This window comes from Chitinivibrionales bacterium, from assembly GCA_035516255.1.
Taxonomy (GTDB): domain Bacteria; phylum Fibrobacterota; class Chitinivibrionia; order Chitinivibrionales; family FEN-1185; genus FEN-1185.
The window spans coordinates 57,672-115,342 of sequence record DATJAL010000047.1 but is presented as its reverse complement, the minus strand read 5'-3'; the positions used below and the strand labels follow the sequence as shown (position 1 = coordinate 115,342).

Genomic DNA, 57,671 nt, shown 5'->3' with positions numbered 1-57,671 from the left:
ACAAGCGCATTTTGTCCCTTTCTTTATATCGATGAAGATAACAAGGCAATCGGACATACTCAAAGTTTCGATTATTCAGGCAAGAGCGCCTTTTTGCGAATAGCAAAATTCTGTTACTACTATAACGATGCGTTTATTTACGGGCTGCACCGCAGAGAATTAATAAAAAACATTAAGATACCGATTTGGTGGTGGATAAACTCAAAGATCCCAATGAATTGTGCCTATCCTGTGCTGGTATTTTTCCTTGCGTGTGGAGGGTATGTTCAAGTAGGTGAATCGCCTTTATGGTTCAACAGAATTCATCTTAAAGGAAAGCCTCGTCATAGCGCCGATGGTTCTAAAACGGTTCTGGTAAGTTACCTTTCATTCCAATTACGAAAGATAAATCTATTTTATGAATCGGTAAGGTATGCTCACCTGGGAACGCGTTCTGTTTTTATTACGTTATCAGTTGCGACAATACTGCTTTGCAGATTAGTATATGATTACCTTATGCAAACCAAAGCGATATTTTCAATTCAATTAAGGCGCCTTGGAATTAGATCAAAAACTAATACATTTAATAAAAACAGTTTGGGGTAGATTTTGAATCGGCCATATCTCATATGTAATCGTTGTATCATGGACACCACCGACCCTGACATCCAATTTGATGAATCCGGTATTTGCAATCATTGCAAGGTCGCTTTTGCTCAATTGAATTCAAAGCCCTATTGTCTGGCGCCTTCTGAAAAACAAAAATGTCTGGAGCAGCTTGTCGCAAAAATTAAACAAAGCGGAAGAAACAAGAAATATGATTGTATCATCGGCCTTAGCGGCGGTGTTGATAGCAGCTATGTTGCTTACAAAGTAAAGGAGTCGGGGCTACGGCCCTTGGCGGTGCATCTTGATAACGGATGGGACTCGGAACTGTCGGTAAAAAATATAGAAAACATCTGCAAGAAACTGGACATTGATCTTTTCACCCATGTCATCAACTGGGAGGAATTCAAGGACCTGCAGCTCAGTTTTTTAAAGGCCTCCACTCCCGATTCGGAAATACCTTCCGATCATGCAATTGTATCTATTCTATGTCAATTAGCAGACAAAAAGAACGTCCGGTATATACTCGCTGGTGTCAACATTGCATCTGAATCGATTCTTCCTCGGGCTTGGTCGCAAGGGCATTCCGACTGGAAATACATTAAAAGCGTACATCATATCTTTGGGACCGTGCCGTTAAAAACGTTTCCTCATCGAAGCAGAACCAAACAACACTATTACAGTCTCGTCAAAAAGATCGAATGGATAAGCTTCTTGGATTATCTCGAATATGACAAGGAAAAAGCAAAAAAATATCTAATGGAAAAAATTGGGTTTAGGGATTACGGCCAGAAGCATCACGAATCGAACTATACAAAAATTTATCAATCATACATTTTACCGACTAAATTCGGATATGATAAAAGAAAAGCCCATCTTTCCAGTCTGATTTGCGCGGGCCAGATAACACGTGATAAGGCTCTTGAAATTATAAAAGAACCTCTGTATTCCGCAAAAGCCCTTGAAGAGGATATTCATTATCTTATCAATAAATTCGGAATATCGCGGGAAGAATTCGAACAAATTATGACATTGCCTCCTAAAACCTATATGGACTATCCGCATTATCACGATACATGGTTTGAATCGCTGGGGCGCAGGATAATTCGGTTTCTGCGCAGAAATGAAAAGAGTACTTCATGATCGTTGTTATCGACTATGGTATGGGAAACACCGGCTCGCTTCATAACATGGTAAGAAAAGCAGGAGGTGCTTCGGAAATATCCTCCGATCTTTCAACAATAACTCGGGCAACAAAATTGATACTTCCCGGCGTTGGATCGTTTGATAATGGCATGAAAAAGCTGAAGGAAACTGGAATAGCCGATGTGCTCAATAAACGAGTATGCGAGGATAAAATACCGATTTTATGCATCTGTCTCGGGATACAATTGATTACCCTGTGTAGTGAAGAGGGAACCTTGCCCGGGTTCGGTTGGATAAAAGCTGAAACAATTCGATTCAAGTTTTCATCGGAACTCAATTTGAGAATACCCCATATGGGGTGGAATACCGTTGTTCAAAAAAAGGCGTCCCCGTTGTTGTTGGGCTTGCAGGAGGAATCCCGCTTTTATTTTGTTCATTCTTACCATGTAAATTGTGCGAACAAAGAGGATGTTCTTACAACGACCACGTACGGCATTGAATTTGTTTCTTCGATTCAGCATGAAAACATTTTCGCCACGCAATTTCATCCTGAAAAAAGCCATAAATTCGGGTTGAATCTAATCAAAAACTTTGTGGAACTTTAAGCATGATAAAAACCAGGGTTATCCCCTCGCTTTTGATAAAAAACGGTGGCCTTGTAAAGACGGTACGATTTAACAAGGCAACCTATGTCGGCGATCCGATCAATGCAATCAAGATATTTAACGACAAAGAAGTGGATGAACTGGCAGTTATTGATATTGAAGCATCTCTGCTTAAAAAACCTCCAAATTTTAATCTGCTTGACCAAGTTAGTAAAGAAGCATTTATGCCTCTTGCCTATGGAGGAGGCATAAACAATCTCGAATATGTCCGGAAAATATTAAGTCTGGGGTTTGAGAAAGTCATTATTGATTCCTATGCTCTGAGCAATCCTGAATTTATTACCAAGGCTGCAGACATTTGCGGATCACAGAGTGTTGTGGTATGTATTGACATGAAGAGAGACCTCATTGGTCACCTTCAAGTATTTGATTATATTCACAAGAAGCCTAAACGCATTGCCGCACATGAATACGCCGTGCAGGTGCAGCAGCGTGGCGCCGGCGAAATCATCTTGTATTCTGTAGACCGTGATGGAACTTATGAAGGATATGATGTTAAGGGAATAAAGGACATTACCAGTAGGCTAACCATTCCAGTCGTCGCATTGGGCGGGGCGGGAAAGATAGAGGATTTTTCAAAAGCAGTTAAAGATGGCGGTGCATCTGCGGTTGCGGCTGGGAGTCTTTTTGTATTTCACGGGCCCCACCGGGCGGTTCTTATCACCTACCCTGAAAAGAAAGATATTGAACACCTAATCCCATAGAAAAATTAATATTGATACATTGTGAGGTTTATTCCTGCATTTAAAGTTCCTCGGTAAACCTTATTATCTTTATCTGTTTTAAAAAACATTCCCTTTATTATTATCAATGAAGAAAAAAATACTGATAATCTCCTTCTCCCATTTGCATTCCGACCCACGCGTCAGTCGCCAGATCAATTTTCTTAAAGACAATTACGACGTATGCACCATGGGCTTGTCCGATTCGGGTATCGCAAATGTGCGGTATTTCCCCGTACAAACCAGACAAAGCACCATTCTGGAAAAAATTAAAAAGGCCATCCTTTTAAAGCTATATATGTTGTTTGAGACATATTATTGGCGTCATTTTGGGCTGTGGGAATTTCAGGCGACGGTAGATTGGAAGGCGCTGCAAAAAGAAGCTTTTTCTTTGGTCATTGCCAATGATATTGACGCGCTGCCCCTTGCTTTGCGTATAGCAAAGGGCTGTCCTGTACTCTTCGACGCGCACGAATTTGCGCCTTTAGAGTTCGAGGATAAATTTCTATGGCGGTTGCTTCTCATGTCATACAAGAAATACCTTTGTAGAAAATACATCCCTAAAGTATCAGCCATGGCCACGGTTTGCGATGGAATTGCCGAAGAGTACCACGGGCGCTACGGCGTGAGGCCGCAGGTCATTACAAATGCAACTGAATATGCGGACTGCGCACCCTCTAATGTTTCTGACGGCCTTATAAGGATGGTCCACCATGGCGGCGCAATTGCAAGCAGGAAACTGGAGGACATGTTCTCAATAATGGAGCACCTTGACGAAAGGTATTCGCTGGATCTTATATTAGTGTCAACGGCCCCGCAATATCTTGCACGGCTCAAAGAGAAAGCGAAAGCCGACCGTCGTATCTCATTTGTTCCCCCGGTTCCCATGAAGGACATCCCATCAACGATCAACAAGTATGACATAGGTCTATTCTATCTGGAGCCTGTCAACTTCAACTACAAGCACGCGCTTCCCAACAAATTCTTCGAATTCATCCAGGCCCGCCTTGCCATTGCCATCGGCCCTTCGCCTGAAATGGCCGCGATCGTTAAGAAATACGACCTCGGCGTTGTGGCGGACAGCTTTGACCCGAAGGACCTGGCCGCGAAGCTCAGCGCGCTGACAAAGGAGAAAATCGAATATTACAAGAACCGGTGCCACGCGCACGCGCGCGAATTGTCGGCGGACGAAAACAAGAAGAAGCTTCTGAAAATAGTGGCGGGGCTGATATAAAGTTTAAAAGTTGAGGAGTTGATAAGTTGAGAAATTATTTTACGGACAAACAACCGCGATCGGAGAGGGGTGCATATGCCGCCCGCAGATGTAAAAAATGAAATTATGGCCGCATTCCGCGGCAGCAAGGAGGTCCTGCGTGCCATTCTTTTCGGCTCCTATGCAAGGGGTATACAAACCGAGGAGAGTGATGTCGACCTTATCGTGGTGTTGAAAAAGAGAGGAATTTCGGGTTCATATTCGGAAATGCTGGACAACCGGATGAGGATATCGAACATGCTTCTTGCGCTGCGGGAAAAGGTCCCTGTTGACGTTCTCGTGTATACGCGGGACGAATGGGACTCTGTTACGAAAACCCAAAACGATTTCATAAGGGAAGTCCAGCAAACCGGTGTCGTGCTCATATGAAGGAAAAGACCAGGCCATGGATTGAGTTTGCAGGCCGCGACCTGGCCGCGGCGGAAAAACTGCAGGCGGACGATACTATTTCCAGCATAGTCCTCTATCATCGTCAGCAGTGCATCGAGAAAAGCATCAAGGCGCTTTTCGAGGAGCATGATCTGCATGTTCCCAGGATTCATGCGACGCTGAAGCTTCACTCGGACATACGGCAAGCGGTCCCATCAATGCCGCAGTTTGCCGACAACGAGGACCTTGAGTTTATTGACAATACATACATCGACGCCGGATATCCGGTCGGCATGGGCACGCTTCCGGTCGGTCTTCCCTCGTTAAAAGAAACCTCCAGGGGCCTTGTCATCGCGCGAAGGTTTTTGATTCGGTCAACTCTTTTTTAAACAGGTCGTAACCTGTCAACCGTCAACTGTCAACATCTATTCAATTTGTTAACGCATCAACGCTCCAACGCGTCGACTCTTAATTTCAACGGTAGATTGCTTCGTGAAACCTGCCCTGAGCTTGCCGAAGGGCTCGCAATGACATGTTTGCTTTTGGCTCTTCAACTCGTCAACCCGTTTACCCGTCTGCTCGTCAACTTTTCAACTATTCAACCTTTCAACTCTCTTATATGTGCGGCATAGCCGGCATCTTTAACAAAAGCTCTCCTGTCGATCCTTCCCATATCAAGGCCATGGCCGACCTTTTGCGCCACCGCGGTCCCGACGACGAGGGATATATCGGCGTTGACTTGCAGCAGAAGATCGTGCACGCGCTTGTGGGAAAAGATAGCGCTGTTTCCGGCCGGTCGATAGACGATTTCAGCGGCAAGGCCCGGCTTTTTCTCGGCCACCGCAGGCTTTCGATCATCGACGTTTCTCCCGCCGGGCACCAACCCATGAGCGATTGGGGCCAAAACGTGTGGCTCGTTTTTAACGGCGAGATTTACAATTATATCGAGCTCCGGGCCGAGCTTGAGAAAAAAGGGCACAAGTTTCACACGTCAAGCGATACTGAAGTTCTTATTTATTCCTATCTTGAATGGGGCATGGATTGTCTTGCGAAATTCAACGGCATGTGGTCGTTCGTCATCTATGATAAGAGAAAGGACCTGCTTTTCGGCAGCCGCGACAGGTTCGGCGTGAAGCCGATGTATTATTATTTGAAGAACGGCTGGTTTTTGTTTGCGAGCGAGATGAAGGCCATTGTGCAATTGCCGTTTGTGGAGAAGAGGATCAACGAGAGGGCCGCGTTCCAATACCTTGTGCACCAGATGAACAATCCCGATGAATGCATGTTCGGCGGCATTGAAGAATTAAAACCGTCCCATGCTTTTACGTTTGACCTTGCCTCAGGTGAATTTAAGACATGGGCGTATTACAGCCTGGAGACCAACGACAAATGGGAAAGTTTCAAGGAAAAGAGATTCGAGGAAATCAACGAGCGCGTGCGCGGGCTGGTGTTCAACGCGGTGCGGCTGCGCCTGCGCTCGGACGTTGCCGTGGGCTCGTGCCTGAGCGGTGGCATGGACTCGTCGTCGATTGTCTGCATTGTCAACGATTATCTCAAGAAGGAGGCCATCGGCGCGGTGGGCGACCGGCAGAAGGTGTTCACGGCGTGCTATCCGGGCGATAGTATTGACGAGAGCAAATGGGCGCAAATCGTGGTGGACGCCACGAAAACAACGTGGCACAAGACCTTTCCGGACGCCGCCTCGCTCCTTGACGACCTGGACGACCTGGTGTATTACCAGGACGTGCCGTTCGGATCCACCAGCATTTACGCGCAGTACCGCGTGATGAAAATCGCGAAAGAGAACGGGGTAAAGGTCCTGCTCGACGGCCAGGGCGGCGACGAGCTGTTTACGGGATACGCGGACTATTTCGCCAATTTTGCGTTTGATCTGATAAAACATGCCGAAATTAAAAGACTTTTCTTGGAATCCCGTAATCTGCGGTATACTCCTATTAATAATAAAGTAATTGCATTCTTTGCGTATTATTTCATATGGAAATCATTATTTGCTGAATTAAAGCATCATGCAATGCGGTATCTTGGAAAAGATTTCATTAGGTCAAATAAATGCAGAAATCCAAATTCAGAGCAAACATCATTTATGTCACTAAACAAAATGCTTGCTCATACCATGAATCATCACCTTCCCGAGCTGCTCTGGTACGAAGACCGCAACTCCATGCGGTTTTCCATTGAGTCAAGAACGCCGTTCAGCGACGACATCGACCTCATCGATTACACGTTTAGCGTGCCGTCCATTTACAAGATACACGATGGCTGGAACAAGTTCCTGTTGAGAAAGGCGGTTGCCGGCGTGGTGCCGGACGCGATCGTGCGCCGCACCGACAAGATCGGGTTTGCCACCCCCGAATACAACTGGATCCTGGAGAAAAAGGACGAGATACTTTCCCGTATGAAAAGCGAGGGCCTTGATTATTTCATCGATTACGACTCGATTGCTAAAGACTGGGACGGCCTCGTTGCCGGCCAGCAGAAAACCGGGATCACCACGATCTGGCGGTACATCAACTTCGCATTGTGGAAGAAGCGCTTTGCCCTCTGAAAAACCTGTTTTGATTTACATCGGCAGCGAAAGCTCGGTTGAGCGCGGGGCCATCGGGACGCACACCGCGGGCATCGTGAACGGGCTTGCCGGTTCGGGCCGTTTTGAAAAGACGTTTTTCATCGGCGGCGGGCCCGCTGCGGAGACGAAAATTCCGCTCAACACCACCGGCTCCTTTCTTCTCGACATCGACGTGGCCGCTTCCCGCACCGTTGCGGGCAGGATGCTGCGCCGGTACCGGATACTGAGGGAAATCGTGCGGAAAGTAAAGCGGCTGTTTGATGAATGTCCCGGAGCGGCGTTCGTCGTTTACACGCGGTATTCACTATTATCAACCTATTTTATCCTATGGTTGCTTGCAAAGGTCTTTAAACGGCACCATGTCAAACTCGTCACCGAGTATAATGATATTTCCATCGACCAGCTCCGTTTTGTTTCGAGATATCAGACGAAGTTCATAACCCGGCTGTTGCGGACAAACCCGTTTGTCGTTTGGTTCCTCGGATTCAGCGAGGCGAGGATCTTTTCCTCGTCGTCCCTCACCGTGGTCACCACGGACAAAATAGGGGAGTACGCGCGCCGTCTGGCTCCCGGTTGCCGCGCGCTTGTGCTTCCCAACGCGGCATCGAGCGATTTGATACGGCGCGCAAGGGCGACGGACAAAATCGCGGCGCGGAAGGAGCTTGGTCTTGACCCGGGCCCGTTTTATCTGGCACACGTGGGCACGTTCACCTATTGGGACGGCCTTGACTGTTTACTGAAGGGAATAAGCAGGTGCCGCCAAAAGGCGGACCTGCGGCTTATCATCGTCGGTTTCGGCGACGCGCTGGAAATGACCAAAGCGCTCGCGAAGGAACTCGGCCTTGCAAACCAGGTGCTCTTTTTCCCGCCGCAGCCGCATGAAAAGGCGTTTTCGTTTCTCCTTGCGTCCGATGCGGTGCCCATCATCAAGACGATTGACACCTACCAACTCAGCCCGATCAAGTATTACGAGTCGCTCGCGGCGGGAAAGCCGATGATATGCACCGACATCCCGTACATCAATGAAATAGGAAGGTTCAAGTTCGGCCGGGTGGTAGCGTGCCCGCCTTCCCCGGACTCGGTCGCCTCGGCAATCGATGAATTTTACCTCCTGAGAGACAGCCTCGAATCCTGGAAACCGGAGATACTTGACTATGCGGAACGCAACCACACGTGGGACATCCGGGCCGTGGCGCTGCTTAAGGCCCTCGCGAATGGTTTATAAACCATGATAAAAGAAAACGAATTGGCGCACGATAAAAAAATAATGGTAAACCCGGAAAAAATTTGGGGACGGACCGGCCTGGCCGGAAAGAAAAGGTTGGATAGAAGGGCTGAAATGATCATTGATTTTGCCCGGCTCGGGGCCGGCCGGAAGGTTTTGGAAATCGGATGCGGTTCCGGCACGTTGACGGAAAAACTTGCCGCAACCGGGGCGGAAATAACAGCCACCGATATTTTCCCGGAATTTTTGGCATTGACAAAAAAAAGGATAAAGACCGGAAACGTTTTCACCCAGATCGCCGATGCTGAGACCCTTGCGGGATCTGCCGACGACAGTCTGGATGCGGTGGTCGGTCTATCGGTACTCCACCATCTTGATATTGATAAAACACTGGCCGGCATATATCGCGTATTAAAGCCGGGCGGGGCAATGGCTTTTGCGGAGCCGAACATGCTCAACCCGCAAATCGCCATCCAAAAAAATATTCCCGCGATTAAAAGGGCGCTGGGCGATTCCCCGGATGAAACCGCGTTCTTTGCCGGGCCGATCAGGAAAAAACTGGCTAGACTGAACTTCAGGGAAATTACCGTTGTCCCTTTTGATTTTTTGCACCCGGCCATTCCCGATTCCTTGGCCTCTGCCGTGGAAAAAATCGGCGACATTTTAGAAAAGATACCGTTACTGAAAGAAATAGCCGGATCTTTATTTATCGGCGCTAAAAAATAAACAATTTATTTCACGGGATTGCTCGTGATCACGAAAGGCGCAGTACATGGGTAGGGAAATGCAACCATTGCTCCCGGACAAGGGCGGGGCCCTGTTCGACATGTCCCTTCTTACGCTTGCGTTGTTTACCGTTGCCGCGCTGCATATTGCCGACCTTGCCATTGATCCGGATGACAAATGTTTTTACCGTGCGGCATCGTTCGTAACCAATTATGCGCACGTGCCCCTTACCGGGTCGATAAAGACGCATCTGACGGAAATCGGGTTAGGCGATCCGTTTTCCCGACTGCAATACAGCAAATATTACTTTGCCAATAACTTTCTTGTGGACAGGTTCGAGCGGCTGCCGCTCGTTTCCCCGTTCCAGAGTGTTTTCTGCTCCAACCTTGCATGCTCGTTTGCGGGAATTGCGGCGCTGTTTTTCGTTCTCATGCTGCTGTTCGGCCGATTGCGTTTCGTTCTCTTTCCCGCTTTTCTTATTTCCGCGACGTCGTCCATTTTTATTCTCCACGGGCTGTTTCCCTTTGACAATGCTTTTTTCGGGACTGTTACGTGGAAGGTCCCGTACCCGCGCGGGGCCGCGACGCTTTTCTTTTTTGCAGGCATGATGTGCTTCGTCCCTTCGGAAGCCACCCGCGTCCGCCGGTACGTTCGCTTCCTTCTCGGAACAGCATTGTTCGCGCTATGCGGCATTTGTCATGTTGGGGAATTGGAGATGTTCCTGCCGTTTTTTCTGGTTTGTGTCATTGCCTTTGTCCTATTAAAGAAAAAAATAACCGTCGATACATTGAATATCGGAAAGCTTCTTCTTATAATAAACTGCGTTATAGGCGTTATCGTGGTTTGTAAAACGCCATTAATGGGCCTCTATCTTCTGCTGAGGCACGGCATTCCACTCGGGGCCTATTTTTCAGCCGTGTTTTTAAAACCGATTTCAATGGTCTCGGTGGTCATGTTCGTGGCGTACCTCCTTGAAACCAATGCGCTCATTGTGGTATGGTTAAAAATGCGGAAGAAAAGCACGGATACCCGACTGGCAAAATTGGGGGACTATTGTTTTGCGCTGTTCGTTGCGGCAGCGGTGATCAGCGTCGGCCTTTATCCTTTGTATACAACGTCGTTTGACGGGCCCTATGACAATTTGTTTTTCTTTTTCAATGAAGCGACCAGAAGGATTATCGCCGTGCCCCACGTTCTCTTCTGGATGGTGCTCGGAATTGCGCTCTATTTCAAAATAGGGGGCGCATCGGAACGCAGGTGGGCGCGTCTGGCGGGGTTGTGGCTGGTTCTTATTCTGTTAAGCGCTGTTATGACCATATATACAAATTTCAAGGACCACAGGGATATCCTTAAGAAATATCCGTTAAACAAAGAGCTGCTTTTCATCAAGGCCATGGATTTGTCCGAGCAGAATAAAGCCGGCCTTACCGAGTCGGAAATCTACCATGCCATCGCCAATCAATACCGTTTTGAGAATCCATCGCGTTATCATGTGAAATAGGGTTGCACAACAAACGGCAATCATGAATCCGGTAACGGCATATCGTAACGAAAGAATGGGCCATTGGAACGCCCTTGCCTCCAAGAGGAAGACGTGGCTCGAAGGCGGAAAGCGATACCATAAACGGCTGAGAAAAGTCTATTCTTATCTTATTCCTCCGGGCAAGCGCGTGCTTGAAATAGGATGCGGATATGGCGGTCTTATTGCGGCTGTAAAGCCATCAATCGGGGTCGGCGTTGATTTTTCACGGCAAACGTTGCTGGCTGCCCGTAAAAAGCATCCTGAGATAACGTTCGTTTGCGCCGACGGCCACCGCCTCGGGGTGAAGGGCGCGTTCGACGCGATTGTTCTTTCCGATCTTGTAAACGACCTATGGGACGTACAGGAGCTTTTACAGGGACTGGCGCCGTTATGCACGCCAAAGACGCGCTTAATTATAAACTCATACAGCAGGCTTTGGGAATTGCCGCTCGGCGCGGCCTCATTGTTTGGGATGAAAAGGAAAAACCTTCAACAGAACTGGCTGACCGTCGAAGACATTGCGAACCTGCTTGTCCTGGCCGGTTTCGAAATGATCCGAAGCTGGCAAGAGGTTTTATTCCCATTTTCGGTAAAGGTGCTCGAACCATTCTGCAATAAAATTCTTGTTAAAATCTGGCCGTTTTCCGTCTTTGCCCTCACCAACATGATCGTTGCGCGGCCCGATGTGCCGGTCCGCTTTTCCAGGCCCCCTTCGGTTTCGGTCGTCGTGCCTGCGCGCAACGAGGCGGGAAATATCGAACGGATTTTCTCCACCATGCCCGCGATCGAAAACGACAGCGAGATCATTTTTGTGGAAGGCAATTCAAAAGACCGGACATATACGGCAATCGAAGATGCCATGAAACGCCATCCATCCATTCCGTGCCGGCTTTTAAAGCAGACCGGCAAAGGAAAGGGGGATGCGGTAAGGCTGGGATTTTCCCAGGCCAGGGGCGACATCCTAATGGTCCTTGATGCCGATTTGACCGTTGCCGCGGAAGATTTGGTGAGATTTTATGATGCAATCGTTTCCGGGAAAGGCGAATTCATCAATGGCGTGCGGCTTGTGTATCCTTTGGAAAAAGGAGCTATGCAATTGCTCAATTTTTTCGGGAACAAATTTTTCGGCCTTGCTTTTTCCTGGCTGCTTGGCCAACCTGTAAAGGACACATTATGCGGGACAAAGGTTTTATGGCGGACCGATTATGAGATAATTGCAAAAAACAGGGGGTATTTCGGGGATTTTGATCCTTTCGGCGATTTTGACCTTTTATTCGGGGCCGCCCGCCTCAATTTGAAAATTGTGGACATGCCGATACGCTATCAGGAGCGGAAATACGGCACAACGAACATCAGCAGATGGCGGCACGGCATGCTGCTGATCAGAATGGTGGCGTTTGCGCTCAACAAAATCAAGTTCGTATAGATAATGCCCAACGAATCTCTACGCCTGCTTCCACTTAAGGAATATGCCGGTGTCGATAACAACGACCCAATACGGTTTTATTTTTGGCCTTTTGTGGGTCCGCTGTACCGCCGGCGCGTCGAATTGTGCCTTGACGAATGCAAAGGCGGAGGCAGGGTCCTGGAGGTGGGCTTCGGGAGCGGGCTTGCGTTTATAAACCTTTCTTCCCGTTATGAGGAAGTGCACGGGCTCGACCTTACGGCCTCAATAGCGGACGTCGGCGCGCTTTTTAAAAAGCATAAAATTGAAACGTTTCTCAGGAACGGCTCGGTACTTGAGATGCCGTATCCAGATGGGTTCTTTGATACCGTTCTCTGTATCAGCATCCTCGAACACCTTAAGCCATATGAACTTGATAAGGCATTTTCCGAAATCCGGCGGGTCCTAAAAAGAGAAGGGCAGGTCGTTTACGGAGTACCGGCAAATAATGCATTCATGAAAATCTGTTTCCTGATACTCGGCTACGATATCCGGAGGCACCATTTTTCTTCGGAGCGCGATGTGTCCGGCGCGGCGCGGCGCGCGTTGACGGAAGTGAAAATAACGGCTCTGAAGGGCGGTGTGCCTTTTAGCGGAAGCGTGTATGAAATCGGCCACTTTGTAAATAGGAATTCATAATGGCATATTGGGAATCTCACACCCCTCAGTGGGGGGAGAGCCACCAGCGTTTTTTTGCATATACCGGTCTCTTACGTAACCCTCTTGTCTGCACGCTCCTTTCCCTGCGGCTCGGCAATGAAATGTTTCTGTCGCGCCGCCTGGACGCTTTGTCAAAGGCGAAAGGTCCTTTCACCGTGCTCGACATCGGCTGCGGTTGGGGCCAGCATCTGGCGCGCGCGAAGAATGTTTTGTTTTACGGCGTCGATATCAAGGGCTTTCCCCGGGAACAGGCCCTGCGCAAGGGGTACCGCGAGGCGCTCGAATACGGGGACGGCATGACGATCCCGTATCCATCGTCGTTTTTCGACATGATCATCATGTTCAATCTCACGGCGCATATTACCGACGCCATATTCTCCGGCCTCCTTGACGAATCAAAACGACTCGCCCGGCCCGGCGCCACGCTGCTTATCGCGGCGGAATGCAATAATGACGGGCTGTCGTACCGCCTCATGAACAAATTTTCCCCACGCAGGTTAAAGGCTTTGATCGCGGGAATGGACCACAATAACTTCAAATACGAAAAGGAAACGGACCGGTTTTTGTCCGAAAAAGGGCTGTCCGTAAAGCGTAAGGAGACGATTTGCGGGCAGTTTCTGCCTTTTATCCATTACTGGACGTTTGTTTTCGGCGCCTCTCCGTACCGGCAATTGAGATATATTTCCATCGTTGCGGACGCCGTTTTGTCCGTACTTGACAACATCGCATCATTTATGGCCGGCGCCATGGAAGGAAAACGGTTTATCACCGGTTATGTGGCCGGGGTAAAGGAAAAGGGATGAGCAATGTTTTGCCGCCGTTGCGGCCGGTGTAAGGCATTATGATTTCAAAGCGCCTGCGACTGATCTCCGGATATTTGAAGAATACCTTTGCGCGCCGCCGGCCGGATTACTATCTGAACTATTCCCTCGGCCGGCTCGACCGTATGAAAAAGAACAATCTGCGGCCCGGTTCCGCCATCCTTGATATCGGGTGCGGTTATGCGTATCCGGGAACGGCGATAGTATCGCTGGAAGGTTTTCGGGTCTCGGGCGTGGACATTGCGTCGTGTTTCTGGCGGGACGGCATGAGAAGAAAATTTATCGGCAACATGCGGTCGCTCGGTTTGTTGCGGGCGATCGTAGAGACCCCTGCGGTATGGTATCGTGAGAGGCAGAAATTTACGGAGATTGAGAAACATTTTAGCGCTAAGATCAACCACAAGGCCCTTGATTTAAGGACGTACAACGGAAAAGTACTTCCGATTGCAGACAGCTCTTTTGATGCCGCGATTTCCCAAGATGTTCTGGAGCATGTAAATGATCTTCGCCTGTTCTGGCAAGAAATCACGAGGGTTTTGAGGCCCGGCGGTGTCATCGACATGACATACCATAATTTTTATTGTCCGAGCGGAAGCCATATGCCGGTGATTGATTCTGATCCGTGGGCGCATGTGCGCGGAACAGGGCAACGAATACGCCATGACTATTTGAACGCAGCATGGCCCGCGGACATCGTTCAATCGGCTGAAAAAGCAGGAATCAAAATCAACCAGTTGCGGCCGGCATCGTTTGGCGGCGATGTGAAGCCGGTCAATTCATTCTCCGATGCCTACGAGGGTGTTCAATGGTGCGATAAATGGGATCGGATTATCATGCCCATGATAGAAAAGGACGCGGAGCGCCTCCGGCATTTGGAAAAATCGGGAATGACCGCCCATGATCTTATGCACGTTTCGCGCTGGAACATCGCGGGCGTTAAACTGTAATACGGAACGAAATTTGTCGGCGTAGAAAATAGAAGAAGAATCGACATCCCATGCTTTCCCTTCAACTTTTCAACCTTTCAACTTTTCAACTCTTGTTTTCATGTGCGGAATAGCCGGCTGGTTCAACGCTTCCGTCCGGAGGCCCTCTGCGCTGCTTCTTGACATGTGCAAGCACATCAAGAACCGCGGGCCCGATGCGACCGGCGCCAGGGTGTTTGCGGCGGGCGTGCCTTCAGACGCGGGGGAGATAGGGCTCGGCCACACGCGGCTGTCGATCATCGACCTTTCTGAGCGGGCGCTGCAGCCCATGGCCGACGCGACCGGCAGGTACTGGATCGTGTTCAACGGCGAGATTTACAATTTCGAAAGCGTGCGGGAAACGCTGCTCGGGCGGCACCGTATCGATTTCAAGAGCAGGTCGGACACCGAGGTGCTGCTTTACGCCTATATTCACATGGGGGAGAAATGCCTCGACCTGTTCGACGGCATGTTCGCGTTCGCCGTCGTTGATCTTGTCAAGAAGGAACTGTTCCTGGCGCGCGACAGGGTCGGCGTGAAGCCGCTGTACTATTGCTCGAAAAACGGGGAGTTCGTGTTTTCGTCGGTGCTCAAGCCCATCGTCACCTATTTCGGCAACGGGTTTTCCATCAACGATGCCGCCATGGAGGAGTTTTTCGTGCGCGGGTACATCGGCGGGGAGGCCACCATCGCGGAGGGCGTGCTCCGCCTCACGCCGGGACACTGGATGCGCGTTTTCGCCGACGGCAGGGTGGAGAAGAAATGCTGGTGGCGCATAGAGCAGGAAAAAATCCCGGCGCCGGATTTCCCCTGCGACGAGGCGGCCGTCCTCCGGACGCTGGGCGATACGCTGTCGGCGGCGGTGCGGCTGCGGCTGATAAGCGACGTGCCGCTCGGCGTTTTTCTGAGCGGCGGCATAGACTCGGCGCTCGTGGCGAGCCTTGCGGCAAAGGAATCGAAGGAGCAAATCTCCACGTTCACCATCGGGTTCACCGACCCGCGCTTTGACGAGAGCGAAAGCGCGGCGGCGATCGCGGCGCACCTGGGCACCAGGCACCGCCGGCTCGTCATCGGCGAAAAAGACTTCATGGACGTGCTCGGGTATTTTTCCGACGCGTTCGACGAGCCGTTCGCGGACGAGTCGGCGATACCGACGCTGCTGCTTTCGCGGTTTGCAAGGGAGAACATCACGGTGGCGCTTTCGGGCGACGGCGGCGACGAGCAGTATTTCGGCTATACGCGCTACGACCATCTCAGGAAGCTCAAACGGCTTTACGGCCTTCCGCGTTGGTTGAGGCAATTGCCGGGTGCGCTGCTGCCGCGCGGCCTTTTCAATTTCGACACGCTGGTCAAGCTGCAGTCGCTGCGGTACCGGTCGTTTCTCGATTGCCGGCAGAACCTCGCAAACCCGCTGCCGGCGGTTCCTTTCGCGCTCGACCGGGGGAACGGCGGCGTCATCGCGGGAGTAAAGACCGGCCGCGTGCCGGAAGAGACCGAATGGATGCTCTGGGACTTCTTGGGCTACATGCCCGACGACGTGCTTGTCAAGGTGGACCGCGCCTCAATGCGGTTCGGGCTCGAGGTGAGGAACCCGCTCCTCGATCATGGGTTCGTGGAACACAGTTACTACACGGTGCCGCAGGCGCTCAAGACGTCTCACGGGAAAAAATACCTTCTCAAGAAAATGCTGGGCCGGCACGTGCCCGAGGCGCTTTTCGACCGGCCCAAGAAGGGGTTCGACATCCCCCTGCGGCACTGGGTGAACCACGCGCTGCACGACGAGATAGCGTCGCGCCTGGAAAGGCCCTCGGGGCTCGAACGGCTGTTCGCCATGGGCGCGGTGAAAAAGCTGTTCCACGACCAAAAATTCCTCGGAACAAAATACGGCAGTTTTCTTTTTTGGAGGATCTACGTGTTCCTCAAATGGGAGGAGAATTTCGCGGGGAGGGCCCCATGAGGGTGCTCATGTGCATCACGGGCCTCAACCGCGGGGGCGCGGAGAAGAATTTCACCAGGATATGCGTGAACACGGCGGCCCAGGGCCTTTCCTTTGAGCCGGTGGTCGCGTCCTTGATAAACGGGTATTACCTTTCCGATCTGGGGAAAAACAACATACCCGTGTTCGTGCTCCTCGCGTCGAAAAACCCCGTCGCCTTGTACAGGAATATTGTCGCGTATGCAAAATTCCTCTTTAAAAACCGCAACACCATAGACGTGGTGCAGGCGTTCATGCCGCACGGCGGCCTGCTCGGCGTCGTAAGCAACTTTGTCCTCAAAAAGCCCTTTGTGTACTGCGTGCGCAACTCGCAGATCCACGATGAATTCAGGAAGTCCCTTGTCCGCAGGATGGTGAGGAACGCCGGCCACCTTCTTTCGCTGCGCATGGCGACGATCATCACCTGCAACTCGCCCGCCATAAAGCTCGACCTCGAGAAGCGCCTTTCCAAGGAGGTCGTGGCAGTGCTCAACGCGGTGAAAAAGCCCGACGACGCCGCTTTCATCGACGCGAAAATCAAGTCGGCGTTCTTCAGCCCGGCCGGCAAATACAGCGTGGTGAGCATCTGCAACATGCGCTATCCGCAAAAAGACATCATCACCCTGCTGCGCGTGGCAAAGGTCTGTCCTGATTTGCGGTTCGTTTTGGTGGGCGGGGGCACGGGGCTCGATTTTTTCAGGCAGAAGGCGCTGGAGTTCGGATCGCGAAACGTCGTGTTTACCGGCGCGCGCCGGAACGTGTTCCCGTTTCTCTCCTACGGCGACGTTTACATTCTGCTCACACGGTTCGAGGGGTTTCCCAATTCGGTGCTCGAGGCCATGGTCGCGAAGCGGCCGGTGGTCATGAGCGGCATCCCGGAGGTGGCCGGCCTGCTCGCGCACCGCGAAAACTGCGTTCTGGTGAAGAACGGCGACGTCGAGGGCATCGCTGGGGCCATCGCCTCTGTCAAGACCGATGCCGTGCTCAGGGGGCGGATCGTCGCGAACGCCTACGAGATGGCCCTTACGAAATTCACGCTCAAGAACATGATCGCGACGAATTACGGGGTTTACGAAAAGGCCGTGAAGAAGGCGGGTCCGTGAACAAATTTGAATTTTCGGGCGCCGCGCTCGTCACCTATGTCGCCTGCCTCGCGCTCCTGTTTTTTTGCTGCATCACTATTTTCAGGAACTCAACGCTCTGGAAAAGCGCGTTCTGGCGCGGACAGTTGTTCTGGGCCGTGACGGCGAACACCGTTTTTTTCGGCGGGATAGCGGTGTATTTCTATTTGACCTACGGGTTCATCACCGACGACATCACCTACTTCTACGGCTGCCTTGCCTATAAAGGGAACCTGTTTGCGAAAATGTCCGCAACCGAATTCATGTGGTTTCTCGCGCGGCCGCTACGCGATTACCTCCGTCTGGATTTGCCCGCGTGCCACGTCCTGTTTGGTACTCTTGGTTTTATCGGCAGCCTGCTCTTTGTGCAGACGCTCATGCTCAGGATGGATTTTAGGAACAAGGCCCTGCGCGCGCGCAATCTCATCTGTTTCTGGACCCTTACTTGTTTTCCGAACTTTCTTGCGTGGGGAAGGTTTTTCGGGAAAGATTCCGCGATGTTTTTTTTAACCGGCATATTTGTGTACAACGCATCCAAAGCGCTAAGCGGCCAGAAGGGGAAAGTCATCAATATCATTTCAATTCTTGCCACGCTTATAGTAATGTACCGGCTGCGGCCGCACCTCTTTGCCGTAATGTTGGCGGGTTTCAGCTTTACCTTGTTGATGAGAGCGTTCCAGGCAAGGACTCCTAACATAGGACTTCGCGGGATATACCAATTAATTTTTCCAGTGGTTCTATCACTTGCTGCGGTCCTTATTTTTTCCATGGTAGTGCGCCGTGTCTCAATGCAAAGTAACGTATCCGTAGAGGTCGTGCAGTCTTCTTTTGTTAACGCAAGCAGAATGGGCGCATACGGAGGTTCTGCAACGGGGTTACGGGAAACAATGACAGACGACCCCACCGTCATTTTCCGACCGCTGCGCATTGCATTGAATGTGATATTGTTGTTTTTTGCGCCTTTCCCCTGGCAAATCCGGGGCGGCGCGGACGCAATGGCCTTTGTTTCGAACCTGTTTTTCTTTTACCTGCTTTACCGATACAGAAAAACGTTCACAACGGCGGATTTGTTCCAGAAATACCTTTTGATCAACATCGTGCTGCTCACCATGATACTGTCGTTCATGTCGGGCAACGTCGGCCTTATTCTCCGCGAAAAAACCATACTTCTGCCGTTTGTTTTCATGTTCATTTTTTACCGCGAACTTACGGATCGGGTCGTGAAACCTTTTGCGCAGGGCCGGGTCTAATACTTTCATGTGCTCCATATTCGGCATCATCGACAAAAAAGGCCTTTTCGACCGGGAGGCCGTGCTGCGCATGAGCGGCGCCATGGCGCACCGCGGTCCGGACGACCGGGGCGTTTTTTCCGACAAAAATTTCCACATGGCGCACAACCGGCTCTCCATCCTCGACCTGTCGCCGGCCGGGCACCAGCCCATGGTCTCGCAAAGCGGCAGGTACGTGCTGTGCCTGAACGGCGAGATCTACAACCACCGGGAGATCAGGAAGGAGCATTTGTCAAGTTTTGCGTTCAGGGGGACCTCCGACACCGAGACGCTGCTCGAGCTGTGCGCGGCGCTGCTGCCCCGCAACAGGGACCTGGGCGCCGTGCTCGACGTTCTCAACGGCATGTTCGCCTTCGCGCTGTGGGACAAAAGCGGGCGCACCCTGTACCTGGCGCGCGACCGCATGGGCATCAAGCCGCTCTACGTTTACAAAGACGACCGCGTGTTCTGCTGGGCCTCCGAGTGCAAGGCGTTCTTTTCCGCCGGCTTCGACCTGTCGCTGTCGGGCCGGGGGCTCCAAAACTATTTCACCTACGGCCATTCGGTGACGCCGCACACCATTTTCGGCAACGTGCGCAAGGTCCCTGCCGCAACGTGGGTGGCGGTGGGCGGGGACTTCTCCGAAACGTCCCGGCGCTACTGGGACCCGTTGAACACCCGGCATGCCTTTACGGGAAAGACCTACGACGACTGCAAATCGCAGCTCGCCGCGCTCATCAACGACGCGGTGCGGATGCAGCTCATTTCCGACGTGCCGCTCGGCGCGTTCCTTTCGGGCGGGGTGGACTCGTCGGCGCTCGTTTCGCTCATCCAGAAGAACCACGGCGCGGCGGTGAACACCTTTTCGGTGGGGTTCGGCACCGGCGCGCCCGCGCACGACGCGGCCGCGGGCGGGAAATACTCGGAGCTGCACGAGGCGCGGCACATCGCCAAGCGGATCGGGTCAATCCACCACGAAATCGTGCCCACGGCAAAAGACCTTATCGACCTGGTCGAGAAGCTCGCGTGGCATTACGACGAGCCGTTTTCCGACCCGGCGGCGTTCCCCACCTACATCATCTGCACGCTGGCCAGGCAGTACGTGACGGTGTGCCATTCGGGCGAGGGCGCCGACGAGATCTTCGGCGGGTACCGCCGCTACAGCGCGCACCTGTGGCACCACCAGCACCCGTTTCTGTCTTCGCTGTATGTAAAGGGCGTCGGGGCGCTCTCGCCGCTGCTGCCCCGGGTGCGGCGCCTGCGGAAGATCGCGGAGGCGTTTTCGGAGCGCGACGAGATCAGGCGGTATTCGCGCTGGCTCGAATCGCTCGGCGATGCGGACTTCGGCGCGCTCACGGGCGGGCCGGCGGCGGCCAACAGCGAATACGAGGAGATTTTCAATTCGTGCAGGGGCGACATCGGCCGCGGCCTGCTCGTGGCCGACCAGCGCACGTGGCTTGCCGACTGCTACCTGGAGAAGCTTGACAAGGCGTCAATGGCCTGCGGCCTGGAGGCGCGCGTGCCGTACCTCGACCACCGGCTCGTGGAGTTTGCCAATTCGCTCCCCACGCCGTGGAAAATATCGGGCAGGACCAAGCGGATCTTCAAGGACAGCGCGCGCGGCCTGATTCCCGACTTCATCATCGACAAGCCCAAGCGCGGGTTCTCCGTGCCGCTTGACGAATGGTTCAGGGGCGAGCTCAGGGAGTACCTTGCCGAGCGGCTGTTCGATTCCGGGTTCAGCTACGAACAGTACGGGCTGTGGCGGCTTCCGGTGGAGGAATTTTTCGCCGCGCACATCGCCGGCAAGCGCGACTACTCGTCGTTTTTATGGCAGATGCTCATGTTTATCGTGTGGGAGCAGGCGGTTTTACAAAAAAGAATTTTAATAAGATAATAAAAAGCCGGGCGTTCCCCCGCCTCGCGGGTAAAAGATCAAACGGTAAATAGCAGTATCGCTTTAGTCGTTCAGACCTCACCCCCACGCTGCCTCTCCCACAGGAGAGGGGGCGGCGCCACCGATTCAGTCGAAGCGAATGCCGAACTCGAGATGTCAAACAAAAAATAAATAGTAATTATGAAACAAATAAAAGTCCTCCACGTGGCCACCGCCTTTCAGAGCATCGTCACGATCCTCGCGGGCAAATTGCGCATTTTGTCAACCCGTGAGGGTATCGTGTGCCACGCTGCCTCGTCGCCCGATCCGGAGGAGGCGCGAGTTCCCGCGGTGCGGCATTTCGCAATAGACATACCGCGCACGATACGGCCGTGGCGGGACATCGAGGCCGTCATAAGGCTCAGGGCGGTCATCAGAGAAAACGGATACGATATCGTGCACACGCACACCGCCAAGGCCGGCATGGCGGGCGCGTTCGCCGCGCGGCTCTGCGGCACGCCGTGCGTGCACACCTATCACGGGCTCCCGTTTTTTTATGGCCAGAGCACGGCGCTGCACAACCTTTACAAGGTGCTGGAGACCGGCGCGTGCCGGATACGGTCGGCCGTGCTGTCGCAGAACCGGACCGACTTTGACGCGCTCAAAGGCATGAAGTCGATACGGTGCCCGGTGTTCTTCGAGGGCAACGGCGTCGACGCGGGCCAAATCGAAAAAAGCTCCCTGGCCCAAAGCGGCGCGGCCGGGCCGGTGTTCTCGCAGGGAAAAACAAAAATCATTTGCGTTGCCCGGCTGGAGCCGGTCAAGCGGCTCGAGACGGTCATCAACGCGGTGCAGTTCCTCAACAGGGCCGGGGTGGCGAGCGAGTGCGTGATCGCGGGCAAGGGCGCGCTTCGCGCCGACCTTGAGCGGCTCATCGCGGTGCGGAACCTCGAGCGCTCGGTGAAGATCGTCTACACGCCGTTCATCCATGCGCTTGTCAAGCAGGCCGACGTCGCGGTGCTCGCGTCGGAAAAGGAGGGCATCCCGCGCGGGCTCATGGAGGCAATGGCGCTCAAAAAGCCGGTGGTGGCCACGGATGTTGTCGGCACCAGTGAGCTGGTGGTCAACGGGGAAACGGGCATTCTCGTTCCCTATGGTAACCAGCATGCGTTCAACGAAGCCTTGAAGAAACTCTCATTGGACAAGAATCTCCGGGAAAAGTACGGGCAGGCAGGACACAAGCGCATACGTGAACATTTTGATGAAAATAAGATTGTTGATCTGTGGGTGGATATTTACAAACGGGTACTTAAAATTGCTGTTTGATTGGAAAGATAAAAAAGATCCGCGCGTTCCCCCGCTACGCGGGGTCGGCCGTCCTTCCGGTCCACCCCTTCGGGTGCTTCTCCCTCGTCAGGGATTTCCAAGGGTCACAAGGGTCGTCGTCCTTCGGCTCGGGCCGCCACGGCCCTTATAATGCCTTCGGCGAGGGCCGGGCAGCATCGCTCTCCAGAGGGTCTATTTCCTCCCTTTGGTCGGGACCAAGCTCCAGTCCTGCCTAACGCCGGACAGAGGAAATTATGCCGGTTTTGTTTCTTTCTTCCGCCATCAGCGCCGACCCTGAGGCCGGAAGAAAAGCTGCTCGTGCTGTTTGAGTCCGCTAATCTTATGTTTTTGTTATGGGCGAGTTCACGAGCAGCCTGATGGCCGAAGGATCAGGCGGCGCTGGAGGCGCGGCGTGGGTTCCAAGGGTGCTCGCTGCAGAGCACCCTTGGCCGGGGTTCGGGGGTGGAGCCCCCGGCGCTTAGCGCAACCCCGCGTAAGATAATGTGCGTTCATAAATGGGCCAAGTTACAAATGGAAAATAAAATTATCATTCAGCAATGCACCCCGGCCCAGGTTTCCGCCGTCGCTTTATTGCACAGGAAATGTATTTCCAAAGGATTCATTTCAAACCTGGGGCGAACATTTCTTTCCGCATTATACAACTCCATCAACAGATCGCCTTATTCAAAAGTGTTTGTCGCCTATGATACAGAACAAAAAAATCCTGCGGGATTTATTTCAGCAGCCATTGACACCCGCGCGATGTACCGGCATATCGTATTGCGCCGCGGCTGGCTTTTCGCATTGCTGCTGCTGCCCAATATATTCAGGCCTTCCGTTGTAAAGAAAATCCTGGAAACGCTTCTGTATCCTTTTCATGCAGGTGACAATAGGGACAAAGCGGTACAGGACGATTCAATTTCCGCGGAGCTCCTTTCAATCGCGGTTGACGAAAAATACCGGGGCCAGGGCATCGGCAAGCGGCTTGTTTTGAAAATGGAACGTTATTTTATGCACGCCGGAGTGACGGAATATAAGACCGTGACGTTTTCGCAGGATGTCAACGCCAATGCATTTTACCGGTTTTGCGGATTTACTCGACAGAAAACATTCACGCATCATAAAAATGTCATGAGCGAATATGTAAAACACCTTTCGGGCGCACCGCAATGAGCGTGAACAATCCCCTCAAGCGCTGCTTCGACCTTGTCTTCTCGCTGCTTGGGCTTTGCGTGCTGTTTGTCCCGTTTTGCGCCATTGCGCTTGTCGTCAAGATGACGTCGAGGGGGCCGGTGCTCTTCAGGCAGAAGCGTGTGGGAAGGCTTGGAGAACCTTTTGATATCATCAAGATACGCACCATGGTTACCGGCGCGGAAAAGGGCGGCACCATAACGGCGGCAGGGGACGCCCGCGTCACGCCGCCGGGAAAATTTCTGCGCCGCTCCAAGCTCGACGAGTATCCGCAATTGTGGAACGTGCTCGTGGGGAAAATGTCGTTCGTGGGGCCGCGGCCCGACGTGCCGGGGTACGCCGACCGCCTCGAGGGAACATCGCGCAGGGTCCTTGAGCTGCGGCCCGGCATCACCGGCCCGGCGTCGCTGTATTTCAAAAACGAGGAGGAGCTCCTCGCCTCGGTTGACGATCCGAAGCACTACAACGACACGGTGATATGGCCGAAGAAGGTGGCATTGAATAGTGCGTACCTTGAAAAATGGAGTTTCTGGAGGGACATAGGATATATTTTGATTACCGTCGTTCCTGCGCTGGATAAGTGGTTGAGGTTAGTGGAAGTTGATAAATAATAAAAACAGATGGGCGTTCCCCGCTACGCGGGGTCGGCCGTCCTTCCGGTCTCGCCTTCGGCTCGGGCTGCCACGGCCCTTATATGCCTTTGGCGAGGGCCGGGCAGCATCGCTCTCCAGAGCGACCTCTAGTCCTGCCTAACGCCGGTTAAAGGATGGCTGCCGATTCTGTTTTTTTCTTTCGCCATCAGCGCTGCCCCTGAGGCCGGAAGGAAGCTGCTCGTGCTGTTTGAGTCCGCTAATCTTATGGTTTTTATTACGGGCGAGTTCACGAGCAGCCTGACGGCCGAGGGATCAGGCGGCGCTGCGGGCGCGGCGTCTTTTGCCTACTTTTCTTCGCTGCAGAAGAAAAGTAGGTAGGGGTTCGGGGGCGACGCCCCCGGCAGAACATGCAAATGCCGAAGTACTTGAGATAAAAAAAGCCACAAAGATATTCTTATCAATTAATTTACCATCAACATCATGAAACCTTTACCAAAGCGAATTTACTTAAGTCCACCGCATATGAGCGGAACGGAATTGAAGTACGTCAACGACGCCTTCTCCTCCGGCTGGATCGCGCCCATCGGGCCGCAGGTCGACGCGTTCGAAAGGGAATTCTGCGGGGCGACCGGCGCCGGGCACGCGGCGGCGGTGAGCTCGGGCACGGCCGCGCTGCACCTGGCCATGGTGCTTTCAAACATCGGCCCGGGCGACGAGGTGGCGTGTTCGTCATTCACGTTTGCGGGAAGCGCGTTTCCCATCGTGTACCAGGGCGCGACGCCGGTGTTCATCGACTGCGAGGAGAAATCCTGGAACATGGACCCGCGGCTCCTTGAACACGCGATAAAAGCAAGGAGGAAAAAAGGCAAGAGGATCAAGGCGGCGGTCGTGGTGCACCTTTACGGCCAGAGCGCCGACCTCGACCCGATCATAAAAATATGCAGGCACTACGATGTCGCGCTTATCGAGGACGCGGCGGAATCGCTCGGCGCGACCTACAAGGGAAAAAGCACGGGCACCATGGGGCATATCGGAATTTTTTCCTTTAACGGAAACAAGATCGTGACCACGTCGGGCGGCGGCATGCTCGTGTCGCGCGACAAGAGGCTCGTCGAGCGGGCGCGGTTCTTCGCGACCCAGGCGCGCGACAGGGCCCCGCATTACGAGCATTCGCGCATCGGGTACAATTACCGCATGAGCGGCATCTGCGCCGCGATCGGCAGGGGACAGCTGACTGTTTTACAAAAGAGAATAGAACGGAAACGGGAGATTTTCGACTATTACCGCAATGCGCTGTCGGCATTTCCCGGCTTGTCGTTCATGCCCGAGGCGGGCTACGGCGCAAGCAACCGGTGGCTCACCTGCCTCACCATCGATCCAAAAAAATCGCCCGCCGTCGCCAACCATGTCAGGCTCGCGCTCGAGAAACAGAACATCGAAAGCAGGCCGCTGTGGAAGCCCATGCACCTGCAGCCCGTGTTCAGGCGCTGCCCGTCGTTTACGAACGGGATTTCCGAAAGGCTCTTTGCAACCGGGTTGTGCCTGCCGTCGGGCACCGCCCTTGCCGAAAGCGACCTTGCGAGGATTGCAAAAGCCGTTGCCAAGGCGCTGGTGAAATAATACAGTTTAAGACACGGATGTAAACGCAGGCAGACCGAAAAACAATACTATGGCCTTTTCCCTTTATCGTCCCCTCATCAAGTACCGCCTGGGCATCATCATCCTGATGCACGCGGCGTTCGCCGCCGCGGCGCTCACCGTTTCGTTTTTGCTCCGCTTCGATTTCACCCTCGGCGGCCAGAAATACTATCCCTCGTTCCTGCTGTCGCTTCCGGTCAACGTCGTGATCGTGCTCGTCTTTTCCGGCGTGTTCAACCTGTACCAGGGCATCTGGCGGTACGTGAGCGTCGACGACCTCATCGACATCGTGAAGGCCTCGGCCCTGTCGTCGCTCGTGTTCATGTTCGTGATCGTGCTGAGCGGAAGGTTCCACGGGTACCCGCGGTCGATTTACATCCTGAACTTCGCCATTTTCATCTTTCTCAACGGCGGCACGCGCGTCCTCATCCGCATCTTCCGCGAGAGTTTCGTGCCCCAGGTGGAAAACGTGCGCAACGTGCTCATCGTGGGCGCGGGCTCGGCCGGCAACGAGATCGCCAAGACGCTCAAGTCGGCCAAGCGCAAGGAATACGAATTGTACGGCTTCATCGACCGGGACCCGGCGCTGGTCGGCCGCCGCATCGCGGGCCTCAAGGTGCTCGGCGACCTCGGCTCGGTGCGCCAGCACATCAAGAAGTTCCGCATCCACGAAATCTTCATCGCCATCCCCGAGGCCACCAACAAGCAGGTGGAGGAGATCATCGCCGCGTCGAAGGTGCCCGACTGGGAAGTGAAATTCAAGATCGTGCCGTCGATGCTCGACATCATGAGCGGCAAGTTCCAGCTCAACCAGATCCGCGACGTGTCGATCAACGACCTTTTGTCGCGGCCCAATATCACGCTCGACGACGCGCACGTGCGGCGGCAGCTCGCGGCCAAGACCGTGCTCATCACGGGCGCGGGCGGCTCCATCGGCTCGGAGCTGTCGTACCAGGTGGCGGCCTACCGGCCCTCGCGGCTCATTTTGCTTGACTCGGCGGAACAGAACGCCTACGACCTCGACCAGGACCTCAAGAAACGCCATCCCGACGTCGTGGTCAACACCGTGGTGGGCAACATGCTCGACGCCGGGTTCATGGACCTGCTCATGCGGCGCTATCCGGTCGATTACATCTACCACGCCGCGGCCTACAAGCACGTGCACCTCATGGAGTGGAACCCGCTGGCCGCGCTCAAGAACAACGTGCTCGGCACGGCCATGCTCGCCTCGCTCTCCGAGCGCCACGGCGTCAAGCAGTTCGTGATGATCTCCACCGACAAGGCGGTGAACCCGCGCGGCATCATGGGCGTGTCCAAGCGGCTCGCCGAGCGCGTGGTGCTCGAGCGCCACAAGTCGGGGACGCTCTTCAACGTGGTGCGGTTCGGCAACGTGCTCGGCTCAAGCGGCAGCGTGATCCCGCTGTTCCAGAAGCAGATCCGCGAGGGCGGGCCGGTCACGGTGACCAGCCCCGAAACGCGGCGTTTCTTCATGTCGATCCCCGAGGCGGTGCAGCTCGTGCTGCAGGCGTCGACCCTCAACGAGGCGAAGGCCATTTTCATGCTCGAGATGGGCGAGCCGATCAAGATCGTCGACCTGGCGAAAAACCTCATCGAGCTTTCCGGCCTCAAGGTGGGCGAGGACATTGAGATCGTGTTCACCGGCATGCGGCCGGGGGAGAAGATCGAGGAGGAGTTGTTGACCGAATCGGAAAACCTGGCGCGCACGCGCTTCGACAAGGTGCGGCTGCAGCGCAACGAGAACTTCGACCCCGACCGCATCGAGAAGTTCGTGCACGACCTGCGGTCGCACGTGGAGCTCGGCAACATCAAGAAGATCTACGACGATATGCGGGAGCTCATTCCCGAAATGGCCGGCCCGGATTTCGACGAATTGATGAGGAACATGTTCGCGTGAAAAAAAGTTTAATGGGTGAAAGGTTGACAAGGTGAAAAGTTGACGAGCAGACGGGTACACGGGTTGATGAGTTGTAAAAAGTTGAAAGTGTTAAGATGAGAGTTGAAAGCAAACACCACAAGTGTCATTGCGAGCTCCTCGACATGGCTCGGGATAAACTCCGCGAAGCAATCCCCCGTTGAGTGAGAAGTTTAAAAAAGGACAAGCGGTGCGTCATAATTTATCGTTTGAAAAACTTCTGGTATGAAAAATATTGCAGTAAGGTTATTGAGGCCGGCAAAAAGTTTTTCTCCTAACCATTCAACTTTTCAACCATTCAACCTCTAAACGCTTTATGCTCTTGTTTTTGGCGAAATTCATCCAGATGCTCATCTATCCCGTCGGGCTTGCGTTCCTGTGCGCGGCCGCGGCCGGCATTTTCGCCGTTGTAAAAAAAAGAAGAACGGCCCTAGTGCTGTCCTTTGCGTCGGCGGGGGTGTTGTGCTTTTTCTCGACCCCGGCCCTGACGCACGTTCTTACGCGGAGCCTTGAGGCCCGCTACGACCCGCCCGAGAACTTTCCCAAGGTGCCGGCCATCGTGCTGCTGGGCGGGTGCACGCGGCCCGCGGTCCCGCCGCGCGACCGCGTCGAGATCACCGGCGCGGGAAACCGGATCCTCAACGCGGCCCGGCTGTTTAAAAAAGGATACGCGCCGGTCATTATCGCCACGGGCGGCAAGATAACGTTTGTGTACGACTTCCCCAGTTCCGAGGCGCAGTGCATGGCGAGCGTGCTGCGCAACGACTGCGGCATTGATTCGGCGAGCATCATCCTGGAGGAAAAGGCGAAGGACACGCACGACCACCCGCCGAACGTGGAGAAAATATTGCTTGCGCGTGGATTGACAAAGGAGATAATCCTGGTGACCAGCGCCATGCACATGCACCGTTCGGTGCTGCTGTTCAAGAAGCGGGGCTACGTGGTGCATCCGGCGCCCACCGATTACCGCGAAGACAAGGCGTTCCAGTTCAACCTGTTTTCGTTCATTCCCAACGCCGTTTCGCTCGACGAATCGACCGACGCGCTGCACGAATATTACGGGATCGTCGCGTATTGGCTGATGGGGTGGATCTAATAAAAAATAAAGAACTGTGCGCCCCGCCGCGAAGCGCGGCGGCGGCCGTCCTTCCGGTCTCGCCTTCGGCTCGGGCTGCCACGGCCCCTATGTGCCTAACGGCGTGGGCCGGGCAGCACCGCGCTCCGGCGCGGCCTCCAGTCCTGCCTGGCGCCACCAGTAGGTAATGTGGTGGTTTTTTTAGTGTCGTTTGCAAAGTATCCTATTCTAAATGTGGGGTAATAGAAAAGGTCTGACCTTATTGGCTTTTTTTTACTTCATCAATCATCCTCTGTAACGCTGCATATACTGCCTGCCTTCGGATCTCTTGCCGCCCTCCCTTAAATAAATATCTGAATCCCCGCACCTTTTTCCCCAGCCCTATTCCAATATAAACAAGCCCTACGGGCTTTTGTTTTGTCCCGCCGCCCGGGCCTGCAATGCCCGACACCGCGATGGCGCAGTCGGTTTTGCAGAGCCGCTTCACGCCCGCCGCCATTTGCCGCACGGTCTCCGCGCTTACCGCGCCCTTGTTTTTTAAAACGAGCCGTGAAACGCCGAGCACGTCGTGCTTCACTTCGTTGCCGTACGAAACCACCCCGCCTTTAAAGTAATCCGACGAGCCCGGTATTGCCGTGATCGCGGCGCCGACCATGCCGCCGGTGCACGATTCGGCAATGGAAAGCGAGAGCCCCTTTTCTTTACAGATGCGGTAAAGCTTTTTCACGAGCAGGGTGACGGAGAGGCGCTTCATTGATTCTTCCCGTGGGAAGGCGCGGCAATTGCGGACGGGCGCCTCTTGCGCAGCCGCGCGACCAAGAGTGCCGCAAAGTAACAGGTCCCCGCCACGAGAATGATGGTCGCTCCCGAGGTCAGGTTGAAATAATACGAAAGAAAAAGCCCGGAAATGGTGAACGCCATGCCGAGGCCGCACGAGATGACCATGATGCGGCCGAGCTTCCGGGTGAAAAGCTCGGCAATGGACGCGGGGATGGTGAACAGCGCGATCACCAGGATGAGCCCCACCACGCGGATGAGCACCACCACGCAGAGCGCGATGAGCACCAGTATCAGATAATACAGCGCCCGTACCGGCACGCCGCTGATCAGGGCGAACTCCTCGTCGTACGAAAGCGCCACGAGCTCCTTGTACAGCAGCGCGACCACCGCGAGGACCGCGGCGTCGAGGCCGGCCATGAAGAGGATGCTCTGCCCCGGCACCGCCAGGATGCTGCCGAACAGGTAGCTCATGACGTCGGCATAATACCCTTTTGTCAAGTCTATCATTAAAATGCCGAAGGCCATGCCCACGGCCCACACCACGCCCACCATGGTGTCGGCGCGCTCCTTTTTCTCCGCCGTCACGTAGCCCATGACCCACGACGCGGCGAGCGAAAAGAGCATGGCGCCCGAAAGCAGCGGCCACTTGAAGAACACGGCAAGGCCGAGGCCGCCGTAGGCCGCGTGCGCGATGCCGCCCGACAGCGACGACAGCCGGTTCACCACCACCAGGCTCCCCACGACGCCGCAGGCCACGCTCACGAGCAGCCCGGCCAGCAAAGCATTTCGCATGAAATCGTAATGCAATAAATCCAGCATTGGATTGCCTTCTTCAAGTTGACGGTCTACGGTCAACTGTGTCTAAACTCCTCAACTCCTCAACTTTTCAACCGTTCAACCTCTTTATTAATGCTTATGCGCCTGGTACACCCGGTGCGGCAGCCCGTGCGCGATGAGGTCAACGGGGCAGCCGAACGTCGCGGTCACGCTCTTCTCGTCGAGCACGCCGTCGGCGTGGTAAAACAACTGCTTGTTGACGCACGCGACAGACCTGATGTACGCCGACACCGCGCCCACGTTGTGCGTCACCAGCACCACCGTGGTGCCGGCCTTGTTTTTCGCGAGCAGGTGCTCGTAGATTTCGTCCTGGCCCATGGCGTCGATCGAGGCCGTGGGCTCGTCGAGGAACAATATCTGCGGCTCCGACACGAGCGCGCGCGCGAGCAGCACCTTTTGCCGCTGTCCCCCCGAAAGCTCGCCGATGCTCTTATCGGCAAGATGGGAAAGCTTGAGCTCGCCGAGAATGGCGGCGGCCTTTTCACGGTCCTGCCGCGTGTAGGGGCTAAACATGCGCCGCGTCGAGAGCAGCCCCATGAGCGTCACGTCGGTCACGGAAATGGGGAACCATTTGTTCGATGAGGTCTCCTGCGGGATGTAGCCCGCCCGCATCCGTGTTTTTTCCGGTGCGGCGCCCAGAAGGCGGACGGTCCCGGCCGCGGGCGTTATCACGCCGAGTGCGGTGCGCAGCAAAGTGGTCTTTCCGCCGCCGTTGGGCCCGATGATGCCCACGAAATCGCCGCGGTTGACGACAAGGGAAACGTCTGTGAGAACGGCCTCGTCGCCGTAGGAGAACGAAACGTCCGTCATCTCGAGGGCGGGAATTGCATCATGTTTTTCGGTCATTGACCCGCAATCCTTTGCGCAACGGTCAAGAGTGTGTTCGGCCAATCGTAGGAAAGCGCATCGGCGTCGACTACACTTGCGCCGATTTCGTGCGCAATGACCTCGGCGCTTTTCCGCGAGAATTCCGGCTGCACGAACACGGTGCGGATGCGATACTGCCGCGCCGCGTCCAAGAGGGCTTTCATGGTGCGCGGGCCCGGCTCCTTTCCCTCGGATTCGATGGCGATCTGTTTGAGGCAGAAATCCCTGGCAAAATATCCCCAGGTGGGATGAAATACGAGAAATGCCCTTTTATTTGATGATTGATTTGCCGAATCACATGGCAGTATCCTGCGGAGCTTGAGTTCAAGAGAATCTATTTCGCGGACAAATGCCGAAGAATTATTCTCATACACTTCCGCGTGCGCGGTGTCGAGACTTTTCAGGGCTATGGTGATCGAAGCGACCTGCTGTTTGACAAGTTCGGGTGACAGCCAGATGTGCGGGTCGAGCCCGCTCTCGCCTTGGTCGGCGTGGCGCACTGCGCCTCTTGAATCCGGAATTTCCATGGGGATTTTCTTGACGCCGCTGTCGGTGTGCACGATGCGGAGCGCCGGGGAGAGCGCGCCGAACTTCGGCAGCCACGGCCCTTCGAATTCCAGGCCCACGGCGAAGTAGGCTTTTGCCTTTGACAAGAGCGACATCTGCGCCGGCCGCGGCTCGTAGGAGTGCGCGTTGGTTCCCGGCGGCACCATGACGAGGCAGCTGTCCAGGCCGCCGCTGATTTTGTCGACAAAGTATTTCTGCGGCACAATGCTCACGAATACCAGGGGTTTTTCGATCCGCCCCGCGCGCTTCTGGACGCAAAAGCAGAAGGCGAGCAACGCGGCCCCAAGGATATAAAGGGAAATGTGCTTCATTTTGTCACCGTGTCGCGCATTGCACGCACAGGCCGTGCAGGTAGATTTCCTGGTTTTCCACGACATGGCCGGTTGCGGAGCGGCTCCAGACCGGCAGCTTTACATCCGACAAGCATTCGATCCTGCCGCACTTGCGGCAGGAGAAATGCGGGTGGCAGTGCGCCGTATGGCCGCACGGGCACACGGCAAAATGCCATACATGGTCCTGCGTCTCGATGCGGTGGGCGATGTTTTTATCGAGAAACGACGACAGCACGCGATAGACGGTCACTTTGTCAAGGCCCGGTATCTTGTGGCTGATGTCCTGGTGGCTCAGGGGCTTTTTGGAGGACAGCAGCAGGTTGAGGATCGAGAGGCGGGTCTTCGTCTTCTTTAATCCGCGGTCGGATAATAGTCGGGACGCGTTTTGTTCGAGGTTTTTGGCAAAGGAAGAAAGCTTCATGATGATTCCTGCAATTCCTTGAATTGCAATATAAATTTAAATGCAAGTCAGTTGCAATTGAAAAACATTGTGTTTTTCTGGCGGGGGAAGTCTCCCCCTGGGGTGCAGCTTCCGCCGCTTCCACAACGCTAATCCAAAATGAAAATGAAAGCGGCGGCGATCTGCACCCACACCCCCTCTTTGGCGCCGATACACCCATGATTTGCGGAGATACTTAGTGGCTGGCGAGACAGCGGCGGCAGCGCAAATTTTACACGGCGGATGAAGATAAAATATTATAGCTTTGACATTTTCTGACAGTTCGTTCCTGTCAGAATTTGAAATCCAGATTAACAAAATACGCAGGATGATGTTTTGCGCCAGTGCGGACTGGAGGGTGAGCAAGAGCGAATTGCCGGCCACCCCTTCACCGAAGGCGACTTCGGGCGGTCCGGCAACGAGGCGACTAGCCGAGCCCGGAAGGAGGCACGGTACCGTGACCGGCAGGCGCCATGATAATTGTGTCTATGTAAAGCAAGAATGGGAACGCCCATCTTATTTAGTAAGAAATTATTTTAGAACACTATGATTTCCCTCACCGGCATTAAAAAGCATTACTCCTCCCAGGTCATCTTCAATAATCTCAACATTTCCTTTTACGATGACGACCGCGTCGCGCTCATCGGCAGGAACGGCACGGGCAAGACCACGCTTTTGCGACTCATCGTGGGAAAAGAGGAGGCCAACAGCGGCACTGTGGCGGTGACGTCGGGCACCACCGTTGGGTATCTTGCCCAGGAAGTGGAAACGGTGCGCGACGCGAGCCCGCTCGAGATCGTGCTGGAGCCGTTCTCGCATCTGCTGGATTACGAGGAAGTGTACGAGGCGGCGTCGAAGTCGGCAAGCCTCGGCGACCACCGGCACGTTAAAAAGGCGCTCGAGAAAATCGACGCGCTGCAGGCGCAGATGGACTTCGTGGACGCGTTCTCGCTCGCGTCGCGCGCGAAATCCATCCTCGCGGGGCTCGGCGTGCCTGATGACAAATGGGAAAGCCCGGTGCAGGAGCTCTCGGGAGGGTACCGCATGCGCGTCATGCTCGCGCGGCTGCTCCTGCTGTCGCCGTCCATGCTCCTGCTCGACGAGCCCACCAACCACCTCGACATGGACTCGCTCGTGTGGCTCGAGACGTTCCTGCGTAGGTACCGCGGCGGGCTCATCGTGGTGAGCCACGACCGCGACTTTCTGAACCGCGCCACGGGCATCACCGCCGAGCTTTCGGCCGGCGGGATGACCGTTTACAAAGGCAATTACGACGCCTACATGATGTACAAGGAGGAACGCGACCGGTCCGACGAGAGCACCCGCGCCAACCTCGAGCGCCAGATCGCGCAAAAGGAGCGGTTCATCGAGCGGTTCCGCGCCAAGGCCACCAAGGCGTCCCAGGTGCAGTCGCGGATACGGTTCGTCGAGGACCTCAAGGAGCAGCTGCCCGAGGTCCCCCGGGTGCAGAAGACGATCAGGTTCAGGTTCCCGTCGCCTTCGCAGAGCGGCGGCGTGCCGTTCAAGCTGGAAAACATTTCGGTTTCCTACGGCGACGCGGCCGTATTCAACAAAGTCAACCTGACGGTCACGCGGGGCGACAAGATCGCGGTGGTGGGCCCCAACGGCGCGGGAAAAACGACGCTCCTCAAGCTGCTTGCCGGCGGCCTCAAGCCGCAGGAAGGCAGGCTCACGGTGGGCCACAACGTCGATTTGCGCTATTTCGGCCAGCACCAGCTCGAGCAGCTCGACGTGGAAAAAACCCTGTTCGAAACCATCGCGCATGAGAGCGGCTCGGGTGAACGCACGTTTATCCAGAACGTGCTGGGCGCGTTTCTGTTCAGCGGTCCCGACGTTGACAAGAAGGTGAAGGTGCTGTCGGGCGGGGAGACGTCGCGGCTGGTCCTGGCGGGCATCATGGCGCGGCCGGGCAACGTGCTCGTGCTCGACGAGCCCACCAACCACCTCGACGTCGAGTCGGTGGAGGTGCTCACCGCCGCGCTCGCGACTTACGCGGGCACCGCGGTGTTCGTGTCGCACAACGAATACTTCATCTCGCGCATCGCGAACCGCATCGTGGAGATGCGGCCGGGCGTGTTCAAGGATTTTCCCGGCAGCATCGCCGACTACCGCTCGTTTCTCGAGGCCGGCTATTCGCAGAGCGACGAACCCGCGCCGTCATCGAAAAAAGAGATTTCCGCAGCCGAACAGGATAAGAAGGAAAGGATCCGCAGAAAAGAGGAACGTAAGCAGACCCAGCGCAGGATTGAAAAGCTCGAGAAGGACATAGAAAAAATGGAAGCCGAGATGAAGGCGGCCGACGACATCCTCAACAATCCCGTCAACGCCTCCAATTACGGCTTGCTTCATGACACCGCAATGGCGTTCGAAGACCTTAAAAAGAAAAACGAGAAGTTGGTGGTCGAGTGGGAAACTTTACAGGTAAAACTTGCAGAGTATGAGGAAAATTAAGAAACAGGAATGAGCAGGAGATATTTTTAAGTCTCTTTGAATTGGAACTGAAGTTAATTGGAGCAAGTAAAGGTTGAAGTGGAATAAATGTTCGCCGATGCGTTAGGCAGGAATATCATAAGTAAAGTCACTCCCCCTTTCCAAGGGGGAGGTGCCGGAGGCGGAGGGGGATGAACTGCAGAAGATGCGTTGCGAAGGGGCGACGCATCGCGAGCGAACGCGAGCGACCTCGCGCGCCCCTTTGCTGGAGGGGGTGTGCCCCGAGACCCCGCAGACGCGCAACGCGCGGCTAGGAGGCTTGGGGCCAGGGGGAAACGCGAAGCGGTGCCCCCACCAGATTAAAAATTAGAAAATAGAACAGGAAGAATTATCATGGCCAAATTCAGGGGCAAGGCCCTTCTCCCGACGCAATTCGTGTGGAACTACATCGTCCCGCCGCTGTTTTCATTTTCAGACCTGAGCTACTGGCACATGCTGCCGCACCAGGTGCGCAAATACCTTGTTCCGCACCGGTGGGACAAGAACATCCCGGTGGGGCAGATTTCCCTCCGCGTCAACGAGGTGTGCAACCTGCGGTGCCGCTCGTGCGGGCAATGGGGCGAGAACGGCCACCTCAACGCGAAGCTTTCGCGCGGCGAAAAGCTGCAGCAGCTCGACTTTGATGTGGTGAAGCGCGTGGTGTTCGAGACGCGGCGCGACCGGCCGTACTATTACATCTGGGGCGGGGAGCCCACCATGTGGAAGCCGCTCTTGCCCCTGTTCCAGGAAATGGCCAAGTACAAGCTGCTCGGCTCCATCGTGACCAACGCCCAGGCGCTCGACCCCATCATCGACGACCTCGTGGCCACCGGCTCGCTGTCGGTGCTGTTTCTGAGCCTTGACGGATGGGACGCGGCGTCGCAGAACCTGATGCGCTCGCCCGCGAGCGGCGGGTCGTCGCAGAACTTCGAGAAGACCATGGCGATCATCGACAAGGTGGACGCCATGAAGAAAAAGAAAAACCTGAGGTTCCCGCTCATCATTCCCATCAGCGTCATCTCAAACGACAACCACCGGCACCTGGCCGACATCCACCGGCTTGTCCTTGACAAAACGCAGCTGCACCCGTTCTACTTCGGCTGGTTCATCACCGAGGAGCGCTCCGCGCTCCACGAAAAGGTGTTCGAGGAGCGGTTCGGCTACAAGCCCCGGAACCACCGCGGCTACCTTAAATCGTGCTTCAACGACGTCGATCCGGCCGCCACCGCGGCGCAGATCGCCGAGGTCATAAAAATCTCCAAAGGCCGGTCATCGGTGCCGCAGTTTTTGCCCGATATCACCACCGAACAGGAAATCCGGCGCTACTACACCGACCACACCTGGCATTGCGGCTATCCCAGCTGCGAGAGCATCTACTTCATCGCCGAAGTCTCTCCCGACGGCCGCGTCACGCCCTGCCGCGACTACCAGGACTACACCTGCGGCAACATCAACGATACGCCGTTCTACGATGTCTGGAACGGCGAGAAGTTCAAGACCTTCCGGCGCGAGATGAAAAAGGGGTTGATGCCGGTGTGCACCAGGTGCTGCGGGTTACAAGGATTCTGATAAATTCTTTTCCCATTAAGAAACATTCCGGTGGGGGAAGTCTCCCCCCTGGCCCCCGGCTTCCGCCGCATCCCATATGTCAAGACAAACACTGCCGTGGGATGCGGCGGTGATCAGACCTCACCCCGCCCTCTCCCAATGGGAGAGGGAGAAAATATTGATTGAAGATTTTATATGCACACCCCCTCTTTGGCGCCGGAGTCTCGTGGTGTGCGGGGACCCGGGTGGCTTACCATCCGCCTGCGGCAGGTCAAGCTTTACACGGCGGAAAAAGACAAATAGTATAGCCAATTACAAGAAAAGATTTCCATTAGCTTGGTTGTTGGTTAATACTTGACAACTGCGCCACTGCATCACTTCATTTGGTAATACGACAAAGTAAGTGACAAAAACAAATCGTTTTCCCTCTCCAATTCGGAGAGGGGTGGCCTGTAAGGCCGGGGTGAGGTCATACTTGACGCTGCAAACGATCGATTGGCGCCACGATGGTGCGTTGACTAACTGGAACTCCGCCGCCGCGTTAGGCAGGACTGGAGGCCGTGCTGGAGCGCGGTGCTGCCCGGCCCTCGCTGAAGGCATACAGGGGCCGTGGCAGCCCGAGCCAAAGGCGAGACCGGAAGGACGGCCGCCGTGGCGAAGCCGCGGAACGCCCGCCTCTTTACTTATAGACTATTGACATCAGGCCACCAGTTTTGAGATAATATATATTCATACTTTCACCGTTGTTTCCGGTCACAAAGAGGAGGATTGCTATGCGGAAAATGATTGCGCTGTGCGCGGGGTTCCTGCTTGTTTTCGGCGCCGGCCTAGTTCTTGCCCAGGACGAAACCATTGTCGCGGAGGGATTTGGCGAAGGGGCGAACCCGGAAGAGGCGCTTCTGGCGGCAAAGCGCAACGCCATTGAGAAAGGCATCGGCACCATACTTCTTTCGCAGACCGAAATCGAGAATTTCATGGTGAAAAAAGACCAGATCATCACCAAGACCATCGGCTCGGTGAAAAGCTACGAAAAAATCTCGGAAGGGAAAAGCGAGGCCGGGTCTTATGAAGTGAAGATCAAGGCCGTGCTCTCGAAAAGCTCCATCACCCAGGACCTTGCCGCGTTTCACATCCTCATCGAGTCCATGAACAAGCCGCGCACCATGGTGGTGATCGACGAGAACAACGTGGGGACCGGGGAGCCCACCAACTCGTCGGCCGAGGCGACCATTCTCCAGTTCCTGAAGGATCCTTACGAATTCGATCTTGTCGACCCGAAGGCGAGCGCCGCAATCCGCGCCTCGCAGGAAAAAATGGCGAGCATCGCCGGCGACGTGGCGGCAGCGGCCCAGCTCGGCACGCAGAGCGGCGCGGAGGTGATCATCACGGGCAGCGCGGTGAGCAGGGAGGCAAAGAACCTTAACCAGAATTTAGGCGGCATGGTGTCGGTGCAGGCCGACGTGACGCTCCGCGCCATCAATTGCACCACGGGGAGCATCATGGGAACGGCGCAGGAGCACGCGGCCATGGTGCACGTCAGCGCCAACACGGCCGGCACGCAGGCCATCGCCAAGGCGTCGCAAAAGGCGATCAGGGACCTTCTTGACAAAATAGTAAAGGAGTGGAACAACCAGCAGAACAACGGCATGACCCTGTCGATCACCATCAGCGGCGTTTCCACCTTCCGGCTCAAGAACGACCTGATCCAGACGCTCACGTGGGTGCCCAACGTGTCGGCCGTGCACGAGCGGAATTGGGACATGCAGAGCAAGCTGCTCATGGTCGACCTGCAGTACAAGGGCAACGCGAACGGCTTCTGCACACGCATCGACGGGTTCAAGCTGAAGTCGGGCGCGGGCAGCATCGCGGTGTCGGGACTGAACGGGCTGAGGGTATCGCTGCAGGTGCAGGCGATGTGAACGGCGTGATGGAAATTATTCCGGATTGAACACGTGGTGGGGGCCTGCGCGAGCGGGCCTCTGTTATTTCTCGCCTGACCCTGCTCCTCCGGCCCCTCTTCCCCTCTCCGCCACGGAGAGGGGAAGAGGGTGGCCCGAAGCGAAGCGCAGGGCCGGGGTGATGGGGTGAGGTGAAAACGGATCGAATAATTTATCATCAGGAAAACCAAGAAATGATCACCCGTAAAAAAACCCGCCAAATCACAGTCAGGAATATTCCCATCGGCAGCAATTCGCCGATTCCTGTCCAGTCGATGACCAACACCGCCACCGAGGACGTTGACGCCACGCTCGGCCAGATAGAAAAGCTTTTTGCTGCCGGGTGCAAAATCGTGCGCGTCGCGGTTCCCAACCGAAACGCGGCCGCGGCGTTCGCGAAAATACGGAAAGGAACAAAAGTACCTCTCGTGGCCGACATCCATTTCCAGCACGAGCTCGCCGTTGCCGCGATCGAGGCGGGCGCCGACAAGGTGCGCATCAATCCTGGAAACATCGGCGCGGCAGATAAGGTGAAAAAGGTGGTTGACGCGGCAAGGGCCGCGCATGTCCCCATCCGTATAGGAGTCAATTCGGGCTCGCTTGAAAAAGAGCTGCTTGAAAAATACGGCGGCGCAACGCCGCAGGCGCTCGTGCAAAGCGGCCTCGGGTTCATTGCAATGATGGAGAAGTTTTCGTTCGGCGACATCATTTTATCAATAAAGGCAAGCGACGTCCTCACCACGATCGAGGCGTGCCGCCTGTTGTCACGGAAAACCGACGTTCCCCAGCACATCGGCATCACCGAATCCGGCACGCTCAGAACCGGCACCATACGCTCGAGCGTGGGCATCGGCGCGCTTCTTGCCGAAGGCATCGGCGACACGCTGCGCGTATCGCTGTGTTCCGATCCCGTCAACGAAGTGTACGCCGGCATCGCGATCCTCAAGAGCCTGGGCCTAGCCCCGGGGCCCACCGTGATCGCCTGCCCCACGTGCGGACGCACCCAGATAAACGTGGTCGCGCTCGCCGAAAAGGTTGAGGCAATGGCTGCCCCGCTCACGGCGGACATCAAAATCGCGGTCATGGGTTGCATCGTGAACGGCCCGGGCGAGGCCGCCGACGCGGACGTGGGCATCGCGGGCGGCAGGGGCGAAGGGCGGATTTTCGTAAAGGGGAAAATGAAGGAGAAGGTACCGGAGGAAAAATTACTTGATGTTTTATGGAGCTATGTGCAGAAACTGATCAAAGAAAAAGCCAAGGTTGATTCTTGACTGGAAAATAACCTCCAAAGAATACACGAGGCGCATTTTGACAAGGCTCAAACTAGTAATTACCCAAAGAATCCTCATGGCAGTATTCTTTTGTACGGCGTCCTGTGCTCCCACGTATGTTGTTGTCAAGCTCGACAGAACACAGCTCGCGGCATGCAATCTGACCATAATGCCGTTTTTTAATTCCACGATCAACTTCCCGGGCTCCGTGGAAAAGATCCTGGGAAAAGGCAGGAAAGATTCCCTGATCGTCAGTTTCTTTGAGCAGGCCGTTGCGGCAAACCTTTCGAAGACCTCATGCTTCCGCAGCGTGAAGTGGTGCGGCCGGCAGGCCGCCGCTGTTGTCGGGGATTCCGTTCGGGTGAAAAATGCCTACACCGGAATATGGCGTCCTGCGGGAAGACTTCCCTGCGCCGAAGCGGGCGACCTTGTCCTGTTCGTTTACAATGCGGCACTCGATTCGGCGACCGTCGAATACAAGGAACAGGACGTCGTGTTCAGCCAGACGACGCTTAATTTTTCCGCGGACTACGTTTACCTGAAGGCGGATTCGGGCAGGGTCGTCTCGTTCGGGAAAATCCAGGAGAATTACGTGGGCCTGGTCCCGGCTGTCGAAAGGACAAGCTTTGAAAAGCTGGCGGAAAAAATATCGAACGTGTTGCTCGCGGGCGGGAATTATTCCAAGAGGTGAGTGACATTCCGATGGTTTTGGCATCGACCATTTCCCTTGTATACTCAAAGTAGGCCGGTTGAAATAAAAGGCCATAACATTTTCAATATTTTAAGAATCATATCGGGAGCCCAGCCGATTGCATCATCGCGGCGTTGTGTCTTCACCATGGTGCGTTTATTCTTCATAACGATACAGACTTCGATCACCTGTCATCTTATTTTCCTTTGCAGCCATTATAGCCCTCATCCCTTTCCGAAACGCCGCATTGCACCTTACCCACGCGATGAGCGCCCTCACCAAAAACACGCCTGAATATTTTTCAAACAGCCGCATCACGATATAGCCCCGCCACAGCGGCTGGTTCGCGAAAAACAGGCCCATGATGATCCTCACCGGCAGAAGGATGACCGCGCCCTCGTCGAACATGAAGAAATTATGGTGCAGCGCCGCGGCGAGCCGCGTGACGGCCTTGAGTTTTTTCATGGTGAGAGTGCCGGGCTGATACGCGACGGGCGTGAGGAAATTGTCGGGTGTAGAACTTTTTGTTTCGGCCTTCCACGTTTCGGCAATGGGCGCGCCGTTGTACACGCGTATGCCCACGCCGATGTTGACAAGGTCAAGCGGGGCCGCGATGCGGCTGATGTTCGAAAAAGTCTCTTTGATGGTCTTCGCCGTTTCGCCCGGCGCGCCGATGATGAGGAACCACGACGCCGGAATGCGGGTCTGGTGGATGATGTCCGCGGCCGCTCGGATGTCAGCCACTGAAAAATTTTTTCCGAAACTTTTTAACATGTCGTCGCAAATCGCCTCGGTGCCGAAGCATGCCTCGACGAATCCCGCCTGTTTCATGAGTCCCGCGAGTTCGCGGTCCAGAAAGCGCGGGTTCAGTCCCATGGTTAACAGGCGCAATTTTACGTTGCGCGAGATAATTTCCCTGAGCACCGCCTTGGCATGGTCAAGCGGCACGTTGAACGTGCTGTCGACGATCTCCACGGTGCGGTTGCCGGTGGCCGCGGCGAATTCCTGGATCTCGTCCGCGATCGCGGAAGGGGAGCGCAGCCGGTAGACACGGCCCTCGATGCGGTTATAGGTGCAATAGACGCACGAAAGGGCACAACCGCGTTTTGTTTGCACGGGGAACGGCGAGTTGTACAGTTTGTAAAGCGCGCAGTTAAGGTATTTCTGCGGCCGCGAGGGCGGGAGAGTGTCGAGATCGTCTGGAAAATCCGGGGGATTTGCTTCGGCCACAATGCCCTTGCGCCGGATGATGAGCCCGGCCATGCCGCCCGGGCTCAGGTCCGCTTCAATGCGGTTCGCGAGCGCGACCGTTGTCCCTTCGCCGTCGCCCTGCACTGCATAGTCGCAGTCAAAATAGCCAAGCAGCTCGGCGCCGTTGATCCCCGCCGCCGGGCCTCCCAGCACGACGGGACCGGAAAATACCCGCTTGAGCGGGACGATCACGCCAGTTTTTATTTTGTCAAGCATGAACGCGGGCCTGAAGCCGTTGGCCATGTCGATGTTGCGTATGCCCGCGCAGGCCATGCCCGGCGAAAACGACGCGACCGCCGCGGCGATGTCGGCGGCTGGGTTGAGCGAAAAGCAGAGGTCCAACACCTTCACCTGGTGGCCCGCCGCCTCGAGCGAGGCGGCCACGGAGCACAGCCCCACGGGCATGACCGGAAACGGGATCTTTAACTGGTTGGTGTTGATGAGAAGGATGCGCATCGCGGGTTAACGGGTTGATGGGTTCAGAGGGTGATGGGTTGAAGAGTTTCTTTTAATCAATCGGTAAATGGATAACACTCCGTGTGTCATTACCGCAAAACTTGTCCCCGCGAAAGCGGGGAACGGGAATCTGTTCTTGCACGATGGACTCCCGCTTCCGCGGGAGTGACACTGGTCATCCATAAATGCATCAACGCATCATTATTTTTTATTTCTCTTTTAAGTAAAGAACTCCCAGCGAGTCAAAATAATTTTTCACGGAGAACCGGTAGCTTTCCGGGAAATTCCCGGTAAACGCGCGCTGGCGGAGCCGGTAGTAGGTGTCGAAATCGCGGGAACCCGCCGTCGTGTCGTTTCTCTGGGGCGAGAACATGTTTTTCGCTGACTGCGACACCCGTTCCTCTTTGCCCTCGTCCTGCTTGTGCTGCGACAACGAGGTCTCCAAAAGCCGCGAAAGGAAGCGGTCCTGCCGGTCGCGCAGCTCCTGCGACGGGTTGTCGAACATGTTCGACAGGCGGCGCGCCTCCTCCTCGAGGTCGCGTGCCTTTTTGTCAAGGGACGCGCCCGCCTCCTTGCCGTATTTTTCCGCGAGCCGCTTGAGCTCGTCGGCGATGGCCCTCTGCGCCGCGGCCGCCTCTTCGCGGGCGCGCTCGTTTTCCCGCCCGCCTTTTCCGCCATCGCGCCCGCCCTGCCCCTCGCGTTCCATTGCCTCACCGCCCTGGCCGAGCAGCATTCTGAGGAGCCCGCCGGTCGCCGCGTTGAGCATGGCCTGTTTCGACGACAGCCTGCGCATGCCCGACATCATGCCGCCCGCGCCGCCGGACTGTGACTGCATGTTGCCGAGCTGCAACAGGGCGTCGAGCACGGTCCTGACAAGATCGTTGAGACCAGTTTCGCCGTCGCGGGAATAGATCCTGGCGTTTTCGGACGAGAGATAGGCAAGGTCGTTGGCGATCGCCGCGTCTGCGTTGTCGTAGCTTTTCTTTATTGACAAGAGCGTCCGCGGGGGCACCACGGAAAGCAGGTTCATTTTTTCCCTGCTCGCGGCGAGAGAGTTCCTGAGCGCCTGCTCGAGCGCGGCGGTCTCGCCGGCCGATCCGGACGGGCTGAACGACTCCTCGACAAGCGACTGCTGCCACGCCGACATGTCCAGTGCGTCATGCGCCATAGCCAGCAAAATCTCGCGTTCCTTGTCGAGCTTTTTCGCCAAAGCGCAGCCCTGCATGTTTGAAAGGCTTTCCGAAAGCGCCATGAGCGAGCCGGCCATGGCATTCATGTCGTCCCTGCCGGGAACCGATTTTCTGGAAAGGGACGAGCGCAGGGATTTCTGCAGCGGACATATCTGGCCGAGCGCAGGCAACTGGTCCTTTGAAAAAAGCGAGGAATCGCCGGACGCGCCGGCGTTTTTATCGATGTCCTTGAGCAGCCCGTCAATGCCGTTGCAGAGGTTTTCCTGTTTGTTCATGCATGCGCCTGCTTCTTTTTGCGAGGCGTTTTCCTGCTGCTCGCGCGCCAGGCGCTGCGCGTTTACCGCCATCCTGCCGAGCTCCATGTCGCGCTTGAGCGCCTGTAAAAATTTGAGCGTGGTCTCGAGCCGCTGCGCCAGATCAGGAATCGCCTTTTTGAATTTTTCAAGCGATTCCTGCAGGTCGCGCAGAGAAACGTCGTCCGCCTTGGAGGGCAGGGAAAACAGAAGGCTGTCGCCGTACTGGCGCCGCAATTCTTCTATGGCCTTCTGGACCTCGTCCATTTTCGACAGGATCTCGGCGGGAGCGGCGTCCTGCCGTTTTAGTTTGTCAACGGCCTGCTTGAAGGACTCCAGGGCCTTGGAAAGCGAATCCGCCTGAGCCGCCGCGCTCTCCTTGAGGTCCCGCACGATCTGCTGCTGTTCCCACGAAAGCCGCTGCTTTCCCGGCGAAGCCTTCATGAGGTTGTCGAGCGACCGGCGCATTTCGTCGTTGCGCCTGGCGGCCGACGACAGGGCGCGCTCGGTGTAATTCTGCTCGTCGGTGACGCTCTGCTGTATCTCCTCGAACGTGGGGACGCGGAAGAAGAACGTGTCCGAGGCCGTGCATTGCGGCCGGCCGTATTCCCGGTTGTCGCACGCGGTCGCCCAGTAAAACAGCGTGTCGCCGGGGTACAGTGAAAACGCGTTGAGATCAAGCGGCAGCTCGAGCCGCACGAGTTTCTGAAGCCCCTCGCTGCGGGCAACATCATGATTGACATAGGCAACGGGAGAATCTCCGTTCTTCCTGGTGAAAACGCCGGTTGCGCGCACTCCTATGTCGTCGGTGGCCTCCACCATGAGCGTTTCGCTCATGGCCGGCGTGCAGTCACCGCTGCGGCCCGGCTTCACGATGAACACCGACGGCGGCGCGTCCGGGATCACGTCGATGGAAAAAAGCGGGACCGAATCGCTTTTCTGGAGAAAGGTGTCGGTGAGCGCGAACGTGTAGCCCAGGCGCGAGGAAACCGTGATGTCGCCGGACGCGTCGCAACGCGACACCGAAAAGGGCACCGTGTCGTTCCGCGACGAGATGAACAGCGCCCGCTTGAGCGGGTGCGGTGCGGAGAGCGAAATGTGCGCGCGCGTACCGGGATAGGCGATGAAATTTCCCTGTCCGTCAAGCAGGGTTGACGGCCTGATGCCGGTGTAGGCGGGCGGCGTCACGCGGACCTGGAGCCGCGACAGCAGCGGCTTCGGAACAACGAAAACAGTGTCGGCAGGAAACACGGTATTCCCGATGGTGAACTGGTAGGCAACCGACCTGGTCACGGTATCGAGGCGGAAAGAAAACCGTCCCGCGTTGTCCGCGGCAAGCAGGGAGTTCCTCTGCAGCCCTCCATCGGCAAAGAACACCGAGAGCCGGCACGAGGGAAAAAACGCCGCGCGCGGCGCAAGCCGCACCACGCACGACGTACCGCTGGGAACGCTGATGGTGCCGGGAGAAATTTCCGCGGCCACCGACGCAAAATACGAAAAAGGCATTTTCCAGAACCTGGCGCATTGCGGCTGCAGAAAGCCGCCCGACCCGATGAAAGCGAGAACCGAAACAAGCAGCATGACCGCGTTGCGCCAATAGTTCATTCCCGGCGCGGCAGGCGCAGTGTCGGCGATGGCCTGCGCCGCTTTTTCAAATGTTGCGGATGTCAATGAATCGGAGCCGTTATGCCGACGGGAAAGTTCGACCGAAAGCGAGAGCCACGGATGGGCGAGGCTTGCCGTGGTTTCGGCGGTACGGGCGGCATGGAGCAGCGTTGGTTTGCGCAGGAACAAGAGATCGCAGAAGATTGCGCACGCGGCGATCATCATGAACGCGAGGAGAAAATCCCAGATCACGGGCAGGATCACCCAGGGGAATGCGGCAAAAAGAATCTGCACGGCCGCGCAGCATAACAGCACGGCCGAGGCGAGCCGGGAAATCCGGCGGCCCAGGGCGGCCGCAACAAGCCGCCGCCGGAGCCCGTGCAGAAAACGCATGACGATTGCGAGATCGGAATTCATGGGTTTAAAAACCACACGACGACGTTGATCCCCATTTCGAGCGCGAGCTCGTGCAGCCTGGGGCCGTCGTTGTGCACGTTAAGGTCTTCCATGCCGTCGCCGATGTCGGAGCTGTAGGAGTAATACACCACGAGCCGGTTGTTGAAGTAGATGCCGAAACCCTGTGCCGGGTCGCCGTTGTGCTCGTGGATCTTGGGCAGCCCGGGCAGGGCGTATTTGCTTTTGTAAATGGGATGGCCACTGCCGATGGGCACGAGCGGGTTCTCCGGAAACAGGGAGGCCATTTCCCGCCGGAACGATTTGTCCATGCCGTAACAGTCGTCGGCCCATAAAAATCCGCCGCCGGCGAGAAACTTGCGCAGCCGCAGCCGTTCGGCGTCGGTGAAGTGGACGTTGCCGTGGCCGGTCATGTATAAAAACGGGTAACGGAACAATTTCTCGTCCATGATCTCGATCGTGGCGACGGTGTCGCAGACCGGCACGGCCGTGCGCTCATGCAGCGCCGTGATAAGGTTGGGCAGCGACGACGGGTTGATATACCAGTCGCCCCCGCCGCCGTACTTGAGCACCGCAATGGTCAGCTCGCACGGGTTTTTCTCCGCGTTGACGGCGTTCGCAAAAATGATGATGAGGAATAATAGTGGAAGATATTTTTTCATGATGATAATTGATGTCCCATATGATGACAGAATTACGGCTATAGGGGGTAAAATACCTTATTTTGGATGAATTTGTTCATGAAGGAAGAGATTGTCGCGGAATAAACGGAATTGTTGGGTTTTTCGTGCAACCTCACCCCCTGACCCCCTCTCCCACAGGGCGAGGGGGAAAAAATCGCTTTGCGTCACTTTGTTCCTTTAGGGTAAGGTAGCGGTGCTCCGCACCATCCATTATATCATTGCCCTTTGCCGGCCAAGAAAAAAAATCCCTACAATTTGTGTATCGCCGCGAAGCGGCGTTCCGCAGCGGTTGCGTTGCGAAGGCGCGACGCGCCCAACTTTTTATCATGAAATCATGATAAAATAAAAAGCCCCGCTCCTTCACAAAGAAGAAGCAGGGATTTATATAAAGATTAAATCAAACCGATTAGATTTTCGCCGGAAACTGTTTGTTCCACCAGAGCACGATGGGGCTCGCGATGTAGACCGTGGAATACACGCCGCTGGCGCACCCGACGAGCATGGCGAGCGAGAAGTCCTGGATCACCTGGCCGCCGAAAAGCGAAAACGCCAGGAGCACGAAGAGCACCGTGCCCGTGGTGATGATGGTGCGCGACAGGGTCTGGTTGATGCTCTTGTTGATCATCGGTTCCACGTTGGGGCCCAAAAGCTTGCCGCCCATGTTCTCGCGCACGCGGTCGAACACCACGATGGTGTCGTTGAGCGAGTATCCCACGATGGTGAGCAGGGCCGCGATGATGCCCAGCGAGATTTCCCGGTTGGTAAGCGAGAAGAACCCGAGCGTGATGAACACGTCGTGGAACAGGCTCAGCACGCCGCCGAGGCCGTAGGGGATGTTGAACCGTATCCCCATGTAAATCACGATGCCGATGAGCGCCAGCACCACCGCCCAGAAGGCCTTCGAAGCGAACTCGGCGCCGATCTTGGTGCCCACCTTTTCCTCGCGCCGCACCTCGAATTTGTTCTCCGGGTAGTTCTTGATGAGCGCCTGCTTCACCGCGTCGCCGATCGAGGTGCCCTCGCCCTGCTTTTTCACCGTTACCTGGATCTCGTTGTTCTTGATGGCGCCGATGGTCTTGATTTCCGGCTGGCCGAACGAAAGCCCGCTCACGACGGACCGGATTTTTGCCAGGTCGTTTTCAATCGGCTTTTCGAACCGGAGCTGGATCTCGGTGCCGCCGGTGAATTCGATGGAGGTGTTGAACCCCTTGTGATAAATGATGGAGCCCACGGTGATGAGCAGCAGCGCGCCCGAAATGGAAAAGGCGATCTTCCATACCCCGATGAAGTTGATGTTGGGAACTGTTTTGAAAATCTGGATCATAGAATAAATGCCCTTCTTTTCTTTCTATATTAAATGCTGAGTTTTTCCCCGGTTTTGGGCGTGAATATGTTGTACATGATGTGGGTGATGTACAGCGACGTGAACATCGAGATGATGAGGCCGAACATCAGCGTCACGGCAAAGCCCTTGATCGCGCCCGTGCCGATCCACAGCAGAATGGCCGCCTTGATGAGCATGGTGAGATTGCTGTCGAGGATGACCACGAGCACGCGCTTGTAGCCTATGTCAATTGCGCTGCGCACGGTCTTGCCGAGGTGCAGTTCCTCGCGGATGCGCTCGCAGATGAGCACGTTGGCGTCCACGGCGACGGCAAGGTTGAGCACCAGGCCGCAGATGCCGGGGATCGTGAGCGTCGCGTTGATGGTGGCCATCGCGGCGAGCACGAACAGCAGGTTCAGGATGAGCGCGAACACCGCGTAGGCGCCGCTCAATTTGTAGTAGAAAAGAATGAAGATGAACACCAAGACGGCGCCGATGATGGCGGCGTAGGTCGCGTCGCGGATGGAGTCCTGTCCCAGCGACGGTCCCACGGTGCGCTGTTCCATGATCTTGACGGGCGCGGGCAACGCGCCGGCGCGCAGCACCACGGCGAGGTTCTTGGCCTCCTCCATGGTGAAGCTGCCCTCGATTTGCGCCCTTCCCGACGGGATCTTGCTGCGGATGACGGGCGCCGAATACACGGTTGAGTCAAGCACGATGGCGAGATACTTGTTCACGTTGGCGCCGGTGACGCGGGAAAACGTCTTGGCGCCCTTGTTGTTCATCTCGAGCTCCACGATGGCCTGGCCCGCCGAAAACCCGCTGCGGTCGATGGAGCCGCGCGCGTCGCGTATCGCGTCGCCGCGCATTTCGGGGCGCGACTTGACATAATACAACATCCGGTACAGGGAGCTGCCGAGGACCCTTGTTTCGTGGCCCCAGAGGAAATTGGAGCCGCCCAGGCCCGAGCGTTCGAGCGCGTCCTTCACGTCCTTGCGCGCAAGAATGGCGTCGACCTTCGCCTTGTTGCTTTCCAGCACGCCGATCTGCTCGCCGACGCCCGACAGCAGCTCGGAGAACGACGCGGCGGTGGTGGTGTCTTCGGTCTGGGTCGATTCCGCGGCTGCCGCTGCCGTGTCCTTGTGAAGTTCTTTTCCCTCAAAAAGGCTCTGCGCCTTGCTCTGCGCCTCTTTTTTCTTGGTTGTCAACGTGTCGGCGGATGCGGCGGCCGCGCCGGTGTCGGCGGGCTTCTGGCCCTTGAGCGTGTTGTCGATGACCTTGATCGCCTTGTCGAGCTCCGCGGGCTCGCGCAGCAGGTTGAACTCGAGCTGCGCCGTGGAGCCGATCACCCGCGAGGCCGCCGCCTCGTCGCGGAACCCGGGCAGCTCGACGATGATCCGTTCGGTGCCCTGCTTCTGGATGGAAGGCTCGGCCACGCCGAGTCCGTTGATGCGGTTCTCGATCACCGTGTAGGCCCGGTCGAGGATGTCGCCCGTCGCCTCCTTGGGCAGGTTCGACTTGTCAATCTCAAGCACGATCCGCATGCCGCCCTGGATGTCGAGCCCGAGGTTGATGATCTTCTTGAAGACGGTGGGGTGCGACTGCGCGTACTTGTCCTGCTCCTGCGGGCTTTTGGTGTAGAACAGGATCGAGTCCTTCAGAAAAAACAGCGCGAGCCCGATCAGGGCGACGGTGACGATCATGCCGATGGTGATGTTTCTGTTCATGAGTGCAACAACGTTCCTTTCAGATAAAATTGGTCAATCGGCGTTCGCTGCGCCGGGGCCCGCCTTTGCCTGAAGGTACTCGCGGACTTTTTCCACGATGTCCTTCGGGTTCTGCGGCTTGGTGAGGTACAGGTCGCAGCCGAGGCGCTGTCCCTCGCGGTAATCGTGCTCCTGGTTGAGGGCGGTAAAAAGAAAGATGATGATGTCCTTTGTTTCCGGGTTGCTCTTCACCCATTCGCACACGTCAAACCCCGTCTGGCCGAACAGAATCACGTCGAGGATGATGAGGTGCGGCTTTTCCTTTTTCACCACCTGCATGGCCTGGTTCGCGGTGATGGCCTCGAAGACCGTATATCCCTCCAATTCGAGGAACAGCCGCAGGATCTTCCGGATGCCGGGCTCATCATCGACAAGCAGGATGCGGAACGGATTCTTCTCGGCCACGATACAATATCCTGTCGGTAAAGCTCGCCAGCAATACTATCGGGAAACCGGCTGACCCCTTGACCGGCATCTCTCCGGCACACGGGTCCCGCCCCAGATAAAAAGAGCGCTGTAAACTGGTCACCTAAAATAATATTTGGGGGGGCATAATACTTACTATAGCAATCGTAGTTGGAAAAGATGGGCGTTCCCCTCACCTTCGGTAAACCTCAGGTTCGGGTCGGTTCTCCTCCGGGCTCGGCTAATTGCCTCGTTGCCGGACCGCCCCGATGCCTTGCGGCGGGGTCGGCCGGCAATGCGCTCCAGCGCACCCTCCGTCGCCCCTAACGCGGCGGCGGAATTCTGGTTAGCCAACAGACTATAATGGCGCCGGTCGGACATTTGTCAATAATTCATCGACAACCCTGACCAATCGCTTGTCCCACGCGTGTTATGGTTTGATATACGGCAATACAAATTTATACTTGAATTTTCTCCCATGGGATAATTTAGTTTAAAGTCAATGCAGGATATTGAAATCGAAAGGAAATATGTTTTGCTGGACGCCCAATATTTTATGAACGCCGCGTATCAGGAGGCCGTCAAGGCCTTTGACGAAGGCGAGGTGCCGGTGGGCGCGGTGGTGGAAAAGGGCGGCCGGGTCATCGGCCGGGGCTACAACCGCATGGAAAAACTGTCCGACGCCACCGCCCATGCCGAAATCGTGGCCATCGGCGCCGCGTCAACGCTTCTTGAAACGTGGCGGCTTGCGGGCTGCACCCTGTACGTGACGCTCGAGCCCTGCGTCATGTGCCTCGGCGCTGCTTTACAGGCAAGAATGGACGCCGTCGTGTATGCCGCCCCCGACCCGCGCTGCGGCGCCATCGACACGTTCTTCCACCGGCAGGAACTGGAGCGAGCGTACCGGTATTTTCCGAAAATCACGTCGGGCGTGATAAAGGAGGAATGTTCGCAGTTGTTAAAATCGTTTTTCAAGGATAAAAGGGATAAACCCGCCAAACCTGATCGTTGAGGTGAAATGATTGACAGGAGGGGAGGGATTTGACATTTCCAAATTTTAAAAAAATTCTGGTGGGGGAGGTTTCCCCCTCGCTGCGGCCCGGTCGCGTTTCAAAATATTTCCCATGATTTCGTAACCGGAAATCTGCGCGACCGGTCCTCCGGAGGGCAGTTGAAAAGGTCAGCAACGGGAGACTGTTGATTAAAATTCAATTGGCACCGGGACGTCATGAAATACAAACAAGCAGAGATTAATCAGCTTTTTCATGCTGCAAACAACTTTGTTGGGCTTGGCAAGAATTGCATATCAGGAATTGACAAAAGGCAATTATTGATGAAGACAAAAGAGGTATCAAAAGGGTTTGAGAATGGTAGGCCGAGCCAGAAAGATGGGCGCCTTTCAATACTTTTGTCCTATCTAAGCTCGGCAGCAATAAGAATAAGTACAATATATGAAGCATTTGGTATCAAACCGGACAACAAGGTGCTTTATTCAAATAATCTGAACTTGGATAATATCCATTTCTTTTTAAGGGAATGTGCCATGAAGAACCAGATGAAAATTCAAAGGAAATGTTTAAAAAAAGACGGTCTTTTATTGAAGAACTTCAAGTTGAACGGGTTTATTATGCCGTCTTGAAATCTTTTAAAAAATGTCAAGTAGACATTATTAAGATAAGTGAAGAAATGACAAATATTGCCCGATTTGTCAAGAGGTTTGGCACTCACGAATTGGGTTGAATATAAAACCGTCGCCAGCTTTTAAATGATAGATAATTACACAAAAGATAAATTTATGAACACATGGACCGATTCACTCGCCCAAAAGCACGTTTATAATTTCTCCGCCTTTTCCGCGGCCCAGAAAAAAAACCTGCTTGACGAACTCAACAGGCGTTTTCCGCCGCCGGTGTACCGGGAGCATCGCCGCCGCCAGCTTGCGGCAATCAAAAATGCCGAGGAAAGGAAGAAAATCGTGAGCGGCGCGAAACAGAGGTTTCCGCCCGTGATTAATGCGGCGGACCTCAACGCGGCGCCGTCTGACCTGGCCGGCTACGCCGTTGTCCTCACCGCGGGCGGCGACGGCGAGCGGCTGCGTGCAAGCCTGCGCGGCCGCGGCGCGAGCGACGCAGATCTGAAAGACTTTACAAAGGCGACATTCCAGCTGCCCGGCTTTCCAAAGGGATTCGGCAGCCTGCAGGCGAACCTTGCCGTGATCGCAGGTCTGTGCCGAAGAGGCGGTTTGGACATTCCCGTGATCGTCACCACGGGGCCGGCGTCTTCGGAGAACGCCCGCATTATCTCCGGCGTTATCGCGGCGCGCAACAATTACGGCATAAAATACCTGGCCGCGCTTGCGCAGGACGAGCGCCTCCATCTCACGCCCGACGGCATGGTTGCCGTTGACGGCGATAAGGCGCGGCCCGCCACCAACCCGGACGAGACCGGCGGGCCGTTCATGAAGCTCGCACAACCGGGATTTTCCGGTATGTTAAGTGCGCTTGACTGGCTGTCGGGGCTTGGCTGCAAAAAAATAATCGCGCTGCAGGCCACGGCGCTCTATGATCCGGCCGTGGTCCTGGCCATGGCGGCGGCCGGAAAACAGCATGACTGCATGGGCGTCGGCATCCTCAGGACGAAATTCGACAAAACAGACCAGTACGGCGCGTTTGTAAACCTTGAAAAAAATGGCACATGTTCGCTTGTCATCATCGAGCAGGCCGTCCGCAATAACGAAACCATGAAAGTGCGGGACAAAACAGGGAAGTTATTTTTGCCTTTCAACACGGGGCTTTATGTCTTCGACGTCGCGCTGCTTTCGAAAAGCGGCCTGCCCGATTACGCGACGCCGCCCAAGGAAGTCCTGCCCGGGCTTCCGAAAAGCCCCAAGATAGGATATGCCGCCACCGACCTCATGTCCTGCGCCAAACACGGGGCCGTTCTCAGCATTGAGCCGGATTCATACGCGGTCATAAAAACCGCCGACGATCTGGAATTGCTTTCCGCGCTGGCAAAACGATGCGGCATAATTGATTTGTGTACCAGTAGGATTAAATGATAAAATTACCGGAGAGAGCGCAGAATAAATAGTTTAAAGTTGGAAGATGAAAGTTTGATGTTGATTATTTGTTTTGTTATTTTCAACTTTTAACCCTTAACTTCCAACATTATTTCGTGTCCTCAGCGGCAAATCTTTACGGAAAAATAACAATGGAAGAAACCTATACCACCTCCACCGAACTTGCCGGTTTCGAGCGGCTGGCGCTGTTTTTGTTGCTGGGCCTGTTCCTCACCTGCCTGTTCTGCGCGGCCGCGGGAGTGAGCGCGGCGTCGGTAAGAATGTTTTCCTCGTATGCCAGGCTCACCATCGACGTGTTTCTCACCGGCCTGTTTCTGGGCCTCGTGCGGCTTACCTTGACAAGGGAGATGCGTGACACCGTGTACATCGTTTCGGACGACCGCCTCACCAAGCGGAGCCCGTTCCGCATCGTGAGCGTGGCGTATGGCCAGATCGCCGAGTTCCGGTATGTCCAGGTCCCTTTGCTTCTGCGTTACGGCATCATCCGGTATCCCGGGGGGCGCCTCATCATTTCGCTCAGGGCAAGAAACTGTTACGGCCTGATTTGCGCGCTCCGGGAGAAGATCGCGCGGACGGGCGGCGCGGTTTTTCAGGAAAACAACATTGCCGCATTCAAGGCCGCGGCCCGGTCAAACGAGTCCGCGAACGAGCGGCTGGCACGGCTGATGCCGTACGGCGTGGGAATCACCCTGCTGCTGGGCGTGGCCGACCCCGTCATTGCGCTTTTCCTGTGGGGGCTTCCTTTTTTTCCGTCATTCGCGTGGTCGGTGTTCTCGCAGTTTCTTTTTATCGCGGGAATCGCCGTTGCGGAAACCATTCTTGCCTCCGTAAGCAGGCGGACCGCTGCGGCAGGTCCGCGTCCGGCCGGCGAGGCGGATATTTATCTCATGGCCGGCATCGTGGCGTTTGTGCTCTATCTCTCCTGCGGCATACTCCTTAAAGCGATTGTCCCGCATTGACGGCGCCCTTCAGAATGATCCTTTCGCCCCTTTTAATTAAACAGCTTGTTGTGTCGCCGCCGTTGTTCTGCGCGCCCATGGCCGGCGTCTCGCACTGCGCGTTCCGCAGGCTCGTTGCCGGTTTTGGCGGTTACGGGGCATTGTTTACGGAAATGCTGTCCGGCAGGGCGGTGCTGCATGAAAAAGCGGGGGAGAGTCCGTTTACAAAACGCAGGCCGGAGGAGGAAACGGTCTGGTACCAGCTCGCGCTGAACGGGAGGGAAGACATCGCCTCCATCGTCGAGCGTATGGCGGCGGTCTCACCCGCGGCGCTCGACCTCAACGCGGGCTGCCCGGCCCCGGAAATGGAGCGCCAGGGAACGGGCGTGTCGCTGTACGCGGACGCCGCGCGTTTTGAAAGAGTGCTAAAAACGCTGCGGAGCTGCTGGGGCGGCCCTCTCACGGTCAAGTGCAGGCTGTGGAAAAGCGAGACCGACTGGAAGCCCGAGTTTCGGAAGCGTCTCAGGATCATCGAGGACTGCGGCGCGGACGCGCTGTTCGTGCACCCGCGTTTTTTCAAGGAGAAGCTCAAACGCCGCGCGCGATGGGAATTCTTCGAATGGATCTGCGAACAGACAAAACTGCCGGTGATCGCCAACGGCGACATCGGCTTCGTCGAGGATATCGAACGGAATGCGGACGCGTTCGCGGCGGTAAAGGGCCTTATGATCGGGAGACAGGCAATCGTGCGGCCGTGGATTTTCCGGGAATTCCCAATACAAGGTACCGGAACGAGTGCAACGCCAGTTGATTACGCCGGCGTGTTCAGACAGTTTTGTGATTATGTCAACGAAGACTTCCCGCCTGAAAAGGCAATCGGAAGACTCAAGGAATTCATGAAATATTACGCGTGCAATTTCTTTTTCGGGCACCGGCTGAGGACGGCGGCGCAGAACGCGCAGACGGTTGGGGAACTAGTTGATACGGTGATGAGGTTCCTGCTGGAAAATCCGAGAGTGGTGGACCGGCCGTCCGTGGCGGGTTTGTAGCAGCTGTAGTTCATTTGAGGTCCTGGGTCTTTCTCTGCCCGGGAAGGGTTTTCTGCCAGAAACCACTTTTTATTTCTTTACGACCTTGTCCCGCCCGTTATTGCTTATATTACCATTGAGCGTTGTCAGCCCTGCCGCAATAAAAGCCGAAAAATAATCAAGTGTGTTTTGGGATTGACATAGTTGAATTAGCGACTTTATTTTAAAGAACACGGGCCAGAGATCAAGGATTAACAAACAGGAATAATCTGCCGCTATTGCCAAGTCTGGTAAGGCATCTGTTTGCAAAAACAGGCATCCCCGGTTCAAATCCGGGTAGCGGCTTTTACCATGGAACAAATGCGTTGCTATCGCGCAAGGTACCAATCGAAATAGCATCGAAAACTGGTCAAACCAAATCTTCGGGAGGCCATTATGAAGAAATTCACTGGTTCCTTTTTCCTTTGTTTTTATGCACTAGTGTTCATTATTCACCCCGTCATGGCCTGGAACCAGTCGGAAGATGAATGCCTTGGCAAGGCCTGTGTTTCTGGCTGGACGCAGTTGGATACACCCTATGGCGGAGCAAACATCTCCGCCGTGGCAATCCGCTCGCCCTCGCTTATGGTTGCTGCAAACGACAGCGGCGTGTATCGCGCCACATTCAACAACATCTACGGTACATTGGAATGGAGGCTCCTGGAGAAATTTCCAGTAACTTCAATTGCCATTTATGTGGATTCGGTGTTTCAGGATACGAGCATTTATATAGGAAGCATGGGCCGCGGGCTGCTGGAATTACGGCCGATTCGGTCGACCTTGAGAAGCCCGGCAAATGGTGCAAAGGACGTATCATTAAATCCGCTCATGTTCATCTGGCCGGCCTCGGTTGGAACGGCACCGTATACTCTCATTGTCTCCAGCGATAGCGGATTCAATAATTGGGTATTTTCCAGCAGCATGAATACAACCTATTACGTGGTGAATTCCTCGCCTTTTTTACCGCTCACCACATATTTCTGGCATGTTAATGCGTTCAACGGGGGCAGTCCCTCTTCGACTTGGTCTTTCACCACAGCATGCTCCACGTGCGTGGGATTCACCTATATGGCGTTCCCCGACAGCGTTGCCATTATAGGAACATACTTGACCGACCCGTATGTGAGGGCCGTCGCGGTTGATGCAAAGAGGACATTATATGTAATCTCACAGCCGTCGCCTTCAAGTCAATACACCGTTTCCCGTTCTGTAAACGATGGCCAAAACTGGACCAATTTGGGAAGGCCGGCAACCAACCCGCCCGACACCCTGACGGCATTGACGGTCGATCCCCAGGGCCGCCTCTTTGCAGGAACCACAAACGGGATTTTCATTTACCGATCCGGCTCATGGGACAGCGTCGGCACGGGCCTTTCCTATTTGCAATTGCCGGACCGGCACATCAACGCCCTTGCTTCCGATGATGTCAACCACTTGTTTGCCGGAACCAACGGCGGTGCGTATTATTCCATGGATTCGGGCGCCACCTGGCAGATGCTCGGCGGGCCGGGTTTGCCGAACATAGTTTCGGCACTTGCCGCGGGAAGTCCGGGCGCAATGACGCCCATTGTGGGAACTGAAACCGGAATGTATGAATATATCGCCACCACCCAAGGCGGCAAACCGGCTCAATCATCCATGAAATTTCTTTCCGGGAATTCCCTGCGGTTTACCACCGCTTTCGAGGCCGGGAAAATTGACATAAGAGTGTACGACGCGAGGGGTGTCGAAAAGATGCGGTTGGTACCGGAGAAAATCGGGTACGGCGACTATGAAGTCAGATTTGACGGCGCTCGTTTATATAATGGAATATATTTCGTCAAGATCAAGGCCGGATCTTACCTGGAGATAAGAAGAGTTTTAGTAACCCGGTGATAAGGGTCATTTGTTCATCGTAAAGCCGCCCTTGGTTTTTTCGACACGGCCCAGGCCTATTACGCCCGGCGGCTCGACCGGCTCCTCACCACCAACGCGCGGTACGGGTTTACAAGAAGGATATTCGGCGCCCAGGTCGGATCGTTTGTCGAGATCATCAACCTGCTCAATTACAAACCGGTGCTCGAATACGAATTCAACGGCACGGGTTTCCAGCCCATAACGCCGTTCGGGATTACGCCGATCGTGGGGTTTAACGTAAGGTTTTAAGGGATAGTTCCGATAAATCTCCTGTCGCCCTCGACCCCGCCTTTGACGAATACTATTTTCAAGGCATGAAGCAAAAATCATCAACTAACGCCTTTCAATCGGCTACGGAACTGCATAATGTTCTCGCGCCGCTCCGTTCCCAAGGCAAAACCCTCGTCACCACCAACGGCTGCTTCGACATCATCCACGCCGGGCATATCAAGTACCTTGCCGAAGCTGCCTCCCTCGGCGATATCCTTGCCGTGGGCGTCAACTGCGACGCCATGGTGCGGGAGCTCAAGGGAAAGGGAAGGCCGTTGCAAAGCGAGCAGGACAGGCTTGCCATTGTCGCGTCGCTTTGCATGGTGGATTTTGCATTCATTTTCAGGGAGAGCGATCCCCGCGCGTTCATCGAAATCCTCAAGCCCGACGTTCATGTGAAAGGCGGGGATTATTCAGAAAACATCATCGAAAAGCCTGTGGTGGAAAAATACGGCGGGAAAATCAGAATCGTTTCGTTTTTAGAGGATCATTCAACGTCGTCGCTCATAAAAAAGATGGCCGGGAAAGCGGGGTAGATTTTTCAATGCCGAGCGCCGCAACATTTGAAT

50 protein-coding genes and 1 tRNA gene (1 of these 51 only partly in view) are annotated in these 57,671 nt (G+C 55.2%); 39 read left to right on the top strand and 12 right to left on the bottom strand.

Annotated elements, in window-relative coordinates:
- The 26 genes from VLX68_13740 to VLX68_13615 form a co-directional block, all read left to right on the top strand.
- Nucleotides 1-585, top strand: the 3' portion of a protein-coding gene (locus tag VLX68_13740) for a glycosyltransferase (GenBank protein ID HUI93304.1). 369 nt of this gene lie to the left of the window's left edge; 585 of the gene's 954 nt are visible here — the last part of the coding sequence; its start codon lies beyond the left edge, outside the window; it ends in the stop codon at nucleotides 583-585.
- 3 nt (nucleotides 586-588) lie between these two features.
- A complete protein-coding gene (locus VLX68_13735; protein ID HUI93303.1) occupies nucleotides 589-1,728 on the top strand; it encodes an N-acetyl sugar amidotransferase in 1,140 nt (379 codons plus the stop codon).
- A complete protein-coding gene (gene hisH, locus VLX68_13730; GenBank protein HUI93302.1) occupies nucleotides 1,725-2,336 on the top strand; it encodes an imidazole glycerol phosphate synthase subunit HisH in 612 nt (203 codons plus the stop codon). The genes VLX68_13735 and hisH overlap by 4 nt, the downstream gene beginning before the upstream one ends.
- Before the next feature lie 2 nt (nucleotides 2,337-2,338).
- Nucleotides 2,339-3,100 carry an AglZ/HisF2 family acetamidino modification protein gene (locus tag VLX68_13725; GenBank protein ID HUI93301.1) on the top strand — a complete coding sequence of 254 codons (762 nt, stop codon included), beginning with the start codon at nucleotides 2,339-2,341 and terminating at the stop codon, nucleotides 3,098-3,100.
- Between the two features lie 592 nt (nucleotides 3,101-3,692).
- Entirely contained in the window at nucleotides 3,693-4,352 is a 660-nt protein-coding gene (locus VLX68_13720; protein HUI93300.1) for a hypothetical protein, read from the top strand.
- 75 nt (nucleotides 4,353-4,427) lie between these two features.
- Nucleotides 4,428-4,760 (top strand): nucleotidyltransferase domain-containing protein, encoded by a 333-nt coding sequence (locus tag VLX68_13715; GenBank protein ID HUI93299.1) that lies wholly within the window; start codon nucleotides 4,428-4,430, stop codon nucleotides 4,758-4,760.
- Nucleotides 4,757-5,149 carry a HEPN domain-containing protein gene (locus VLX68_13710; protein HUI93298.1) on the top strand — a complete coding sequence of 131 codons (393 nt, stop codon included), beginning with the start codon at nucleotides 4,757-4,759 and terminating at the stop codon, nucleotides 5,147-5,149. Before VLX68_13715 ends, VLX68_13710 begins: the two co-directional genes overlap by 4 nt.
- A gap of 230 nt (nucleotides 5,150-5,379) precedes the next feature.
- On the top strand, nucleotides 5,380-7,326 hold the full coding sequence (asnB, locus tag VLX68_13705) for an asparagine synthase (glutamine-hydrolyzing) (GenBank protein HUI93297.1): 1,947 nt from the start codon (nucleotides 5,380-5,382) through the stop codon (nucleotides 7,324-7,326).
- Nucleotides 7,316-8,572: a glycosyltransferase gene (locus VLX68_13700; protein ID HUI93296.1), complete on the top strand. Its 1,257-nt coding sequence runs from the start codon at nucleotides 7,316-7,318 to the stop codon at nucleotides 8,570-8,572. Before asnB (VLX68_13705) ends, VLX68_13700 begins: the two co-directional genes overlap by 11 nt.
- Before the next feature lie 3 nt (nucleotides 8,573-8,575).
- Nucleotides 8,576-9,298: a class I SAM-dependent methyltransferase gene (locus VLX68_13695; protein HUI93295.1), complete on the top strand. Its 723-nt coding sequence runs from the start codon at nucleotides 8,576-8,578 to the stop codon at nucleotides 9,296-9,298.
- 58 nt (nucleotides 9,299-9,356) lie between these two features.
- Nucleotides 9,357-10,799, top strand: a complete 1,443-nt coding sequence (locus VLX68_13690) for a hypothetical protein (GenBank protein ID HUI93294.1) — start codon at nucleotides 9,357-9,359, stop codon at nucleotides 10,797-10,799.
- A 22-nt stretch (nucleotides 10,800-10,821) separates the two neighbouring features.
- Nucleotides 10,822-12,246, top strand: coding sequence for a glycosyltransferase (locus VLX68_13685; protein ID HUI93293.1), 1,425 nt, complete (start codon nucleotides 10,822-10,824; stop codon nucleotides 12,244-12,246).
- A 3-nt stretch (nucleotides 12,247-12,249) separates the two neighbouring features.
- Nucleotides 12,250-12,903 carry a class I SAM-dependent methyltransferase gene (locus tag VLX68_13680; GenBank protein ID HUI93292.1) on the top strand — a complete coding sequence of 218 codons (654 nt, stop codon included), beginning with the start codon at nucleotides 12,250-12,252 and terminating at the stop codon, nucleotides 12,901-12,903.
- The gene (locus VLX68_13675; GenBank protein HUI93291.1) at nucleotides 12,903-13,727 is read left to right on the top strand and encodes a class I SAM-dependent methyltransferase; all 825 of its coding nucleotides are present in this window, start codon (nucleotides 12,903-12,905) and stop codon (nucleotides 13,725-13,727) included. Before VLX68_13680 ends, VLX68_13675 begins: the two co-directional genes overlap by 1 nt.
- A gap of 38 nt (nucleotides 13,728-13,765) precedes the next feature.
- Complete coding sequence (locus VLX68_13670) at nucleotides 13,766-14,692, top strand: methyltransferase domain-containing protein (protein ID HUI93290.1); 927 nt, start codon at nucleotides 13,766-13,768, stop codon at nucleotides 14,690-14,692.
- A gap of 100 nt (nucleotides 14,693-14,792) precedes the next feature.
- Nucleotides 14,793-16,667 (top strand): asparagine synthase (glutamine-hydrolyzing), encoded by a 1,875-nt coding sequence (asnB, locus tag VLX68_13665; protein HUI93289.1) that lies wholly within the window; start codon nucleotides 14,793-14,795, stop codon nucleotides 16,665-16,667.
- Nucleotides 16,664-17,788, top strand: coding sequence for a glycosyltransferase family 4 protein (locus tag VLX68_13660; GenBank protein ID HUI93288.1), 1,125 nt, complete (start codon nucleotides 16,664-16,666; stop codon nucleotides 17,786-17,788). Before asnB (VLX68_13665) ends, VLX68_13660 begins: the two co-directional genes overlap by 4 nt.
- Nucleotides 17,785-19,056 (top strand): hypothetical protein, encoded by a 1,272-nt coding sequence (locus tag VLX68_13655; protein ID HUI93287.1) that lies wholly within the window; start codon nucleotides 17,785-17,787, stop codon nucleotides 19,054-19,056. Before VLX68_13660 ends, VLX68_13655 begins: the two co-directional genes overlap by 4 nt.
- A gap of 7 nt (nucleotides 19,057-19,063) precedes the next feature.
- Entirely contained in the window at nucleotides 19,064-20,971 is a 1,908-nt protein-coding gene (gene asnB, locus VLX68_13650) for an asparagine synthase (glutamine-hydrolyzing) (GenBank protein HUI93286.1), read from the top strand.
- Between the two features lie 180 nt (nucleotides 20,972-21,151).
- Nucleotides 21,152-22,276, top strand: coding sequence for a glycosyltransferase (locus VLX68_13645; protein HUI93285.1), 1,125 nt, complete (start codon nucleotides 21,152-21,154; stop codon nucleotides 22,274-22,276).
- A gap of 531 nt (nucleotides 22,277-22,807) precedes the next feature.
- The gene (locus tag VLX68_13640; GenBank protein ID HUI93284.1) at nucleotides 22,808-23,449 is read left to right on the top strand and encodes a GNAT family N-acetyltransferase; all 642 of its coding nucleotides are present in this window, start codon (nucleotides 22,808-22,810) and stop codon (nucleotides 23,447-23,449) included.
- Nucleotides 23,446-24,078, top strand: coding sequence for a sugar transferase (locus VLX68_13635; GenBank protein HUI93283.1), 633 nt, complete (start codon nucleotides 23,446-23,448; stop codon nucleotides 24,076-24,078). The genes VLX68_13640 and VLX68_13635 overlap by 4 nt, the downstream gene beginning before the upstream one ends.
- A gap of 222 nt (nucleotides 24,079-24,300) precedes the next feature.
- Nucleotides 24,301-24,438 carry a hypothetical protein gene (locus tag VLX68_13630; GenBank protein HUI93282.1) on the top strand — a complete coding sequence of 46 codons (138 nt, stop codon included), beginning with the start codon at nucleotides 24,301-24,303 and terminating at the stop codon, nucleotides 24,436-24,438.
- Nucleotides 24,439-24,597: 159 nt separating this feature from the next.
- Nucleotides 24,598-25,680 carry a DegT/DnrJ/EryC1/StrS family aminotransferase gene (locus tag VLX68_13625; GenBank protein ID HUI93281.1) on the top strand — a complete coding sequence of 361 codons (1,083 nt, stop codon included), beginning with the start codon at nucleotides 24,598-24,600 and terminating at the stop codon, nucleotides 25,678-25,680.
- 49 nt (nucleotides 25,681-25,729) lie between these two features.
- Nucleotides 25,730-27,613: a nucleoside-diphosphate sugar epimerase/dehydratase gene (locus tag VLX68_13620; GenBank protein HUI93280.1), complete on the top strand. Its 1,884-nt coding sequence runs from the start codon at nucleotides 25,730-25,732 to the stop codon at nucleotides 27,611-27,613.
- Nucleotides 27,614-27,947: 334 nt separating this feature from the next.
- Nucleotides 27,948-28,727: a YdcF family protein gene (locus tag VLX68_13615; GenBank protein ID HUI93279.1), complete on the top strand. Its 780-nt coding sequence runs from the start codon at nucleotides 27,948-27,950 to the stop codon at nucleotides 28,725-28,727.
- 238 nt (nucleotides 28,728-28,965) lie between these two features.
- Here VLX68_13615 and VLX68_13610 read toward each other — a convergent pair whose 3' ends face one another.
- The 5 genes from VLX68_13610 to VLX68_13590 form a co-directional block, all read right to left on the bottom strand.
- Nucleotides 28,966-29,460 carry a CinA family protein gene (locus VLX68_13610; protein HUI93278.1) on the bottom strand — a complete coding sequence of 165 codons (495 nt, stop codon included), beginning with the start codon at nucleotides 29,458-29,460 and terminating at the stop codon, nucleotides 28,966-28,968.
- A complete protein-coding gene (locus tag VLX68_13605; GenBank protein HUI93277.1) occupies nucleotides 29,457-30,305 on the bottom strand; it encodes a metal ABC transporter permease in 849 nt (282 codons plus the stop codon). Before VLX68_13605 ends, VLX68_13610 begins: the two co-directional genes overlap by 4 nt.
- Nucleotides 30,306-30,392: 87 nt before the next feature.
- The gene (locus tag VLX68_13600; protein HUI93276.1) at nucleotides 30,393-31,169 is read right to left on the bottom strand and encodes an ABC transporter ATP-binding protein; all 777 of its coding nucleotides are present in this window, start codon (nucleotides 31,167-31,169) and stop codon (nucleotides 30,393-30,395) included.
- On the bottom strand, nucleotides 31,166-32,068 hold the full coding sequence (locus VLX68_13595) for a zinc ABC transporter substrate-binding protein (protein ID HUI93275.1): 903 nt from the start codon (nucleotides 32,066-32,068) through the stop codon (nucleotides 31,166-31,168). The genes VLX68_13600 and VLX68_13595 overlap by 4 nt, the downstream gene beginning before the upstream one ends.
- A 4-nt stretch (nucleotides 32,069-32,072) precedes the next feature.
- Nucleotides 32,073-32,510 (bottom strand): transcriptional repressor, encoded by a 438-nt coding sequence (locus tag VLX68_13590; GenBank protein HUI93274.1) that lies wholly within the window; start codon nucleotides 32,508-32,510, stop codon nucleotides 32,073-32,075.
- Nucleotides 32,511-33,074: 564 nt separating this feature from the next.
- Here VLX68_13590 and VLX68_13585 point away from each other — a divergent pair.
- The 5 genes from VLX68_13585 to VLX68_13565 all read left to right on the top strand — a co-directional run bounded on the left by VLX68_13585 (nucleotide 33,075) and on the right by VLX68_13565 (nucleotide 40,465).
- The gene (locus tag VLX68_13585) at nucleotides 33,075-35,000 is read left to right on the top strand and encodes an ABC-F family ATP-binding cassette domain-containing protein (GenBank protein ID HUI93273.1); all 1,926 of its coding nucleotides are present in this window, start codon (nucleotides 33,075-33,077) and stop codon (nucleotides 34,998-35,000) included.
- A gap of 372 nt (nucleotides 35,001-35,372) precedes the next feature.
- Nucleotides 35,373-36,587: an SPASM domain-containing protein gene (locus tag VLX68_13580; protein HUI93272.1), complete on the top strand. Its 1,215-nt coding sequence runs from the start codon at nucleotides 35,373-35,375 to the stop codon at nucleotides 36,585-36,587.
- Between the two features lie 752 nt (nucleotides 36,588-37,339).
- Nucleotides 37,340-38,485 carry a hypothetical protein gene (locus VLX68_13575; GenBank protein HUI93271.1) on the top strand — a complete coding sequence of 382 codons (1,146 nt, stop codon included), beginning with the start codon at nucleotides 37,340-37,342 and terminating at the stop codon, nucleotides 38,483-38,485.
- Between the two features lie 170 nt (nucleotides 38,486-38,655).
- Nucleotides 38,656-39,774 (top strand): flavodoxin-dependent (E)-4-hydroxy-3-methylbut-2-enyl-diphosphate synthase, encoded by a 1,119-nt coding sequence (gene ispG, locus VLX68_13570; GenBank protein ID HUI93270.1) that lies wholly within the window; start codon nucleotides 38,656-38,658, stop codon nucleotides 39,772-39,774.
- Between the two features lie 76 nt (nucleotides 39,775-39,850).
- A complete protein-coding gene (locus tag VLX68_13565; protein ID HUI93269.1) occupies nucleotides 39,851-40,465 on the top strand; it encodes a hypothetical protein in 615 nt (204 codons plus the stop codon).
- Between the two features lie 156 nt (nucleotides 40,466-40,621).
- Here VLX68_13565 and VLX68_13560 read toward each other — a convergent pair whose 3' ends face one another.
- From VLX68_13560 to VLX68_13535, 6 genes are all read right to left on the bottom strand, one after another.
- Nucleotides 40,622-42,172: a radical SAM protein gene (locus tag VLX68_13560; protein HUI93268.1), complete on the bottom strand. Its 1,551-nt coding sequence runs from the start codon at nucleotides 42,170-42,172 to the stop codon at nucleotides 40,622-40,624.
- Between the two features lie 208 nt (nucleotides 42,173-42,380).
- Entirely contained in the window at nucleotides 42,381-45,692 is a 3,312-nt protein-coding gene (locus VLX68_13555) for a hypothetical protein (protein HUI93267.1), read from the bottom strand.
- Nucleotides 45,674-46,336, bottom strand: a complete 663-nt coding sequence (locus VLX68_13550; GenBank protein HUI93266.1) for a DUF4159 domain-containing protein — start codon at nucleotides 46,334-46,336, stop codon at nucleotides 45,674-45,676. The genes VLX68_13555 and VLX68_13550 overlap by 19 nt, the downstream gene beginning before the upstream one ends.
- Before the next feature lie 427 nt (nucleotides 46,337-46,763).
- Nucleotides 46,764-47,681, bottom strand: coding sequence for a protein translocase subunit SecF (gene secF, locus VLX68_13545; GenBank protein HUI93265.1), 918 nt, complete (start codon nucleotides 47,679-47,681; stop codon nucleotides 46,764-46,766).
- Between the two features lie 29 nt (nucleotides 47,682-47,710).
- The gene (secD, locus tag VLX68_13540) at nucleotides 47,711-49,408 is read right to left on the bottom strand and encodes a protein translocase subunit SecD (protein ID HUI93264.1); all 1,698 of its coding nucleotides are present in this window, start codon (nucleotides 49,406-49,408) and stop codon (nucleotides 47,711-47,713) included.
- Between the two features lie 33 nt (nucleotides 49,409-49,441).
- Nucleotides 49,442-49,852, bottom strand: coding sequence for a response regulator (locus tag VLX68_13535; GenBank protein HUI93263.1), 411 nt, complete (start codon nucleotides 49,850-49,852; stop codon nucleotides 49,442-49,444).
- A gap of 535 nt (nucleotides 49,853-50,387) precedes the next feature.
- Here VLX68_13535 and VLX68_13530 point away from each other — a divergent pair.
- The 7 genes from VLX68_13530 (at nucleotide 50,388) to VLX68_13500 (ending at nucleotide 56,811) form a co-directional block, all read left to right on the top strand.
- The gene (locus tag VLX68_13530; GenBank protein HUI93262.1) at nucleotides 50,388-50,864 is read left to right on the top strand and encodes a nucleoside deaminase; all 477 of its coding nucleotides are present in this window, start codon (nucleotides 50,388-50,390) and stop codon (nucleotides 50,862-50,864) included.
- A gap of 216 nt (nucleotides 50,865-51,080) precedes the next feature.
- Nucleotides 51,081-51,491 carry a hypothetical protein gene (locus tag VLX68_13525; protein HUI93261.1) on the top strand — a complete coding sequence of 137 codons (411 nt, stop codon included), beginning with the start codon at nucleotides 51,081-51,083 and terminating at the stop codon, nucleotides 51,489-51,491.
- 156 nt (nucleotides 51,492-51,647) lie between these two features.
- Nucleotides 51,648-52,910: a hypothetical protein gene (locus VLX68_13520; GenBank protein ID HUI93260.1), complete on the top strand. Its 1,263-nt coding sequence runs from the start codon at nucleotides 51,648-51,650 to the stop codon at nucleotides 52,908-52,910.
- 152 nt (nucleotides 52,911-53,062) lie between these two features.
- A complete protein-coding gene (locus VLX68_13515; protein HUI93259.1) occupies nucleotides 53,063-53,890 on the top strand; it encodes a hypothetical protein in 828 nt (275 codons plus the stop codon).
- Between the two features lie 14 nt (nucleotides 53,891-53,904).
- Nucleotides 53,905-54,918, top strand: coding sequence for a tRNA-dihydrouridine synthase family protein (locus VLX68_13510; protein ID HUI93258.1), 1,014 nt, complete (start codon nucleotides 53,905-53,907; stop codon nucleotides 54,916-54,918).
- A gap of 250 nt (nucleotides 54,919-55,168) precedes the next feature.
- A tRNA-Cys gene (locus tag VLX68_13505) sits at nucleotides 55,169-55,242 on the top strand.
- 90 nt (nucleotides 55,243-55,332) lie between these two features.
- Nucleotides 55,333-56,811, top strand: coding sequence for a hypothetical protein (locus tag VLX68_13500; GenBank protein ID HUI93257.1), 1,479 nt, complete (start codon nucleotides 55,333-55,335; stop codon nucleotides 56,809-56,811).
- 6 nt (nucleotides 56,812-56,817) lie between these two features.
- Here VLX68_13500 and VLX68_13495 read toward each other — a convergent pair whose 3' ends face one another.
- A complete protein-coding gene (locus tag VLX68_13495; GenBank protein ID HUI93256.1) occupies nucleotides 56,818-57,162 on the bottom strand; it encodes a hypothetical protein in 345 nt (114 codons plus the stop codon).
- Here VLX68_13495 and VLX68_13490 point away from each other — a divergent pair.
- Nucleotides 57,147-57,638 (top strand): adenylyltransferase/cytidyltransferase family protein, encoded by a 492-nt coding sequence (locus VLX68_13490; GenBank protein ID HUI93255.1) that lies wholly within the window; start codon nucleotides 57,147-57,149, stop codon nucleotides 57,636-57,638. The two genes, VLX68_13495 and VLX68_13490, sit on opposite strands and share 16 nt — an antisense overlap.
- The last annotated feature ends 33 nt before the right edge of the window (nucleotides 57,639-57,671 follow it).

Bases quoted from the DNA above. Each gene is read 5' to 3' on its own strand.
- VLX68_13675 (HUI93291.1), top strand. From the start codon at position 12,903: ATGGCATATTGGGAATCTCACACCCCTCAGTGGGGGGAGAGCCACCAG.
- VLX68_13615 (HUI93279.1), top strand. From the start codon at position 27,948: ATGCTCTTGTTTTTGGCGAAATTCATCCAGATGCTCATCTATCCCGTC.
- asnB (HUI93297.1), top strand. From the start codon at position 5,380: ATGTGCGGCATAGCCGGCATCTTTAACAAAAGCTCTCCTGTCGATCCT.
- VLX68_13510 (HUI93258.1), top strand. From the start codon at position 53,905: ATGATCCTTTCGCCCCTTTTAATTAAACAGCTTGTTGTGTCGCCGCCG.
- VLX68_13685 (HUI93293.1), top strand. From the start codon at position 10,822: ATGAATCCGGTAACGGCATATCGTAACGAAAGAATGGGCCATTGGAAC.
- VLX68_13585 (HUI93273.1), top strand. From the start codon at position 33,075: ATGATTTCCCTCACCGGCATTAAAAAGCATTACTCCTCCCAGGTCATC.
- VLX68_13690 (HUI93294.1), top strand. From the start codon at position 9,357: ATGCAACCATTGCTCCCGGACAAGGGCGGGGCCCTGTTCGACATGTCC.
- VLX68_13670 (HUI93290.1), top strand. From the start codon at position 13,766: ATGATTTCAAAGCGCCTGCGACTGATCTCCGGATATTTGAAGAATACC.
- VLX68_13520 (HUI93260.1), top strand. From the start codon at position 51,648: ATGAACACATGGACCGATTCACTCGCCCAAAAGCACGTTTATAATTTC.
- VLX68_13715 (HUI93299.1), top strand. From the start codon at position 4,428: ATGCCGCCCGCAGATGTAAAAAATGAAATTATGGCCGCATTCCGCGGC.
- VLX68_13575 (HUI93271.1), top strand. From the start codon at position 37,340: ATGCGGAAAATGATTGCGCTGTGCGCGGGGTTCCTGCTTGTTTTCGGC.
- VLX68_13500 (HUI93257.1), top strand. From the start codon at position 55,333: ATGAAGAAATTCACTGGTTCCTTTTTCCTTTGTTTTTATGCACTAGTG.
- VLX68_13640 (HUI93284.1), top strand. From the start codon at position 22,808: ATGGAAAATAAAATTATCATTCAGCAATGCACCCCGGCCCAGGTTTCC.
- VLX68_13635 (HUI93283.1), top strand. From the start codon at position 23,446: ATGAGCGTGAACAATCCCCTCAAGCGCTGCTTCGACCTTGTCTTCTCG.
- VLX68_13710 (HUI93298.1), top strand. From the start codon at position 4,757: ATGAAGGAAAAGACCAGGCCATGGATTGAGTTTGCAGGCCGCGACCTG.
- VLX68_13600 (HUI93276.1), bottom strand. From the start codon at position 31,169: ATGACCGAAAAACATGATGCAATTCCCGCCCTCGAGATGACGGACGTT.
- secD (HUI93264.1), bottom strand. From the start codon at position 49,408: ATGAACAGAAACATCACCATCGGCATGATCGTCACCGTCGCCCTGATC.
- VLX68_13660 (HUI93288.1), top strand. From the start codon at position 16,664: ATGAGGGTGCTCATGTGCATCACGGGCCTCAACCGCGGGGGCGCGGAG.
- VLX68_13550 (HUI93266.1), bottom strand. From the start codon at position 46,336: ATGAAAAAATATCTTCCACTATTATTCCTCATCATCATTTTTGCGAAC.
- VLX68_13595 (HUI93275.1), bottom strand. From the start codon at position 32,068: ATGAAGCACATTTCCCTTTATATCCTTGGGGCCGCGTTGCTCGCCTTC.
- asnB (HUI93286.1), top strand. From the start codon at position 19,064: ATGTGCTCCATATTCGGCATCATCGACAAAAAAGGCCTTTTCGACCGG.
- VLX68_13525 (HUI93261.1), top strand. From the start codon at position 51,081: ATGAAATACAAACAAGCAGAGATTAATCAGCTTTTTCATGCTGCAAAC.
- VLX68_13590 (HUI93274.1), bottom strand. From the start codon at position 32,510: ATGAAGCTTTCTTCCTTTGCCAAAAACCTCGAACAAAACGCGTCCCGA.
- VLX68_13490 (HUI93255.1), top strand. From the start codon at position 57,147: ATGAAGCAAAAATCATCAACTAACGCCTTTCAATCGGCTACGGAACTG.
- VLX68_13695 (HUI93295.1), top strand. From the start codon at position 8,576: ATGATAAAAGAAAACGAATTGGCGCACGATAAAAAAATAATGGTAAAC.
- VLX68_13620 (HUI93280.1), top strand. From the start codon at position 25,730: ATGGCCTTTTCCCTTTATCGTCCCCTCATCAAGTACCGCCTGGGCATC.
- VLX68_13495 (HUI93256.1), bottom strand. From the start codon at position 57,162: ATGATTTTTGCTTCATGCCTTGAAAATAGTATTCGTCAAAGGCGGGGT.
- VLX68_13560 (HUI93268.1), bottom strand. From the start codon at position 42,172: ATGCGCATCCTTCTCATCAACACCAACCAGTTAAAGATCCCGTTTCCG.
- VLX68_13515 (HUI93259.1), top strand. From the start codon at position 53,063: ATGGAAGAAACCTATACCACCTCCACCGAACTTGCCGGTTTCGAGCGG.
- hisH (HUI93302.1), top strand. From the start codon at position 1,725: ATGATCGTTGTTATCGACTATGGTATGGGAAACACCGGCTCGCTTCAT.
- asnB (HUI93289.1), top strand. From the start codon at position 14,793: ATGTGCGGAATAGCCGGCTGGTTCAACGCTTCCGTCCGGAGGCCCTCT.
- VLX68_13680 (HUI93292.1), top strand. From the start codon at position 12,250: ATGCCCAACGAATCTCTACGCCTGCTTCCACTTAAGGAATATGCCGGT.
- VLX68_13605 (HUI93277.1), bottom strand. From the start codon at position 30,305: ATGCTGGATTTATTGCATTACGATTTCATGCGAAATGCTTTGCTGGCC.
- secF (HUI93265.1), bottom strand. From the start codon at position 47,681: ATGATCCAGATTTTCAAAACAGTTCCCAACATCAACTTCATCGGGGTA.
- VLX68_13565 (HUI93269.1), top strand. From the start codon at position 39,851: ATGGCAGTATTCTTTTGTACGGCGTCCTGTGCTCCCACGTATGTTGTT.
- VLX68_13720 (HUI93300.1), top strand. From the start codon at position 3,693: ATGGCCACGGTTTGCGATGGAATTGCCGAAGAGTACCACGGGCGCTAC.
- VLX68_13580 (HUI93272.1), top strand. From the start codon at position 35,373: ATGGCCAAATTCAGGGGCAAGGCCCTTCTCCCGACGCAATTCGTGTGG.
- VLX68_13610 (HUI93278.1), bottom strand. From the start codon at position 29,460: ATGAAGCGCCTCTCCGTCACCCTGCTCGTGAAAAAGCTTTACCGCATC.
- VLX68_13725 (HUI93301.1), top strand. From the start codon at position 2,339: ATGATAAAAACCAGGGTTATCCCCTCGCTTTTGATAAAAAACGGTGGC.
- VLX68_13645 (HUI93285.1), top strand. From the start codon at position 21,152: ATGAAACAAATAAAAGTCCTCCACGTGGCCACCGCCTTTCAGAGCATC.